This is a genomic window from Corynebacterium sp. HMSC062A03 (assembly GCF_001811145.1).
In the GTDB taxonomy this organism is placed as follows: domain Bacteria; phylum Actinomycetota; class Actinomycetes; order Mycobacteriales; family Mycobacteriaceae; genus Corynebacterium; species Corynebacterium aurimucosum.
This window is the reverse complement of sequence record NZ_KV803659.1, coordinates 1-42,055: the sequence shown is the minus strand read 5'-3', so window position 1 is coordinate 42,055 and position 42,055 is coordinate 1. Positions and strand designations below refer to the sequence as shown.

At 57.7% G+C, this 42,055-nt stretch carries 39 protein-coding genes, 1 tRNA gene and 2 pseudogenes; 14 read left to right on the top strand and 28 right to left on the bottom strand.

The annotated features are described in order from the left end of the window. Positions 1-318: 318 nt before the first annotated feature. Positions 319-1,128, bottom strand: a complete 810-nt coding sequence (locus HMPREF2781_RS05165; protein WP_246821777.1) for a hypothetical protein — start codon at positions 1,126-1,128, stop codon at positions 319-321. Between the two features lie 115 nt (positions 1,129-1,243). On the opposite strand from HMPREF2781_RS05165, the gene HMPREF2781_RS05160 reads away from it, so the two are divergent. Genes HMPREF2781_RS05160 through HMPREF2781_RS05150 form a run of 3 tightly spaced genes read left to right on the top strand, consistent with a single transcriptional unit; the run spans position 1,244 to position 4,274 of the window. Further along, positions 1,244-2,548, top strand: a complete 1,305-nt coding sequence (locus HMPREF2781_RS05160) for a DEAD/DEAH box helicase (RefSeq protein ID WP_070644635.1) — start codon at positions 1,244-1,246, stop codon at positions 2,546-2,548. Further along, a complete protein-coding gene (locus tag HMPREF2781_RS05155) occupies positions 2,545-3,399 on the top strand; it encodes a 3-methyladenine DNA glycosylase (protein WP_070644634.1) in 855 nt (284 codons plus the stop codon). The genes HMPREF2781_RS05160 and HMPREF2781_RS05155 overlap by 4 nt, the downstream gene beginning before the upstream one ends. 56 nt (positions 3,400-3,455) lie before the next feature. Continuing rightward, entirely contained in the window at positions 3,456-4,274 is an 819-nt protein-coding gene (locus HMPREF2781_RS05150; protein WP_070644633.1) for a vWA domain-containing protein, read from the top strand. Between the two features lie 180 nt (positions 4,275-4,454). Here HMPREF2781_RS05150 and HMPREF2781_RS05145 read toward each other — a convergent pair whose 3' ends face one another. The 5 genes from HMPREF2781_RS05145 to secA2 form a co-directional block, all read right to left on the bottom strand. Further along, positions 4,455-5,015, bottom strand: coding sequence for a MerR family transcriptional regulator (locus tag HMPREF2781_RS05145; protein WP_168160900.1), 561 nt, complete (start codon positions 5,013-5,015; stop codon positions 4,455-4,457). 313 nt (positions 5,016-5,328) lie between these two features. Further along, positions 5,329-5,919, bottom strand: coding sequence for a bifunctional nuclease family protein (locus HMPREF2781_RS05140; protein ID WP_070644632.1), 591 nt, complete (start codon positions 5,917-5,919; stop codon positions 5,329-5,331). A gap of 136 nt (positions 5,920-6,055) precedes the next feature. Then, entirely contained in the window at positions 6,056-6,811 is a 756-nt protein-coding gene (locus HMPREF2781_RS05135; RefSeq protein ID WP_010186535.1) for a transcriptional regulator FtsR, read from the bottom strand. A gap of 116 nt (positions 6,812-6,927) precedes the next feature. Next, the gene (gene odhI, locus HMPREF2781_RS05130; protein ID WP_070445142.1) at positions 6,928-7,359 is read right to left on the bottom strand and encodes an oxoglutarate dehydrogenase inhibitor Odhl; all 432 of its coding nucleotides are present in this window, start codon (positions 7,357-7,359) and stop codon (positions 6,928-6,930) included. 87 nt (positions 7,360-7,446) lie between these two features. Next, complete coding sequence (secA2, locus tag HMPREF2781_RS05125; protein ID WP_070644639.1) at positions 7,447-9,738, bottom strand: accessory Sec system translocase SecA2; 2,292 nt, start codon at positions 9,736-9,738, stop codon at positions 7,447-7,449. 96 nt (positions 9,739-9,834) lie between these two features. Here secA2 and HMPREF2781_RS05120 point away from each other — a divergent pair, with 96 nt between their 5' ends. The 4 genes from HMPREF2781_RS05120 (at position 9,835) to HMPREF2781_RS05105 (ending at position 13,406) form a co-directional block, all read left to right on the top strand. Continuing rightward, positions 9,835-11,013: a bifunctional alpha/beta hydrolase/OsmC family protein gene (locus HMPREF2781_RS05120; protein WP_210386007.1), complete on the top strand. Its 1,179-nt coding sequence runs from the start codon at positions 9,835-9,837 to the stop codon at positions 11,011-11,013. A gap of 7 nt (positions 11,014-11,020) precedes the next feature. Then, positions 11,021-11,419 (top strand): YchJ family protein, encoded by a 399-nt coding sequence (locus HMPREF2781_RS05115; RefSeq protein WP_070644630.1) that lies wholly within the window; start codon positions 11,021-11,023, stop codon positions 11,417-11,419. Between the two features lie 87 nt (positions 11,420-11,506). After that, positions 11,507-11,580: transfer RNA gene (locus HMPREF2781_RS05110), tRNA-Pro, on the top strand. 218 nt (positions 11,581-11,798) lie between these two features. After that, positions 11,799-13,406 carry a cation:proton antiporter family protein gene (locus tag HMPREF2781_RS05105; protein WP_070445130.1) on the top strand — a complete coding sequence of 536 codons (1,608 nt, stop codon included), beginning with the start codon at positions 11,799-11,801 and terminating at the stop codon, positions 13,404-13,406. Positions 13,407-13,627: 221 nt separating this feature from the next. Here HMPREF2781_RS05105 and HMPREF2781_RS05100 read toward each other — a convergent pair whose 3' ends face one another. Further along, positions 13,628-15,043 (bottom strand): TetR/AcrR family transcriptional regulator, encoded by a 1,416-nt coding sequence (locus HMPREF2781_RS05100; protein WP_246821776.1) that lies wholly within the window; start codon positions 15,041-15,043, stop codon positions 13,628-13,630. 233 nt (positions 15,044-15,276) lie between these two features. Further along, on the bottom strand, positions 15,277-15,483 hold the full coding sequence (locus HMPREF2781_RS05095; RefSeq protein WP_070445127.1) for an antitoxin: 207 nt from the start codon (positions 15,481-15,483) through the stop codon (positions 15,277-15,279). A 479-nt stretch (positions 15,484-15,962) separates the two neighbouring features. Here HMPREF2781_RS05095 and HMPREF2781_RS05090 point away from each other — a divergent pair, with 479 nt between their 5' ends. After that, complete coding sequence (locus tag HMPREF2781_RS05090; RefSeq protein WP_371441030.1) at positions 15,963-17,258, top strand: site-specific DNA-methyltransferase; 1,296 nt, start codon at positions 15,963-15,965, stop codon at positions 17,256-17,258. Between the two features lie 22 nt (positions 17,259-17,280). On the opposite strand, the gene HMPREF2781_RS05085 is transcribed toward HMPREF2781_RS05090, so the two are convergent. After that, on the bottom strand, positions 17,281-18,291 hold the full coding sequence (locus tag HMPREF2781_RS05085) for a CE1 family esterase (protein ID WP_236659268.1): 1,011 nt from the start codon (positions 18,289-18,291) through the stop codon (positions 17,281-17,283). Between the two features lie 82 nt (positions 18,292-18,373). Here HMPREF2781_RS05085 and HMPREF2781_RS12155 point away from each other — a divergent pair, with 82 nt between their 5' ends. The 5 genes from HMPREF2781_RS12155 to HMPREF2781_RS05060 all read left to right on the top strand — a co-directional run bounded on the left by HMPREF2781_RS12155 (position 18,374) and on the right by HMPREF2781_RS05060 (position 22,786). Continuing rightward, complete coding sequence (locus tag HMPREF2781_RS12155; protein WP_070445121.1) at positions 18,374-19,216, top strand: class I SAM-dependent methyltransferase; 843 nt, start codon at positions 18,374-18,376, stop codon at positions 19,214-19,216. A 106-nt stretch (positions 19,217-19,322) separates the two neighbouring features. Beyond that, positions 19,323-20,261, top strand: a complete 939-nt coding sequence (locus HMPREF2781_RS05075) for an ABC transporter ATP-binding protein (RefSeq protein ID WP_070644628.1) — start codon at positions 19,323-19,325, stop codon at positions 20,259-20,261. A 13-nt stretch (positions 20,262-20,274) separates the two neighbouring features. Beyond that, positions 20,275-21,069 (top strand): ABC transporter permease, encoded by a 795-nt coding sequence (locus HMPREF2781_RS05070; protein ID WP_070445115.1) that lies wholly within the window; start codon positions 20,275-20,277, stop codon positions 21,067-21,069. Further along, positions 21,066-22,181, top strand: coding sequence for a sensor histidine kinase (locus HMPREF2781_RS05065; protein WP_070445112.1), 1,116 nt, complete (start codon positions 21,066-21,068; stop codon positions 22,179-22,181). The genes HMPREF2781_RS05070 and HMPREF2781_RS05065 overlap by 4 nt, the downstream gene beginning before the upstream one ends. Next, positions 22,178-22,786, top strand: a complete 609-nt coding sequence (locus HMPREF2781_RS05060) for a response regulator transcription factor (protein ID WP_070445109.1) — start codon at positions 22,178-22,180, stop codon at positions 22,784-22,786. The genes HMPREF2781_RS05065 and HMPREF2781_RS05060 overlap by 4 nt, the downstream gene beginning before the upstream one ends. A 7-nt stretch (positions 22,787-22,793) precedes the next feature. Here the strand turns inward: HMPREF2781_RS05060 and HMPREF2781_RS05055 are convergent. The 19 genes and pseudogenes from HMPREF2781_RS05055 to HMPREF2781_RS04970 all read right to left on the bottom strand — a co-directional run. Then, positions 22,794-23,324: pseudogene (locus HMPREF2781_RS05055) on the bottom strand (anaerobic C4-dicarboxylate transporter family protein); the annotation flags it as partial. Between the two features lie 94 nt (positions 23,325-23,418). Next, positions 23,419-25,038, bottom strand: a complete 1,620-nt coding sequence (der, locus tag HMPREF2781_RS05050) for a ribosome biogenesis GTPase Der (RefSeq protein ID WP_070644627.1) — start codon at positions 25,036-25,038, stop codon at positions 23,419-23,421. Then, positions 25,031-25,741 carry a (d)CMP kinase gene (gene cmk / locus HMPREF2781_RS05045; protein WP_070445103.1) on the bottom strand — a complete coding sequence of 237 codons (711 nt, stop codon included), beginning with the start codon at positions 25,739-25,741 and terminating at the stop codon, positions 25,031-25,033. The genes der and cmk overlap by 8 nt, the downstream gene beginning before the upstream one ends. Beyond that, positions 25,741-26,658, bottom strand: coding sequence for a pseudouridine synthase (locus HMPREF2781_RS05040; RefSeq protein WP_070644626.1), 918 nt, complete (start codon positions 26,656-26,658; stop codon positions 25,741-25,743). Before HMPREF2781_RS05040 ends, cmk begins: the two co-directional genes overlap by 1 nt. Positions 26,659-26,745: 87 nt before the next feature. After that, a complete protein-coding gene (gene scpB, locus HMPREF2781_RS05035) occupies positions 26,746-27,360 on the bottom strand; it encodes an SMC-Scp complex subunit ScpB (RefSeq protein ID WP_070644625.1) in 615 nt (204 codons plus the stop codon). A 16-nt stretch (positions 27,361-27,376) separates the two neighbouring features. Further along, complete coding sequence (locus HMPREF2781_RS05030; protein WP_010186493.1) at positions 27,377-28,174, bottom strand: segregation and condensation protein A; 798 nt, start codon at positions 28,172-28,174, stop codon at positions 27,377-27,379. A 9-nt stretch (positions 28,175-28,183) separates the two neighbouring features. Further along, the gene (locus HMPREF2781_RS05025; protein ID WP_210386006.1) at positions 28,184-29,062 is read right to left on the bottom strand and encodes a ParA family protein; all 879 of its coding nucleotides are present in this window, start codon (positions 29,060-29,062) and stop codon (positions 28,184-28,186) included. Between the two features lie 164 nt (positions 29,063-29,226). Beyond that, a complete protein-coding gene (locus HMPREF2781_RS05020) occupies positions 29,227-30,342 on the bottom strand; it encodes a hypothetical protein (protein WP_070445090.1) in 1,116 nt (371 codons plus the stop codon). A gap of 45 nt (positions 30,343-30,387) precedes the next feature. After that, on the bottom strand, positions 30,388-31,266 hold the full coding sequence (gene xerD, locus HMPREF2781_RS05015) for a site-specific tyrosine recombinase XerD (protein WP_070445087.1): 879 nt from the start codon (positions 31,264-31,266) through the stop codon (positions 30,388-30,390). Between the two features lie 41 nt (positions 31,267-31,307). Beyond that, the gene (locus HMPREF2781_RS05010) at positions 31,308-31,946 is read right to left on the bottom strand and encodes an NUDIX domain-containing protein (protein WP_070644624.1); all 639 of its coding nucleotides are present in this window, start codon (positions 31,944-31,946) and stop codon (positions 31,308-31,310) included. Next, positions 31,947-32,906 carry a copper transporter gene (locus HMPREF2781_RS05005; RefSeq protein WP_070644623.1) on the bottom strand — a complete coding sequence of 320 codons (960 nt, stop codon included), beginning with the start codon at positions 32,904-32,906 and terminating at the stop codon, positions 31,947-31,949. Then, positions 32,906-34,090, bottom strand: coding sequence for a putative cytokinetic ring protein SteA (steA, locus tag HMPREF2781_RS05000; RefSeq protein WP_070445078.1), 1,185 nt, complete (start codon positions 34,088-34,090; stop codon positions 32,906-32,908). Before steA ends, HMPREF2781_RS05005 begins: the two co-directional genes overlap by 1 nt. Before the next feature lie 26 nt (positions 34,091-34,116). Beyond that, a complete protein-coding gene (recN, locus tag HMPREF2781_RS04995) occupies positions 34,117-35,793 on the bottom strand; it encodes a DNA repair protein RecN (RefSeq protein ID WP_070644622.1) in 1,677 nt (558 codons plus the stop codon). Positions 35,794-35,831: 38 nt separating this feature from the next. Further along, positions 35,832-36,743, bottom strand: a complete 912-nt coding sequence (locus HMPREF2781_RS04990) for an NAD kinase (protein ID WP_070524808.1) — start codon at positions 36,741-36,743, stop codon at positions 35,832-35,834. Then, entirely contained in the window at positions 36,740-37,549 is an 810-nt protein-coding gene (locus HMPREF2781_RS04985; RefSeq protein WP_070644621.1) for a TlyA family RNA methyltransferase, read from the bottom strand. Before HMPREF2781_RS04985 ends, HMPREF2781_RS04990 begins: the two co-directional genes overlap by 4 nt. A 40-nt stretch (positions 37,550-37,589) precedes the next feature. Continuing rightward, entirely contained in the window at positions 37,590-37,751 is a 162-nt protein-coding gene (locus HMPREF2781_RS12510; RefSeq protein ID WP_168163676.1) for a hypothetical protein, read from the bottom strand. Then, positions 37,742-38,725, bottom strand: coding sequence for an HAD-IIA family hydrolase (locus tag HMPREF2781_RS04980; protein WP_070644620.1), 984 nt, complete (start codon positions 38,723-38,725; stop codon positions 37,742-37,744). The genes HMPREF2781_RS12510 and HMPREF2781_RS04980 overlap by 10 nt, the downstream gene beginning before the upstream one ends. Next, complete coding sequence (locus tag HMPREF2781_RS04975) at positions 38,725-39,633, bottom strand: tetratricopeptide repeat protein (RefSeq protein WP_070644619.1); 909 nt, start codon at positions 39,631-39,633, stop codon at positions 38,725-38,727. The genes HMPREF2781_RS04980 and HMPREF2781_RS04975 overlap by 1 nt, the downstream gene beginning before the upstream one ends. A 139-nt stretch (positions 39,634-39,772) precedes the next feature. Beyond that, positions 39,773-40,360 (bottom strand): hypothetical protein, encoded by a 588-nt coding sequence (locus HMPREF2781_RS04970; RefSeq protein ID WP_070644618.1) that lies wholly within the window; start codon positions 40,358-40,360, stop codon positions 39,773-39,775. 973 nt (positions 40,361-41,333) lie between these two features. On the opposite strand from HMPREF2781_RS04970, the pseudogene HMPREF2781_RS12150 reads away from it, so the two are divergent. Beyond that, a pseudogene (locus HMPREF2781_RS12150) lies at positions 41,334-41,618 on the top strand (transposase); the annotation flags it as partial. Positions 41,619-42,055: the final 437 nt, after the last annotated feature.

Here is a 42,055-nt window from a genome sequence, read left to right as displayed (position 1 = left end):
TCTTAAGCCCTTAAAGGAGAAACCCGCCACCCAGATGCAACGGCAGTGACAGTAAGGCCGGGTTTAAGCCCTTAAAGAACGAGACCCGCCAACCGAAAGATTAACGGGATACCCGTGGTGTGTGACAACAAGTCGACCGTGCGATGACCCACCGCAGCGAAACACCTTCAAGCCAGTTCTCGAAAGCAATCGACCTGAAGCAGGAGCGGCCGAGAACTTTACTGCCCGCTATCCCGGCTATCCACACCGCCTGCGGATGACAGATGCGCGCTCGCGGGTGTGCAGCCGGCGGATGGATGGGACGTGCGGCGCTAAAAGCTAGGCATCCACCGGCGGGCCTCCCGGAGTCAGCTCAAGGATGCCCGCACCCACAAGATAGGTTGCTAGATCATTCAAATCAGCTTCCTCCCCGTTGTCGTCATAACCATCCATGACGTACTCAATGACCGCGTCGCCATCCTCGAGAACTTCCGCAATCACGTACTCCTCTGCCTCCCCAAAGGCGGCAATCTGCGAGCCACGGGCCGAAGTAAAGTCCTCAACGGAATCGCTTAGCCCAACGCTTTCTGTATCGCGAATCGCATCCGTGTTCTCTGTGTACTGAGCCACGAACTCCCTGTCCGGGCCATAAATACAAGAGATCGTCGGAACCCACTGCACGTCCAAGCCCAGATAGTCCGACTGCCCAAAGAAAGACGTGTCCTCATAGCACTCGTCCGAAAGCCCAATAAGCGGTTCGGGCACCGGAGCAGATACCTCGGAGGCTCGGATACTGTCGACATCATCAGCGTCGTATGTACTATTCCAATACGTGTCATCAGAAGCCGCGACGTCTCGTGGTGCTTCGTCGAAGTCAGCTGCGACATCCTTGAAGAAGGAAACCGCAGCAAAGATTGCGACGGCTGCGATAAAAGCGAGTACAAGGATTACTGCCAGTACAATCCACAGCACCTTCTTCGAGCTCGACTTCTTTTCCGGCGGCTGCGGCATTGCCGGTCCGCTGGCGTTAGGCCCTTGATTCTGATTGTTAAATCCAGGTGCTGCTTGGTTGTGCGCTGGGTGGCCTTGCTGTGGGTTCTGTCCAAATCCACCGGGCGGTTGTTGCGGGTTAGCGAAAGGGTTCGTCATGCCGATCAATCTAACAGAGAACCACGTCACAATATTGTGAAAAATCCAGGATGCGAGGCCCGTTCCCCGTCTTAGCTTTTCGATCTGACGGTGCAGCGCATTAGACTGCCATCCGATGAGTACTTTCGCCGATCTCGGCCTCCCCCGCGATGTTGTCCGTGTTCTAGATAAGCAGGGCATCACGACCCCCTTCCCTATCCAAGACGCCGCGATCCCCGACACCCTCTCCGGCAAGGACGTCCTCGGCCGCGGCCCCACCGGTTCGGGGAAAACCTTTACGTTCGGTCTTCCTATGTTGTCCCGGCTGGCAAAATCTGGTGTTTCCCGCCCCGCGCACCCACGTGGGCTCGTTCTGGCACCAACACGCGAGTTGGCAACCCAGATCCAGCAGCGCCTGGAAGAACCAGCAGCTGCCCTCGGCCTGCGTGTGCTTGCGGTAGTCGGAGGCGTCAACATCAACAACCACATTCGCTCACTCGCGCGCCCGGTCGACCTGCTCGTTGCTACACCGGGGCGAGCACAGGATCTGATCGACCAGGGCAAGCTTTTCTTCGACCACGTCGCTATCACTGCGCTCGACGAGGCCGACCAGATGGCGGACATGGGATTTCTTCCCCAAGTGCGCAAACTACTTAAGCTCACCCCACCAGACGGCCAACGCCTACTCTTCTCCGCCACCCTCGACGGTGAAGTCAACAAGCTGGTCGAGCAGTTCATGCACGAGCCCGTAACTCACTCCACCGCGCCTGTCGAGGCCGCCGTGGACACGATGGAGCACCACCTGATATACATCGGCACGCGTGAGGCGCGCAACGACGTCGTCCTGCGCCTAGGTGCACGCAAAGGAAAGACCATCATGTTCATGCGCACTAAGCACGGCGTCGACAGGCAGGCCAAAAAACTCCGCAGAGTCGGTATCAATGCGCTGCCCCTCCACGGCGATAAGGGCCAGGGCTCACGGACAAAGGCTATAGAGGGCTTCGCCGACGGCAGCGTTCCTGTGCTCGTCGCCACCGACATCGCCGCGCGGGGAATCGACATCGCGGACGTTTCCCTCGTCGTCCACGTTGACCCGCCCGCGGAACACAAGGCCTACCTGCACCGTTCCGGCCGCACGGCGCGCGGTGGAGATTCAGGCACCGTTGTCACGCTCGTCACTGATGAACAGCGCGACGAGGTGGCTAAACTCATCGCGAAAGCGGGGGTCAAACACACCGACCTCGACATCAGCGACCGCGCCAACCCTGCCAGCAGTCCTGAGCTTGCCCAGATGACCGGTGCACGCAAGCCAAAGGGCGAACCGCTCGGCCCACCACACCAGCAACCATCTAAGAAGCAGACATCGCGTCAGCGGGCGGGCATCCAAGGCCAGCGCCACCGTAACTCGCGCCGCCGACGGGGAAACGCAGGTCAACGATGATTCTGCAGACCACAGACTGGCAAGCTCGAATGCGCAAGCATGAGGAATCAGCAGATGAGTTCCTCAAGCGCTTTCGGCACCCTGGTTCCTACCACCCTGTCTACGACTTTCTCTTCGAGTACTACCCTGTTCGCCCTTCGCATCTGCGGCGTTGGCACCCGGGGGTAGGCATCACCCTGGCAGGGGATGCTCCACACAGCGACTGGCGCTACTACCACCGCACTGCTGAGGGAATTGCGGTAGACACCGAGGCCTTCCTCGAGCGCCGCGGCGGTACCGTGCGCTATATCCTGGATTTGCTGGAAAAGACCACACGCAACCCCACCCAATTTGATTGTTTTGGGCTGCATGAATGGGCCATGGTCTACCGCACCGATTCTCCACGCCATGACCTGCCGTTGCGGTTAGGGGCGGAGGGGACGAATGAGGTCGTCGACAAGCACCGCATCAAGTGCACCCATTACGATGCCTTCCGTTTCTTTACGGAGCCCGCGCGTCCGCTCAATCTCACGGTGCTGGGCCGCGAAGACCAGCCGGAAAACGACCAAGCAGGGTGCGTCCATGTGAGCATGGATCTCTATAAGTGGGCGTGGAAATTGGGGCCTCTGGTGCCGGGTGAGTTGTTTCTTGACACCTTCCGTCTGGCCGTCGCCGCACGCACACTCGATATGGAGGCCTCTCCCTACGATTGTCGCGAATGGGGTTTTGGTGTCGTTCCTATCGAAACGCCCGAGGGAAAGTCGGAGTACGTGCGACGCCAACGCGCGCTTGCCGACGCCTCCGAGCCACTCCGCGCGCGGCTTGTCTCCCTAATTAGAGCAGCGCTGAGCGCTACAATGAGAGACCATTGATGTGACCCGTCGGGACGCAGTGCGCGGCCCCGAGACCTCAGCGCGGAAGGAAAGAGATGGCCCGGCACTCGGATGGAAAAAATAACTACGCATTTGCACCGTGGGTCATCATCGTGGCCGTCCTGGCGGTGTTGGCGCTGGCCATCGGCGGTTTCTTTCTTTTCCGAGAGGGAGATTCCTCAAAATCTGAAACAGTGGCTGCGGACACAACCGCTGAGACTTCCACTGAGGAAGCCCCCACCAGCGCTGCTGCCAAGACTCCGGAATCCGCAACGTCTTCGGAATCAGAGGAGCCTTCTTCGGCCGCGCCCAGCTCGGAAGACAAGGCCCCTGAAGATGTCGCGCCAAATACGCTGTTCCTGCTCGATACATCCGACAGCCTTGCTCCGTACTTCGATGCTGTCACTCAGGGCGTGGCGGAGGCGGCAACGGCGGTCGGCGCGAAGGGAAGCCAAGTGGCTCTCTGGAACTATTCCTCCCCCATTTCCGCAACAGCCATCGTGGGCTTCCGTCAAAATGTTGCTTACGGCGACGCCGAGAACGTCGCCTTTGCCGTGGGGCAGTTCGGCACCGGCGGTGTACCACAAACACGCAGCGCCGTCGTTGCGGCACTCGATAACGCCACGGATCAAACAGCTGGTAGTGGCGAAAACACTCGCGTCGTGCTGATTACCACTGGGACCCAACAGGATATGGATGACGCAAGCTTTGCGGAGGCAGCCAAGAACGCTCGCGGTGAAGGCGTTAGTTTGAGTGTGGTCCATATCGGTGATGGCGAAAAGGACACAGAGTTGGAAAAACTCGCAGACGATTATTCCACTGTCTCGAATCCTTCCAATGCACAAGAAAGCATCGCGAGCGCCGCTGGGGCGTAATAATTTGGGTACGCACCTGGAGGATGCGCGGCCTTGCTTGAAGCGACGGTGTGCGGGCACGTAAAACCGTCATGTGGGTGCAGGGCTGCAGAGAAGAAAAGCCGCCGCATCCTCAACAGCACTGACGTGAGCTGCAGTGCGCAGGAGGAGGAGCGGCGACGGCTTCCTGTGGTAGGCGTTTTAGGAGGTCTTGCGCTTGCGGCGAGCGGCTAGCTCGTCGAGGCCAATGACAACGTCGATGTCTTCTTCCTCTACAACACGCTCGGCTGGGAAGGAAGTAATGGTACCAGAGAGTTCCTTGAGAATACCCGGCACAGCGATGCCGAACACGCCTTGGCCGCCGGCCAGCAGGTCGATAACTTCGTCGTTAGACCGGCACTCGTAGACCGTGGTGCCGTCCGACACCAAGGTGAGCTCAGCAAGATCGTTGACACCACGGTCGCGCAAAGACTCCACGGCGAGGCGGATGTTCTGGAGGGAGATTCCGGTATCCAGAAGGCGCTTGACAATCTTCAGGACCAGCACGTCTTTAAAGGAGTACAAGCGCTGGGAACCGGAACCGCGGGCAGTACGGATCGAGGGCTTAACCAAGTCGGTGCGCGCCCAATAGTCCAGCTGGCGATAGGTGATTCCAGCTACCTGACACGCGATGGGAACGCGGTAGCCCAGCTCCTCATCAGGCCCTACATCGAAGAGAGATTCCTGAACGTAGGTGTTGGCGGCAATCTCGTCGAGCGGCAGGGCGCTGGACTCAGTACGATTATTCTTACTGCTCACGTAATTACTCCAGTGATACTTGAGGGGAGTTCTATTTTTCTATTAAAGGACACGTCAGCGACGGCGTCAAGGGTCGTCATCGGTGAACCTCTAGTAGAACTTTAGACTTTTTGATTCACTTTGTCATCATTAGTCACACGCGTGTCATTAAAAAATTTCAGTGACAGCACGAGAAAAGCGGCGCCCGTAAGGGCGCCGCTCTGTCCATCAAAGGTCGGTTTAGAACATAAGTCCGCTATTGAACCACGCGGAACCTAGGCTCCTCACAGTGAAGGAGTTAGTCCTCCCCTTCCTCTCCTCCGAGCAAGTCCTCCTCCGATATGCCAGAATCACGCATCATCTGTTCGAAGCCATCATCTTCCTGCGTTTTCTGCTGAGCAGCTCGCTCTTGAAAGTCGCGCATGCGCTTCTCTGGAAAGGTTTCCGGGGATTCCGCCGCGCGCTCTAGGTCGTAATACTCTTTAAGGTCCTCGTCGCTAATGTAGATGGCCACCTCGTCGAGCACATCCTTTTCAAAATGGATGGGTAGCCCATAGTGGTCTGCCAGGACGAGTGCATCGGACAGACGGGCATCATGCTCTTCGCCGGTTCCGTCCACAAGATCAACCATGAAAACGCCTTTGCGGTACTCGGAGACGCAGATGTGCTCGATGCCATCGAGCTGGTCCGCGAAGGCGATGAGCAGCTCGTAGGTACTTGGCCGCGCGTTGAAATGGCGCTCGAGGACTTGCAGCACGCGCGCCCCATCAATCGGTGAGACCCACACTGGCACGTGCCGGTCCGCCTCTTCCCAGTAGAAAAGAGCGCACAGATTGTTTTCGGGTCCGACGGGATGGATTCCTAAAAATTTCAGTACTTCAGTAGTCATGGGACCCACTTTTACACACTTTTCTTGCACATGGTTCTCGGGCCAGCTAGGCAGCGTAAAGATACTCGGAGTGGCACGAGAAGGCGACACGAAGCCTGGGTTAGGCCACATTCCATCGCGAGCCAGGCATCAGGTTTTAAGGCCGGAATTCGTCGCGAAGCTCGGTCTTGACCAACGTCCCGTGGAGCGATAAAACCAGGGCCGCCATCTGCTGTGACAGCTCCTCCGCCTGTTGCGGGGCGGTATCAGACTTCGAATGCGCGACCGGCGTTGCCACCTGCGAAATCATGTCCGCCTGGCGTCGGGCAGCATTGCGCAGCGATTTCAACTGCCGAGCCTCGAGCCCAAAGGACTCCAGCGCCACGGCCGCGGAGACAATGGACACGTCATCCGTGTCGAAGAAGCCCGCCGGATCCGGCTTGATCAGGCCCACCGAGACCAGTTTCGCGATGTTTTCCTGCGTTGTTCCGGCTTGGTCGGCCACGTCGGCGTCGGTAAGCCGGGTAACTACCGGCGCACGTAGCTGCTCAGCGCTGATAAGGGCCTCAGCCTGGGAGGAGACAATAGCGGTCACCTGCCCCGAGTCCATCGCATCCAGTTGTTCCCGAATGACCTTGAGCGGCGTGTAGTGATCACGCTGCGCAGTCAGAATGTAGCGCAGGCGGTCCAAGTCTTTTTGGTAATAGCGACGGTAGCCCTTTGCGGTGCGCTCCGGAGTAATCAGCCCCTCAGACTCCAAGAAGCGAATCTTCGACACCGTCACGTCCGGAAATTGCTTCTGAACGTGCTTCAGCGTTACGCCAATAGACATGGGCTTCTGCTTAGCAGGCTTGGTCTTCTTGGCCACGGAAGACGCTGCTGCGGCAGCGGCGGTGGACTTCTGCGCACTCACGATAGGACTACTACTGCTTTCTACACGGTTTCACTTGGACACAGCGGGAACGTGGGCAGGGTGCGAAATAAACCTACTCCCCTCGCACCCGTTAGTTCCTGCTAACTAGAACTGCTTTATTGAGGGGCAATAAAAACCAGGCGGAACTTACCGATCTGGATTTCATCGCCTACTTCCAGCACCTGCGCATTGCGCGGCTCACGGTTGACGTAAGTGCCGTTGAGCGATCCGACATCGACAACCTCAAATTGGCCGTCTTTGGAGCGGAACTCGGCATGGCGGCGGGACACCGTGACATCATCAAGGAAGATGTCTGCTTCTGGGTGGCGTCCGGCGGTAGTGGTCGGCTGATCCAGCAGGAAGCGTGCGCCAGCGTTGGGACCGCGCTTTACGACGAGCAGCGCCTGGCCCTCTGCCAGGTTCTCAGCGCCGGCAACGGAGGCGTCAGAACCCGCCGCGGTGCCGTTTTCCATCTCCTTGAGAAGATCAGCGCGGAAGACAGAAGTAGTCTCTGCCTGCGGTTCCGGCGTTCCGGTATTCTCGCTCATTTTTACCTCCGAAGGGTCGGATCGATGTTGACTCATTCCATATTAGCGACTCCGCTGTCCGCGCGAGTCACCTCTGGCGCATTTACATTAGCGGAAAATGTTTCCTATGCCCTTGAGCACGGAATTTCCGCCCCCAGATAGTGGGTTATCAGAGACCATATAAGTCCACGTGGCGCTCGGTCGAGACAGCCCATGATCCTCGAGGTGGGCACCCTCAGAATCAATAAGCACAGTCTTAAAAGTATCTAGAGCATCATCAACTGCCCGCTGCGCCAAGTCCTTAAATTCACGCACCGCGATGCGGTGGTATTCGTCGATGGGCGTCTCGCGGGCGATGGCGCGCAAGTGGATGGATTCACGAACGTCATCCATCAGCTCTAGGTGGTCGGCCCACGCCAAATCTAGGTGGTACAGCATAATCTCGCGGGCAGCCCGCTCACGAGCTTCCGCGGGGACGTCGCCAAGCTCGGCTGCGCGTTCGGGCGCCCGTTCAGCCAACTCCTGCCAGGCTTGATCAGTGTCGAGTAACTTGGCACGGCGCTCATCGATAATGATGCGTTGGTCCGCGAGTAGCTGGTTGTACTTCCAGGTTTGCGCGTGAATCTCCAGCAATTGCCCTTCCGTCACGCGTTGGCAGTGTGCAATGAAGTCCCGGACGCGCTTGGAATCGATGAGCCCATCGGCATCGGGGCGCGCGGACAAGGATTCATCTTCCCCGCCCTGTTTGACCACGTCATCCTCCAAGGAAACGAAAAAGAGCGACATGCCCGGATCTCCTTGGCGGCCTGCACGCCCGCGCAACTGGTTATCCAAACGGGAGGAGCGGTGCCGCGAGGTGCCGAGCACTGCCAAACCGCCCTTTTCAACAACGACTTCACGGTCAGACTCATCCGCGCCGCCCAGCTTGATATCGGTGCCGCGGCCCGCCATCTGGGTAGACACAGTCACTCGCCCCACGTCGCCTGCTTCCGCAACGATGCGCGCCTCGTCCTCATCATTTTTTGCGTTGAGGACGTTGACCGTAATCCCCTGTTCACGTAGGGCTTCGGCGAGGTCTTCTGATTCAGCAACATCGTGGGTACCCACGAGTACCGGCTGGCCAGTGCTATTGATTGCCACGATTTCATTGACGATGGCACGGGATTTTTCATCCACGGAGGCATAAATGCGGTCAGGTTCGTCGAAGCGCTGCAGTTCCTTGTTACGGTCGATGACCGAGACGTGCAGGTCATAGAACTGACGTAGTTGGTCTGTTGCCTCCACTGCGGTTCCGGTCATGCCGCACACTAGCGGATAGCGCCGCATGAGCTCCTGGAGCGTAATGGTGTCGAGGATGCGCCCTCCTTCTGACACCTCTAGGCCTTCCTTGGCCTCCACCGCGGCCTGGAGGCCATCCGGCCAGCGCTGCAGTTCCGCTACGCGGCCGCGGGAGGCGTCGATAAGCTGCAATTTTCCGTCCGTGATGATGTAGTGAATATCGCGAATAAGCAGTGCCTTAGCGTGCAGCGCTAAGTTAACTTTGACCAGCACGGAGCCGATGTTCTCCTCCGAGTAGAGCGAGTCGAGTCCCAATTCGTGCTCCACACGTGCCGCGCCCTCCTCGGTGAGCGCTACCGTGCGCCCATCCTCCGCAATAACGTAGTCCTGCTCCTCTCGCAGCCGGGAAACCACGTTGGTGATGTGGCCCGTAGATTCCTCACCGGGGCGATTTCCGGCGAGGACGAGGGGGACGAGGGCTTCGTCGACAAGCACAGAATCCGCTTCATCCACCAACGCCACATCCGCGCGCGCTTGCACCGTTTGCTCGCGGGACGTGATCTGGTTATCCCGTAGCACATCGAAACCGAGCTCATTGACTGGTGCATAGATGATGTCGGATAAGTAAGCCGCGCGGCGTTCTTCCGGGCCGAGCTTCTCCGTTACCGGGGCCACCGTGAGTCCAAAGAACTCCACGAGCGGGCGCATCCATTCAGCGTCGCGCGCTGCTAGATAATTGTTCACTGTCACCAGGTGCACGCGCTTGCCGGTCAGCGCAAAACCCGTCGCGGCCATGGCTCCCACCAGCGTCTTTCCCTCACCAGTGGCCATCTGGATAACGTCGCCTTCAAGAAGACGCAGCACAGCTTGGGACTGGACAGTAAAGGGACGCATGCCAAGCTTGCGTTCGCTGGCCACGGCCAGGGCTGCGAGGAAGCGGGATTTATCCGCGATCTTGCCGTCCTTCACGCACTCCCGTGCGGTGGCGGCAACCTCTGCATCCGACAGGTTCGCGATATCCTCTACCGCGGAATCTGCGGCCGTCACAACGGCTTTCGACTTCTTGTTGTTGCGTTCGGACTGCGCGCCCATTGCCTTCCAGAACCAATCGAATGCGCCCATGAGCACTCCTCCATCCTTGTGCGTCATACAGGTCTTCTATCGACTCTAGTCAACCCCGGTTCGCAGGCGTGCGTTCGCCCTTATATCCTTATGGTCATGCAATCCGTGAACGTGTCGCTCCCCTCCAGCACCGGTACCACGATGGCCGGAACCATCGACTTTCCTGACTCCCCTCCGCAAGCCTTCGCCATCTTCGCGCACTGCTTTGCCGGCTCGCGCCATACCCCGGGCGCTGCCCGCGTGAGCAAACAGCTGACTAACTTTGGCATCGCTACCCTGCGCTTTGATTTTCCTGGCCTAGGCCAATCCGAAGGAAATTTTGCGGACACATGTTTCAGCCAGAATGTTGCCGATATCCAGGCCGCCGCTGACTGGCTAGCACAGAACTATTCCGCACCGCAGCTACTCATGGGCCATTCACTGGGCGGGGCTGCCGCTCTGGCCGCGGCCAACAACATTCGCTCCCTCAAGGCCGTGGCCACCATCGGCGCCCCCTTCGATCCTGCACACTCCGTGCTGCACTACGCCGACAAGATCGGCGAGGTCGACGCCAACGGTGAAGTCGAGGTCACCCTTGGAGGCCGGGCGCTGACCATTTCGCGTCTCTTCCTCGAAGACCTTGCTGAGACCAACCCGGAGGACTATCTTCCGCGTCTGCGCAAGCCCCTCATGGTGCTGCATTCCCCCATTGATCAAACGGTGGGCATTGATAACGCGCAAAATATTTTCCGGACCACGCGTTATCCCAAGTCCCTCGTCGCCTTGGATAAGGCCGATCACCTGGTGACTAAGCAGGGCGCGGCAGCCCGTGCCGCCGACCTCATCGGAGCTTGGGCGGAGCAGTTTATTGTTCCGGAGAACCTTCCCACCCCAGTTGCTGAGGACTCAGCGCTTGCAATCCCGGCAGTTGGAACCAGGATGGGCGTCGTCGTGCGCCACAATGACCGATCGGTGAGCGCTGACCGCACGAAAAAGAACGGCGGCAAAGGCCAAGGTTTCACCGCGGAAGGCCTTCTTATGTCCGCTGTGGCTGCGGCAAGCACCCAGGCCATCAAAGAAGCGGGCAAGGCGCAGAAAATCGACGCGAAGGTACTCGAAGCGGTATCTGTAAGGGTTAGCCAAGAATCCGAATCTCGTCTCACACGTACGGTGACGCTTCCTGCTTCTCTGAGTGCCGATCAACAACGCGCGCTTGCCGACGCCGCCGCTTCCACCACCATCGACTCCCTCCTCGCTGTGGACATCGCCACCGCCGTGGCAACCACTGCAGAATAAGCCGCCCATGGTTGTTCTTAACCCACTTGATCCTGCCGCCCGCTGCCCCTGCGGTACCGGCCTAAGCTTCGGCGAGTGCTGCTCGCGCTACCATGCCGGCACACCCGCCCCCTCAGCGGAGGCCCTGATGCGCTCGCGTTTCAGCGCTTTCGTCACCGGCGACGAGGATTATTTGCTGCGCACCTGGGACCCCGAAACCCGCCCGGAGCGCCTCGACCTCGCCGAAACCGGCATTCGCTTTTATCGCCTCGACATTATCGACACCGTCGCGGGCGGCCCCTTGGACCAGACCGGCATCGTTGAATTCGAGGCTTTCTATAAGGGAGCTGCCAAGGGCTCTCAACGGGAGCGCTCCTCTTTTCGCCGCCAAGGCGGGCAGTGGGTCTATTCCACCGGAGAGTTTTAGAGCCTTTAAAACAGAGGTTGAGCTGGGATTTGTCGAAGCGAATACCGTTGGTGTAATCTGTAGCAGTTGCACGAAATAGTGCGACGGCGGACTATGGCGCAGTTTGGTAGCGCACTACACTGGGGGTGTAGGGGTCGCAGGTTCAAATCCTGTTAGTCCGACAGTATTACGGCTGGTCAGAGCGATTCTGGTCAGCCTTTTCTCACGTTTTCCTTTCCCATCCTGAGGTGGACTAGCCGGCTAGTCCACCGTAACTCAGAACTTCAAAGTGCCTAATGTGTCGTCGCCAAGCAGCGCTGCCCCTATGTTTCTCCCCCTCATGGGCTAAAGAGCGTTTCTAACTAGGGCTATAACCTGGGTTGAGGCACTATTACAATTCATGGAATTGTTGTTGACCTACCTCGCTGTGGTGTTTGGCTGCGGCCTCATCGCGTGGGCAGTGCGCCTGCCTCCACTTATTGGATTTCTCGCCGCTGGCTTTGCGCTCAACGCCGGCGGAGTCGAGCATGTCGAAGCATTAAATCTATTCGCGGACATTGGCGTTACTCTCATGCTTTTCGCAATCGGGTTACGCCTCGATCTCAGGGCCTTAACTGATAAAGCTGTGTGGCTGACAGCCAGCGCACATGTACTCGTGATGACTCTGCTCGGAGCGGGCTTCATTACAGCACTCGGGGCTCTTGGTGTATTTGGGCCTACGAGCTTTTCGGTAGCTGTCAACATCGCCCTGGTACTGAGCTTCTCAAGCACCATCGTGGTCTTAAAAATCCTGCAGGACCGCGGCGATGAACAAGCCCTGTACGGAAATATCTGTATTGGCGTACTCATTATGCAGGACATCATCGCTGTTGCCTTCATGAGCATTCTCCGCGGGGAGCCGCCCAGCTTGACTGCCCTCTTGCTTGTACTCATCGTGCCGCTACTGGCATTGACAACGCGCCGCTGGTACAAGCTCGGCCACGGTGAGCTGGGCGCACTATTCGGCATCGTGATGGCCCTTCTGCCTGGTTATGCTCTTTTCGAATGGGTCGGACTCTCGGGCAGTCTGGGTGCTCTCATCATGGGCGTGGTTCTCTCTCGCTCCCCTGGGGCGGAACAACTCAGCCATTCACTGTTCACACTCAAAGAATTGCTGCTGGTTGGCTTCTTCGTCAACATCGGCTTCCTGGGCCTCCCGACGTGGCAGCACCTCCTTGACGCCAGCCTGCTCCTAATGCTTTTGCCTGTCCAGGGAATCGCCTACTGGGCCATCCTGTGGACACTAGGGCTGCGCAACCGTACTTCCGTCCTCGCGTCTTTGCTCCTGGCCAATTATTCCGAATTCGCGTTAATCATTGCTGCCCTCGGGGTGGAAGACGGCTGGCTGAATCAGCGCTGGCTACTTTCATTGGTTCTCGCAGTGTCCTTGAGCTTCGTCATCTCCGCCATTTTCAACCCACAGAGCGTCTCGCGGGCCACGCACGTGGCCAAACGCTTACCTACGCGCCCACCGCACAAGATTCACCCGGAAGATCGTCCGATCGAGCTGGGGGATGCCCATGCTTTGGTCCTTGGGGTCGGCCGCCTAGGACTTTCCTGTTACAAGGAGCTCACAGAGGTCTATGGCGCGAAAGTCTTAGGCGTGGAGCATGATCCAGCCCGGGTGCGCCACCTCCAAGAGCGCGGCTTCAATGTCGTGGAAGGCGATGCCACCGATGTCGACTTCTGGGAGCGTGTCAAGGACAGTCACCACATTGACATGATCATGCTTGCTATGCCCGCCCAGCACGCGAACGTCGACGCAGTCAAGGAGATCTTCGCCTCCGATATCAACCCCGAGGAATGCACCATTAGCTCGGTGGCAATGTACCGCGAGGACGTAGAAGACCTCGAGGAACTCGGGCTTAACGTCGTGGTGCATCTGCAGGACGGTGCAGGCGAATCACTGGCCGAACGGACCTTCACCGAAAACCAGATGCGGCGCCTGCGCCTGGCTGGTGAGCTCTAGGTCTACGACGGCATCGGAGCGGCGCCTTCCCACCCCGGCGGGCTTTCTCCTCCTCCGGCCACACAAATGCACCTAGAAACTACGCATATCTCACCCGCCACAAAGTAACTTCACACGGAAGAACTAAGAAGAAAAATCTCCGCTTCCCCTTAAGGAAGTGGAGATTAGCCGTGATAAGCGTTGCGGCCAACTAGGAACGCTGCACCGTCACGAGAGTGAAACTAGTTTGCCATACCGCTAAGGCTTCGCATGATACCGCCAAATTCGATATCCATATACTGCGTGAGGACTTCAAAAATGAAGTCCGAGTCATAACCACGCAATGGACCCTTTGTGCTCAACATGGAAAGACCATGAGCACCCGCCCATACCGAAATAACTAGGGTGAAAAGCACCCACGGGGTGCGTGGTCCATCAACCTCATCGATAACCTCGCGCACAAGAGACATAATGAAGCCAAAAGCTCGTCCAAACTCGCTAAAGTCGCGCTCGAGCTCGACCGCTTTGTTTGCATTCGGGAGGAAATTATCTTCGAATGACATGGGGACGATTGGCCCAGATGCAATCTTGATCAGCGTATCGAAACCTTGTGGGTCATACAGGGCATGTGAGACATACCCATAACCTGTGGCCTTAATCTTGGATACGGCACTAGCATCTTCAGGCAATGCAGCCACCTGACGATAAATGAACTCATAGTTGATCTTGTCCAGATAGCGCTCAAGATAGTTAGCTAGTTCCTTATCACTTTCAAACAGGTGTTCAGCCTCTTGAACGCTGAGGCCTGCTCGATTCGCAGCTCCGCCGATGTACAGTCCGGTTACACCACGATCAAGAATCTCCTCGACAGCACCCCGAAGCAGCGCTGAACGCTGCTCTTCTTCTGTCGTGCGTGGAAGATCCTTAGCCTTTGTCAAAAGCGCTTCCGGCTGCTCCCCCACCAATCCATAAGGAATGGTGCGTTCAATTCGCTCACCCCTAAAAAATGGGTAAAGACCAACGCTGAGAGTATCCATAACAGCACTAAACGTCTGCTTCTTGGCTGCTGGCGAAAGGTAACGCAAGATTCCTTCAGCAGCGAGCTGCGTTACGCCGTGCAAATGCGAGAAGATAGACAACGCTGAAAGCAGAGTCCCCTTTGCATCGACCTCTGGGCCGCCAGATTCCCTTATAGCGTCTTCAGTCAGCTCAAAAAGCATCCGCATTATAGGGCACGTCTCGGCGCGCCCGCCTCGGTCAACAAAATCTTCCGCCTTCAGCCCCACCTGCGGCGTTGCGTGGACCGCAGTAAATGCTGCGAAGGCGGAAGGATCCTCAACCGCAAAAGAGAAATACGACAGAGCTGTGGCCCGGAGCTTGTCCACTGCAGTTGCGTTTTCAGGTAAGCGTTCTAGATGTAAATCAACTACTGAGGTCAATGCTTCATTGAGCGAATGCTTAGTAGCTTCAACAAGCTCAGCCTCAGATGCAAACAGTGCCCGTGCTTCCCCAAAAGGCACATCGACTTGATCTGCAACCTCCCGCAGGCGGACTTCATCAATACCCGCCTTGGCAATGACCCGGCCGGCTTGCTCAATAAGTAGCTGCCGAGAGGGGCGGTTACCGTGTTCCACATCTACTGAAGTAATCACGGTCATTAGCCTACCCAGGAATAGGTCAATTCTAATTCCATAAACGCAAGATAGGAAACTTTATAGAATATTCTCAGTTTCCTTCCTGGCCGCATCAGTCCGCAACTGAACCAAAACAGGTTGAACTATACATTAGTGTAAAACTTATACAGTCCTGCCCACTTTGTGGACAGGACTTTTTAGACTACTGGGCATGCCCTAGTCGCCCAAGGCTACCATGCCGGAGAGGCGGCTAGTCTTTACTTCTGCTCATCGCCCTCGGGAGCCTCAGCACCCTGGTTGCCGATACGTTCATCAAGCTGGTCACGCACAGAGTCAATCTTATCTGCCTTGTCCTCGCCCAGCTTTCCCTTAGCCAAGTCTGCACCCTTGTCCAGTGCGCTATCCGAAATCTGCTCACCCTTATCGGTGTTCAGCGCATCCTTTGCCTTGTCAAAAATACCCATTTCTACAGTCCTTCCTTTGCTTTACTGTTTCTAACAGTGCTGGCTTCCAACACCCGAAGGCACCTACACCAGAGCCGTGTTCACTATTGCGTGAAGCCTCCTTAGACTCCCCACGCAACGAACAGATGCTCTACGGTCGCTGCCTTCGGCGTGCGCGCCGACACACCCCCACCGTACCGACGCCCTGAGTTCTTCGCCACAGCGTTTATAAATTAACGCTGTCAACAGCGCATGGCAGTTTTGGAAAACTAGATTCTAAGAGTTTTAAGTATCTCTATAATGCCCCACCCCCACCATCTACCCCTTTTCGTTCAACAACTTGGTACGTGCCATCACCCTCTCATTTGTGAACGCCTGTACTCTAAGACACAATCCTTTTGTGCTCTTTTCCCTCTTTGCCGCGGGAAACGAGTAAAGGGCCCGATGTTCAACGCCCCCCTTGGTCCTTAATCTCTATAACCAACACACTAATCGCCACGATGTCTTCGTCTCATTCCTCCCCTGATTGCCTTCCTGCCACGCGCCCTCGCGTCACCGCACCATCCCCCGTAGAGCGCGCTTCCACCGATGTGGGGTCGGTTTTTGGGCTTGTATGGCCGGGCAAGGAACAAGCTGCTGCGCTGGCCAAAGAAGACTCTGTGAGCAAGCGAAAGCTCATCAGCGGCCGGGGTTCTTCCCCTAACAGTGTTAGCGTGGCAGATAATCTAGCTGCACTGAATGACTTTATTGAGCGGGGTATGCGCGCGGACATCATCTACATCGATCCGCCGTACAACACTGGTAAAGACTTTGTCTATCGTGACAACTTCCGACAGCGCCGCGATATGCGCTCAGAGCATTTTGGGCAGTGGCATGCAGAATGGCTTTCCATGATGCTGCCGCGCTTAATCCTGGCGCGTGAGGTGCTTGCTGACGCAGGCTTCATCCTCGTGTCAATCGGCGAATCAGAATCGGCCCATCTACGCCTCCTTCTGAATGAAGTTTTTGGTGAAGATTGCTTTGCTGGCCAACTCATTTGGAAGAAGGGCGGGACTGGCAAGAATGACTCGAAGTATGCCGTACTAGAACATGAATACATCTTGTGTTACGCCAAGTCCCCAGCAAATCCTGGGTTCAATGTGGATGTAGAGGCGCAGACCTCGACCCGCTACAACCACAGTGACGAGAAGGGCAACTACTCCTTAGTCCGATTGGACTCTAAAACTTTGGGCTACCTACCCAGTCTGGACTTCCCCATCGTCGCCCCCGACGGCCGCGAGTACTGGCCCCATCAACCAGAAGGAAAATCAAAGGTAGCTCGCTGGCGATGGGGCAAGGACAAGGTTGCTGAACACTACGAAGAATTGGTGTTCAGGCGTGGTTTTGTCTACACCAAAAACTATGAAAAGAAGGGTGCACGACCTCGTTCCATCCTGGATGGGCAGCGATTCGGAGTCACACGCACAGGCCGTCGCGATGCCGAAGAAGCTCTCGGCATCACAGGTGTCTTCGACTTCCCTAAACCCGTACGGCTTCTCAAGCACCTCATTGCCATCGCCGGTGGGCCAGACGCGGTAGTCCTTGATTTTTTCGCTGGCTCGGGGACAACCGCTCAAGCCGTCGTCGAGCTCAACCGCGAGGACGGTGGCCATCGCTCTTTCCATTTGGTGCAGATTCCCGCCCCCACAGAGGCCTCCAGTGCGGCGCGCCAAGCAGGCTTCGACACGGTTGCAGATATCTGTCTCGCACGAGTTCGCTCACTCGATGTGCCCTTTGACCACTTCACCCTGGACTAGCAAAACCGCGCAGTAACGCCCCCTAGGCCACGCCGTGCTCTTCGGTGCCTTCTGGGCGCCCGGGGATGCCAAAGAAATCCAGTACTGCATCGGTGGCGAATCCTTGTCCGACTTCGATTTTCGTGTCATTGTTTCCGCCCGGCCATACGTGAGATCCGCCTTCGATGCGGATGTGCTGTAGCGGTGCTTCACAGGCAGTCCAGGTCTCTCTAGTGGCACCGTTTGTCAGGCGCACGGAATCGACGTCCCCTCGACAGTCATTGCGCCGCTGATCCTGCCCGAGCACCTCTGCTACTGAAGAATAGGCAGTATCGTGGCGCACTCCGCCTTCGTAATTAACTACGGGATCTTTTGTACCGTGGATATCCAAACGGCCGACAGGTTTATCCAAACAATTGGTATGGATTCCTTCGTAATATGCCGCCGAAACTGTCGCTACAGATCGAAAGGTGCCCGGCATCCGGCAGGCCAGGAAGGCTGCGAACCCCCCGCCGTTGGACAGACCTGCGGCATAGATGGCGTTATCGTCCACCTCGTAAGTAGAACGCAGACTATCCACGAGAGAGCGAACGAATTCTAGGTCTTCTTCAGCGCTAGTAGCAGCGTAGGGGGCTGGCGCCCACGCGGCCTTCTCCCCCGCTGGGTAGGCAACGATGGCGTGAGCGGCATTGAATTGGGTGTACTGCTCCATATTCTCCGGAGAATCTGTATACCCGTGGAAAGATAGCAGCACCGGCCAGGAACGCTCAGGCGTGTAGTTTTCAGGCACATGGAGAAGGAAGCTCCGACCAGAGGCCAACCGAACTTTCTTCGTGTGTCCAGGCTCCGGGCCGACCAGCATAGGAGCTAGTGGGATACCGAGATCATTTGTCCACTCTGCTGGGGAGGTTGACGTAGGTGCTTCCTCTTCAGGCGAGCTGCACGACGCCAACGCCATGACAGTTGCCGCGACGGCGACAGACCCAGCGAGCGCACGCAACCGGCGCAGCCGCGTTGCGGAATCTTCGCCCATCATTCCCCTCGCCACATTCATTATCGGAAAATATCCTCGTCCACCTTAAAACATCCCACCAACATCCACGAACCTGCAGCACCACGGTAAGTTTGAGGGCATCATGAGCTCTTTGCCTTCCGACCCATCCGATTCCTTGGGCGTACCCTCTCCGCACCCACTACCCGAGCATTACCCCAGCTACCGGCACGCATCCGGAAAAGAATCTCCTAACTTCGGCACTGCTCAACAGCGGGTGCATTCTGCCCGAGCTTTCCAACAAGGAGCCGACGTCTACCACGATGCTCGTCCTGGATATCCGCCGGAAGTATCGCAACTTATTTCCTCTGCACACACCGTCCTCGACGTTGGGGCAGGAACCGGCAAACTGACCGAGTCACTGCACAATCCTGTCGTCTACGCCAGCGATCCTTCCCCTGATATGGCACGAGTATTGGTACGCCTGGGGATTCCCTGCTGGCGCGCCACCGCTGAGAACACAGCTGCGGATACCGCCTCCCTCGACGCCATCACCTGTGCTCAAACCTGGCACTGGGTCGATGTCGATCGAGCTTGTGCGGAATTTGACCGAGTGCTCCGCCCAGGGGGAAAAGTGCTTTTGGTGTGGAATACTCTAGACGTTCACGCTGACCCATGGATCCTCCGGCTCTCCCGCATCATGCATTCAGGTGATATCCACCGTCCCGGTTTCTATCCCGCTTTGAGCGATCCGTGGACGCTCCGTGAGGAGCTTCGCTTAACGTGGGAACACGAGCTGTGCCCCGAAGATCTGCATGCACTCATGCATACTCGCTCATACTGGCTTCGCAATGGAGCGAAAATCCATGAACGCATGACGCACAACCTCAACTGGTACCTCTACGAGCACATGGGGTTTAGCCCCGGACAAGCGCTGAGCATCCCGTACCGTACGGATGCATTCTTGTTGGGCCGCCATGGCGAGTAGTTCCGCCATGGCCAGGAGCGGGCCTTCGGCAGCCATGACAACTGTCATCACCGATTGGTGACACCTCTTCTACGCTGCAAATACTTCACAGCCATAGCGTGAAGATATGAGCACAACACCTACACTCCCGCCGGCCGTAGATGTCAGGGGCGTCGGCAAAGTCTTCAACGCATCCTCCCGAGAACCTGTTCCAGCGCTTCACGATGTCTCCCTCACCATTCAACGGGGTGAAATCGTCGGTTTGCTGGGTACGAATGGCGCTGGCAAGACCACGCTCATTGACCTCATCCTTGGGCTCACGAGTCCAACTTCAGGAACAATTAACGTGCTCGGCACCTCGCCAAAGGAAGCAGCGAAGACTGGACGCATCGGCGCGGTCATGCAATCCGGCGGCTTACTCCCAGATATCACGGTGAAGGAAACCCTCGAGCTCCTTGGCGCGGCTTTCCCATCCCACCGCCCATTAAAGGACATTATTGAGCGCGCGAACTTAGGCGATATTCTCTCGCGCCGGGTGGGGAAATGCTCCGGCGGCGAGCAACAGCGTGTGCGGTTCGGCTTAGCGCTGTTGGGGGATCCGGAGCTGTTGCTTCTCGACGAACCCACGGCCGGCATGGATGCCGCGGCTCGGCGTCACTTCTGGGAGGCCATGCACCACGAGGCTGAATCCGGCCGGACCATCGTCCTTACTACTCATTACCTTGAGGAAGCAGATTCTTTTGCCCAGCGCATCGTCATGCTCAACAAGGGCGAGGTTCAAGCCGACGGCTCCACGGAGGAGATCCGCAAATCTAACTCCACCCGGATTATTCGCGCCACCTTTCCCGATGGGCTGCCTGATTCCCTCTTGAGTGCTGATCTTCCGGGAGTTGTCCGCCTAGAACGCACCAAAACTGGCCTCACCATCACTACACGGGACTCTGACGCTGTGGCCCGCTTCCTGCTCACTAAAACTGCAGCTCGCGATATCACCATCGCTGGCCATAGCTTGGAGGATTCCTTCTTGGAGCTTTCCAACGCATCCCCGACTACCGCCAATCTTTAAGGAGACAACCACCATGAGCACACGCATGGCATCACCCAACCTTGCCGCCACGCTACGGTACGCCGGTCACGACCTCAAGCGATTGCGCCGCGACCTACCAACGCTCTTCTTTAGTATTGGGCTACCGATCATCTTCTACATTCTCTTCGGCGCGATGCAAGAATATGGCGACGTTGAGTTCAACGGCGGAAACGTTGCTGCCATGGTCATGATCGGCATGGCGCTCTATGCCGGTGCCACAGGTGCTGTAGGCGCTGCTGGCTCAATGATCGCAGAGAACCGCGCGGGGTGGGGCCGGCAATTGGCTCTTACTCCCCTGCAGCCTGTCCAGCTGGGAATCGCTCACTTCCTCAACATTGCGGTTCGAGCTATCTTGCCTATCGCCGCCGTTTTCATCACTGGGGCGCTGACCAAAGCCAACATGCAGCTGGAACAGTGGGTGCTGGCTTTTCTTGCTACCGTAGCCTGCGCCATCCCCTTCGGCTTCTACGGCATGGCTTGGGCCATGCTCATTCCATCGGAAAACAGTGTGTCCATTGCTTCCTCTAGCATAGTCATCCTCGCCTTTGCCGGAAACGTCTTCATGCCGCTCAAGGAAAACCTTCTTGACGTAGGACGCTTCTCCCCCATGTACGGCGCACAAGCTCTTGCTCGTTGGCCGCTGTCTGAAGGAGCTCAAATGATCAATGGCCATCAGCTTTTTATCAAAGATCCTCTCTGGTACGCATGGGTTAGTATCGCGGTATGGACAGTGGTTTTCGTCGGGACGTGCTTACTTCTTCGCAGCCGCGACAAAGACCGAGCATGATGCACAGCTTCAAGGCCCGCGATGCCGCCTTCGCCGCAGTCTGGCTGATATTTCTCCTTCCTGTACTGCTGCAAATCCTCTTCCAACCCACTACTTCTGCAGGACGGCGTTTCTGGGCAGTGGCAATCACCGTCGTCTTCTGCGTGGCCTATTCTCTTGCTTTCGGAACGTTGCACTCCTACCCACAGGAGTGGTCCTACCAGCGTCGCGTAGCTACGTGGTGGCTCATCCTCGCACTGCTAGCGCTTTTAGCTATTCCATCTCACGGTGTCTGGGCTGTGGTCTTCGCGCCCTACCTTGGGGCCTTAGTGTCCTTCACACAACCGCTCAAAACAGCGTCCACCATCATTGCCCTGACCGGTGCCGTAGTTGGTATCCCTCTTTGGTTTTACGCGGAGCAGCGCTTTATCGATTTCGCACTCATCCTCTTCGGGTGGCCGCTGCTCATCTTGACGCTGGGCACTTTGTCCCAGCGCGATGACACTGAAACCGCCTTGCGCCACGACTTGGATTTAGCTCAACAACGTGAAGACATCGCCGCAGATATTCACGATCTCCTCGGTCATACCCTCACGGCTATTAATCTCAAGTCAGAAGTAGCCCTCCGCCTGATCGACCATGATCCGTCGACAGCAGCCGCCGAGCTCGAGGAAATTAGCGCTCTTTCAAGGCTGTCCCTTGCAGAGATCCGCTCGACAGTTACACGGATGAAGAACCCCACTTTTGCCGGTGAGATCCAGGCGGCCCGCCGCATCTTGGACACTGCCGGAATCACAACCCACCTTCCCGATACATTTACGCAGCCCCAGTCACATGAGGATCTTTTCTCCTGGGCACTGCGGGAACTCACCACCAATGTGGTGCGGCATTCTGGTGCCACGGAGTGCTGGGTAACCCTAGACGAAAACTCCTTGCAAGTGACGGATAACGGCGGCGGCTTCACGGAGGACGCTAAGCAGGCGCTTGCCGCCGGCCTCACAGGCCTTGCTGGCCTTCGCCGCCGTGCTGACGACGCGGGCGGCGACCTCATAATCCGGCGTAGCGACGGCTTAACCTCTGTCCTCTTGACTCTTGAAAACACCACCGAGGTAAAGGAGTTTCAGCAGCCATGACAGTTTCGATCCGAGTTCTTATCGCCGAAGACCAGTCACTGGTCCGCGGAGCGCTCACTGCACTGCTCAACACCGAACCGGACATAGAAGTCGTAGCGGACTGCGCTTCCGGGACAGAGGTCGCTGCACTCGTCGCTAAGCACAGCGTTGACGTGGCTCTACTGGATATTGAAATGCCCGGCATGAACGGCATCGATGCGGCACAAACTATCGCAGATACTGGCTGCCGCAGCCTTATCGTCACCACATTCGGGCGCTCTGGTTACGTCAAGCGTGCGCTCCAGGCAGGTGTCGATGGCTTTCTGGTCAAAGACACCCCGCCCGACGAACTCGCTGATGCCATCCGCCGAGTCCATTCCGGTATGCGAGTCATCGATCCGCAGCTTGCTCAAGATATTCTCTTCTCCCCCGACAATCCTTTGAGCGAAAGAGAAGTAGAGGTCTGTCGCCTACTGCTGCGTGGGCTCGGCTCCGCCGACATCGCTTCACAGCTTCACCTCAGCGGCGGGACCGTGCGCAACCACGTCTCCGCAATTATGGCGAAGACGCGGGCAGCAAATCGCTTCGAAGCTGCACGGCGAGCCGAAGCTAATGGCTGGATTTAGGAGGGACTTAGAGCAGGATCTGCGCGAGCACAGAACCGACTACGCAGGAGGTAACGACAGAGATGGCGCCGGGGATGATGAACGAGTGGTTGATGACGAATTTGCCGATGTGTGTCGTACCGGTTCGGTCGAAGCCAATGCAGGCCAAATCGGAGGGGTACGTCGGCAGAATGAAGTAGCCGTAAGCAGCACCGTAGAAGCCCACGATGACCGCTGGGTCAATGCCTAGCTGGAGCCCGATGGGAGCAATAGCTACGAGTGCCGCAGCCTGGGAATTGACCAGCTTAGACACGATAACCAAGACGACAGCGTAGGCCCATGGAGCGGCTTCGACGACGCTGCCAAGGTTGGATTCCAGGGCATCGATGTGGGCTTGGAAGAAGGTGTCTGCCATCCAGGCCACGCCGAATACTGAGAACACTGCGGTCATACCAGCTTTAAAGACAGGAGTTGAGGCGATCTTCGCCGGTTCCACCTTGCAGCTCAGCAAAATGATGGCGCCGGCCACCAGCATATTCATCTGGATGACCAGGTTCATTGGGTATAATGCCAGCGTAACGGCCATACTGTTAAGAGAGCCGCACCGCCCCAACAGCAATCAGAAAGTCAACTAACCAGACATCTCATCGGCGTTAACGGCGCTCGCGCACGCGCACCGCGATGCGCACAGGCGAGCCATGGAATCCGAAGCGCTCGCGGAACTTGCGCTCCAAGTAACGGCGGTAGCCCGCATCCAGGAAGCCGGTGGTAAACAACACGATGGTCGGCGGCTGCGTGGATGCCTGGGTAGCGAACAGCACGCGCGGGAGGCGGTTATTGTTCATCGGCGGCGGGTTGGCGGCGATTGCCTCGCGCATCCAGTTGTTGAGCTGACCAGTCGACACGCGCTGATCCCAGCTCTCGAGAGCCTCGATCATGGCGGGTTCCAGCTTCTGCAGGGCGCGGCCGGTCTCCGCCGAGATATTCACGCGGGTCACCCACGGCAGGTGCCGCAGGTTCTCATCGATCTCGCGCTCCAAGTAGTAGCGGCGATCCTCATCCACAAGGTCCCACTTATTGAAGGCAATAACCAGAGCCTTACCGGCTTCCAAAATCATATTGAGAACGCGTTGGTCTTGCTCGGAGACTTCCTGGGAGGCATCGATAAGCATGATGCACACCTCGGCCGCGTCGATCACGCCGCGCGTGCGCAGCGAAGCGTAATACTCGTGCCCCTGCGCATTCTTGACCTTCTTGCGCAGGCCCGCAGTGTCGATGAACTTCCATAGCCGCTGATCCAGCTGCACCAAGGAGTCGACCGGGTCGACAGTCGTGCCGGCAGCATTGTCCACGACGGAGCGCTCCTCCGCCGTCAGCTTATTCAGAAGCGAGGACTTACCCACATTTGGCTTGCCCACCAGCGCTACGCGGCGGGGCCCAGAAGTAATCGAAGAATGGCGCGGTTCCTCAGGGAACAAACGCAGAATCTCATCCAAGACGTCGGCGCCACCCCGGCCGTGCTGGGCGGATACCGGCCACGGATCTCCCAAGCCCAGCGCGTAGAACTCGGCCATATCTGCGTACATCGTCTCCGAATCAAACTTGTTCGAGACGAGAATGACCGGAACTTCGGAGCGCTGCAGCTTTCGAGCCATCACAGCATCGGTTTCCGTGATGCCCACCTTGGTGTCCACCACGAACACGATGACATCGGCGGTCTCCATAGCCTGCTCTGCTTGGCGGGCGATGGCAGCGTGGATGCCCTTGACATTCGGATCCCAACCACCGGTGTCCTGAACGAAGAAGCGCTGGCCATTCCAGTCCGCCACGTAGGACACACGGTCACGGGTCACACCAGGATGGTCCTCCACCACTGCTTCACGGCGGCCAAGGAATCGGTTCACCAGGGAAGACTTGCCCACGTTCGGGCGGCCGACCACGGCCACAGTGCAGAGGTTTTCCTCAGTGTGCTCCTCGCCTACTCCGAAGGCATGCGATAGTGCTGCCCATTCCTCTTCGCTCAGTGGGGCATCACCTTCGGTCGGTTCGTCTTGCTCACCGAAATCAGCCTCGCCGAATTCCGAATCATCGAATTCTGACTCGTCAAACTCATAATCGAAGTCCTCGGAATCGAAATCTTTTTGCGCCCAGCCGCCGTGCGGATCGCGCACGACCTCTTCCTCGAGCTTGCCTACCGGATAATGAAACTCCGTCTCGAATTCTTCCGGCTGCTGCTCGGGATTCAGGTCCGGATTCTGCGGTTCATTAGTCATTCGAGGCCTCCTTTGCAGCAGATTCTTTCACGACGGCGATGAGTGCGTCGAGGACTTCCTCACGGGTCATCTCGGACGTATCGACGAGCACCGCGTCCTCAGCCGGGCGCAACGGCGAGGTGGCGCGGGAGGAATCTGCGGCGTCGCGCCGTTCGACGTCGGCAAGCACGGTGTCAAAATCCGATTCAATGCCGGCGGCGAGGTTCTGGTCGTGGCGGCGCTGCGCGCGGACCTCGGCACTGGCCGTCATATACGCCTTCGCGGGGGCATCCGCGAGAACGACAGTGCCGATGTCACGTCCTTCCACAATCGCGCGGTGGGCCTGTGCCGACAGCTTCCGCTGCAGTTCAACAAGGTTCTGACGTACTTCCGGGATTGCCGATACCGCCGAGACATTGCGGGTGACCTCATCCTCACGGATAACGCGGGAAACGTCTTCACCATCGAAGATAACCTGGGTGGAATCAGGGTCATCGGAGACCTCAAGGGGAAGGTCTGCAGTCGCGGCAATCACCGCTTCAGTATCTGCCGGGTCCACCCCTGCGCGCAGTACAGCCAGAGTAGCTACGCGGTACATGGCCCCAGTGTCGACATACTTCGCCTCAAGCCGCTTGGCCAGCGCACGGCACGTCGTGGACTTACCGGTCCCAGAGGGGCCGTCAACAGCCAAGATGAGGCCTTGATCGGGCATATTTGAAATCATTACATCCCCACCGCCTTGTACAGGCTGGTCAATTCATTGGAGTTAAGAGCACGCAGGGAGCCAGGCTTCATATCGCCCAGCTGTACTGTGTGAAGCTTGGTGCGCACGAGGCGCTGAACTGGGTAGCCGGCTTCCTTCAGCATGCGGCGAACGATGTGCTTGCGCCCCTCGTGCAATTCGACACGCACCAGCGAATAGCCCTGGTTCTTGTCCACGATTTGCACATAGTCTGCCTGTGCCAGGCCATCTTCCAATTCGATGCCCTCACGCAGTTGGCGAACCAACTTCTTATCGGCCTCCCCCAGCACGGTAGCCAGGTAAGTCTTAGAAACCTCGTACTTAGGGTGCATGAGGCGGTTAGCAAGCTCGCCATCATTAGTCAGTAAAAGTAGGCCCTCGGTGTCAGCATCGAGACGACCGACATGGAATAGGCGCTGACCAGCCACGACGCGGTCAGCCACGACATCGCCCACACAGGGCCGGCCCATGTCATCCGACATGGTGGACTGCATCCCGCGGGGCTTGTTAAGCACGAAGTACTGCGTCTCTTCGTTGACGTTGATGCGAGTGCCATCGACTCGAATGACGTCCTTGTTGGGGTTCACGCGGGTGCCCTGCTTGATGATGACTTGACCGTTGACCTCGACTCGGCCTTCATCGATCAGGATCTCAGCGTGGCGGCGCGAAGCAACGCCGGCCTTGGCCAACACCTTTTGGAGGCGTTCGCCCTGGTTCTGGGAGTTCTTCTTGTTGTTGCCTTCTACCAACCAATCCGCGCCCAGGTCGCGGGCGATGGACTCTGCGGTGGCCTTCTTCTTTACATGCTGGTGGCGAGCCGGCTTAGCGTTTGAGACGATCATGTCGCTGTCACGCTTTTTCTTTTCCGGTGTGCCGTCGCGGCGAGCGGGTGGAGTCACGGGAGTGTGTCCTCTCAATAGTTCTTCAATTTGCTGGGCGTGAAAACACGCCTCTGTCCGGCCGCAATCCTACCGCAGAGTAGGCCTTTATGAGTAGTCCTCGTCGATCTGCTCGATGTCTGGCAGCAGTGGAGCAAGATCCGGAAGGCGCTCAAGAGAATCAATGCCGAGTAGCTCGAGGAAAAGCTCAGTGGTCGCATACTGGTGCGCATGTCCCACAGAGGGCTCAGGGCTTTCTATCTCCCGAATGAGTCCACGCAACAATAGTGTCCGGACGACTCCATCAACGTTTACGCCGCGAACACCTGCGACTTGAGCTCGGGTTACCGGCTGGCGGTATGCGATGACCGCCAAAGTTTCTAGGGCAGCGCGGGAGAGTTTGGTTTGGGTGCCATCGAGAACAAACTGCTCGACGGCATCTGCGTTCTCTTTACGCGTATAGAAGCGCCACCCCTCGGGTGTCTCGCGCAGATCGATACCGGAGCCGCGCTCGGTCAGTTCTCGTTCGACAGCCCGCAAGGTATCGCTGACATCAGTAGGCTCCGCGTCCAACACACGGGCCAGCTCTTCCACGCTTGCAGGCGAGTCGACGACGAGCAGTATCGATTCGAGGCGCGAACGCAGCTGCGGGATGAGGGGCAAAGCTCCCTGTCCGCTAGAGAGGGCCGCTTCACTAGGTGCCGGGAATGACGTGTCGTCCATGTCTGGGTAGCGTACCTTAATCCCAGTTCGCCGCGGCGACCACGGCCGGATCCACGTCGAGCCCAGTCCACGATAATTCGAGCGGACCCAAAGATTCCGGCTGGGAAGCATCCACAGCCTTGGCTTTATATAGCTCCAGCAGCGCTAGGAAGCGGCCGACGACTTCCATAGAGACAGTACAGTCCCGCGTTAAGGCATCGAAGCTCATCCACTGCCCCGTGCCCAGCAATTTGAGTGTGGTGAGGATCTTTCCGGCCTGCTCCGGCACGGAAACGGCAACTTGGTGGATGTGCCCCGTCGCGACCTCCTCCGGCGGCTTGGGACGGAAGACGCCCGCGGCCAGCTCTGCGAAGCTCGCTGGGGTGTGTCCCAGCTTCACCGGCGGGAGGAGATCACTAAAGCGCTCCTCCATGGCCACCGCCCGCGGATAGCGCCGCTGGGCGGCACGTTGCCACTGCGCGAACTGGTCGGCAACTTGTTTATAGGCCTTATACTGCAGCAGACGCGCGAAAAGAAGATCGCGGGTCTCCAAAAGCTCTAGGTCCTCCAAATCATCAACCTCGCCGCGCGGTAGCAAACGCGCCGCCTTCAGGTCCAGGAGTGTGGCGGCAATAAGGAGGAACTCCGTGGTCTCATCCAAGTCCGCAGTTTCTCCCAGTGCACGTGTATAAGCCACAAACTCGTCAGTGACTTCAGACAGCGCCACTTCCGTAACGTCCAGCTTCTTTGCCTGAATCAGCTGGAGCAGTAGATCGAACGGGCCCTCGAAGTTGCCCAGCGCGATGCGAAAGCCGGTGATCTCCGGTTGAGTCATAGTAGGTGGCTAGCCGTTAGCCCGCTCAATGACCTCTTTAGCTAGGTCGCGGTACTGCTTGGCCGCCTGGGAACTCGGGGCCCACGTAGTAATGGGCTCGCCGGCGACAGATGTTTCAGGGAAACGCACAGTGCGGGTAATCACCGTGTCGAAGACCTTGTCCCCGAAATACTCCACTACTCGGTCCATGACCTCCCGGGCGTGACGGGTGCGGCGATCAAACATGGTGACCAGAATACCCATGATCTCGAGGTCAAAATTGATTCGGTCAGCCACCTTCTCCACAGTATCGGTCAACAAGGCGAGACCACGCAGGGAGAAGAACTCACATTCCATAGGAATGATGACGCCCTGCGAACAGGCCAAGGCGTTGACGGTCAGCAGGCCCAGGGAGGGCTGACAGTCAATGATGATGAAGTCATAGTCCTTGCGCACAGGGCGCAGCGCGCGGGCCAGAGTGTGCTCGCGGCCTACCTCGTTGACCATCTGGATCTCCGCGGCGGACAAGTCGATGTTGGCTGGAACAAGGTCGAGCCCAGCCACACCGGTATGCACAATCGCCGAGTGCACCGAGACCTCGCTGTCAAGCATGACGTCATAGATGGTGTCCTGGATCTGGTCGTGAGTCAGGCCTAGACCAGCCGAAAGAGCACCCTGAGGATCCAAGTCAACGAGGAGGACTTTACGCCCGAGCTCCGCCAAACATGCGCCCATGTTAATGGTGGACGTGGTCTTTCCCACGCCACCCTTCTGGTTGCACATGGAGATAATCGTCGCGGGACCATGCTTTTCCAACGGCTTTGGTTCCGGAAGCTCCCGCAGTGGGCGGCCGGTCAACCCGACCTGTGCTTCTGAGGCCTCAAACAGTCCCTCGTCGCTCACAGTCACACCTGCTTCCTTGACCTTACGGCCTCTCTGCGGCCTTTCCGCTTCGACACTGCAGCCCCGACCGGCGCTACATTCTTACATCCTTGTGATTATAGGGTACCCCTTGGGTGCCCGCGCCGCGATTATAGCTAGCACAAACCACAGAATAAACCCTGCAGCCTAGATTAAGAAAGCTCTTCCTTCGATGTCGAACGGCGCCTCTTCACGATAAACCCGACGATGAGAGCGATGATCCCGATGCCCACAATGCCCGCTGCGAGAGCGCCAGCTCCCACTTTCGAGCTATTCTGATCCTCGCTGTCAGACTCGTTAGCGCCATCAGAATCGAGCTGCTGCTCCGGCGGTACCTCACCAGCGTTCTCACGAGTCGGATCCGTAAGCGTCACTACCAGCTCCGCGGACTGAGTGTCCTTATTAAAGAACTGCATGATGAAAGGATTGTCAGGCTCCGTACCTTCTGGATAGGTCAACGTCATTGTGCGCGAGCCTTTATCAATCTCGCGCTTCACGCCTTCCACAAACTCGCCCTCCGCATTGAGGTAGCGCAGCGTGACCCCGTCATCCTCGAGATGCTTGAAGCGGTTGTACAGATCTAGAGCCTGCTTGAAGCCAAGCTTGGCGGTAATTGTCTGTCCGTCGATCGTGGATTCCAGGTTGACATAAGCCGCGTGGGAATCATCGACACCCTCCCAGCCGCGGCCAGTGCGCGGAGGACGCGCTTGGCCTTTTCCACCGCCATCCGTGGCAGGTGCCGAGCCGCCGGTGGCAGGATCATTTCCGCCTTCTTTTTCATCTCCGCCTGTGACACCCTGTGGTTCTCCGTTATCCCCAAGACTATCCTCACCACCTGGGTTCTGCTGTCCCCCTCCGAGGCTGTCCGGATCACCACTTTCAGCCGCGTCATTGAGTTCCTCGGCAGTTACCTCAGCATCTGCCACGAGCACGATAGTCATGGTCACGCCCTGGTAGGTAACCGGAACACTGATTTGTCCTCCAGCTGCCGGCGCGGTCACCGTTGCCGTACCACCAGAAGCGCTCACATTCCATCCATCGGAGGCCACGTTGACATCGACAGGCACAGGCAAGGAGACGGTTGTCGTCTGACCAGCCGGCACCGGGATGGTGGCATCTTGCGCGTGCGCAACCGCCGACCCAATCCCAGTTATTCCACCCTTCCCGCTCACGGGGCCGGCGACGATACCGGACAGCGGGGCTACGGTGATCGCGAAGGCCAGAGCCATCCCGCGATAAGCTCGGGAGAAAGATGCGGTTGAAGCCATAAGAATCCTTTTCATTGGTAGACGTCGTGATGATTCTAGGTGCCTTTAGGCACGTGGGTGCGCAGTGCGCCATACTTCGCGGAGCGAATCCGCGGTCACGTGCGTGTAAATCTGTGTTGTCGTCACGGAAGAATGTCCCAAGAGCTCCTGCACGGTACGTACATCCGCCCCGCCTTCTAGCAGGTGGGTAGCAAAGGAATGCCGCAAAGTGTGCGGAGAAATTTTAGTGCTCAAGTGTGCGCGCTGCGCTGCGGTCTTGATCGCGGCCCAGGCGCTTTGCCGTGACAAAGCCCTTCCCCGAGTGTTGAGGAATAAGGCGTGGGAGGCCCCCGTTGCCAAAACCGGTCGGGCACGCACCAGGTAGTTCTCTACCGCTTTCACCGCATGCGAGCCCAGCGGAACCAGGCGCTGCTTATCGCCCTTACCGCTCAGCAGGAGAATATCGCGCACCGACGTCGGTCCCTCACCCGTCACATCATCCACACTCAGCGAAATCACTTCGGAAATACGGGCGCCCGTTCCATACAGCATTTCCAAAAGGGCGCGATCCCGAATATCAATGGGTGTTGCGGATTCATTGGTGGGGATCGCGTTGAGGAGAGCCTCGACGTCGTGCACGCTGAGTGTCTCTGGCAACGCTTGCGCCCGCTTGGGCGGGGTCACTTCCGCAGCCACATTCGCCTCAATCATCCCCTCCGCTAGCGCAAACTTGTGCAAGCCGCGCGCCACAATCAGTGCGCGGCTAGCAGAGGACTGCGCCAAAGATTCTCGGAGAAAAACGAGGTAGTTTTCCACGTGCGCGCGGGTCACCCGGCGCAGATCCGTGATGCCGGATTCCGCGAGCCAATCAACGTAGCGATTGATATCTCGGCGGTAGTTGCTCACCGTATTCTTTGAGGCACCTTTTTCCACCATGAGGTGCATCAACCACGCTTGTCCAGCAGCTGCGGCGGGGCTTGACTGCGTCACAGCTTCTTCAGATCCGGTCCGGGGCGCCGTTGCGCTAGGAATTGCGGGCGCAGCTCGAAGGGCGCTTCGACCGAGCGCGCTGTGCGTCCCTCTTGCACGCAGGCATAAGCTGCGAGAATTCCCGCCACCGCAATCGAGTTCACGATCTCCCCCGCGAGGATTCGCTCGACGGCCTCTGCGAGGGGCACCCAGGCGAAATCCATGTCGGCTTCTTCATCGCCTTCGGCTGCGAGCTTCTCCACGGGGGACAGGCCACGCGCTAAGAAGACGCGCACGGCTTCCTCACAGAAGCCCGGGGAGGTCACCAGATCGGTCAACACTGCCCATTCCTCGGCGGCTAACCCGGCCTCCTCCTGGAGTTCGCGTTGCGCGCCGCTGAGCTCATCTTCATCCTTGACGTCGAGCAATCCGGCTGGTAGCTCCCACAGGCGCTTGGCGACGCTATGGCGGTACTGCTGCACCATGGCGACCCGGTTGTTCTCATCCAAGGCCACAACGGCGACAGCGCCGAGGTGCTCTACAATCTCGCGTTGCGCTACGACCTCCCCTGGCATGATGACGTCATCGCGACGTACGGCGATGATGGGAGCGTCGACAAGCATCTCGCTACCTACCGTGCGAAAATCGTGGGACATCTAGAGGTCCTTCGGCAGTGCCGGAGCTGCGCCTTCAGCATTCGCCGCAGAACCGTAGACGCCCTTACCGCCATCCAGCTGTTCCTTCACCGCCAGGACTGTCGCCATCTGGGACACTGGGTGATCAATAGAATCCACAGTGCTGATTCCTGTCTTGGCGGCACGCAGCTTATCCAATACTCCATCATCGCCGGCAGACTGCACTCGACCGGCATAGACCATAGCGGTGTCTACGGAATCAAAACCTTCGAGGAATTTGACGGTGGTATCGATAGCGTACTTCTTGGCAGGGCTGTCCTCATCATCCCCTGGGACCAAGCCGCCGCCCACGACAACGACTGCTTGGGCTGGAAGAATAGTCCCGTCTTTGTAGTCGATATAGCCGGCATCGCGCAAGGCACGAAGCAAGGTGGCCCGGTCCTCAACGCTGGCAAGAGGCTGGGTTGTTTTAGCATCCATCAGCAGGCCCGCGGCGAGAGCTTGGCCGGAATGAGTACCGGCGTCGACTTTCTTTTTGTCGAGCTTCGCGCCGGCCGGCAAGGTAGAGGTGACGAGGGACAGGAGCTTGTCTGCCGAATCTTGGGCAAGGAATTTATCGGTCAGCTTGATGCTTCCGGCATCGGTGGAATCCGCCGAGCCCAGCAGATCCTTCACGGCCTTAACATCGGCATCATCAGCATCGGGCATGCTCAGCACCATGACTGGGCGCTGGACTAGGGTTCCATCGACTACGAAACGGCCGAGTTCGCCCATGACGGAATCCGCAGAGTCCAACTGGGCCTCTGCAATATTATTGTCCATCACCAGCTCGCTGTACTTTTCCCGCACCTCATCAGTGGATTCACCTCCGGGGCCCGGGGCGGAATCCATGTTGGGGGCGATCACCAGTGTGCCGAGCGCGATGCCTAGTGCTGCGCCGAAACCGAGCCCGGCAACGACCAAGGATTTAGGCGACATCATCACTTGAACCACCCCTGCACGCTCAATGCGAAGTTATTCCAGGTATCGATCAAGTTCTGGAGGAAGGATTCGTCGCCCCCCAAGCCGACGATCAGAATAACCACGGCGAGCGCCACGAGAATGCCGAGCAGCGCCCACAGCCACCCCATAGCGCCGGAATTCGGCGCAGTATAGAGGTTAATAACAGCGTCCGCATCCACCAGGCGCGTTCCTGCCTTCATGTGGCACAGCAAGGCCGCCGGCGTAGCATTCGGCTCATTGGCGAAGATGTCATCGAGATCGAGGGCTCCCCCGACCTGCACGATCATCTGGGCTTCGTGGTAGTCCGCTAACAGAAGGGCAAGGTCGGTGGCTGAGTCCGTAGCTGCCGGGAAAGTCATCGCGCCGATCCCCAGATCCTGAATGCGCTCAAGCCCTTCAGCAGTCCCGTCTGGCTCAGCGGGAAGAATGACCTGGGCGCCGCTGCGCAAGGTTTCCGAGCTCACCTCGGAGGGGTTTCCCACGATGAAGTGGGGCTGGTAGCCCAGCTCTACCAACGTATCGGCTGCAGAATCCACGCCAATGATGATGGGTTCATACTCGCGGATGAAATTGCGCAGAAGTGTCAGCTTCTTACGGTGTTCCTCGGAGGGCGAAACCACGAGTACTTTACGGCCAGCCATGTCGGAACCCGCATCGGGTACGCCCAGGCCGTCAATGAGCAGGGGCCCCTCGGAGTGAATGAACTCGATGGAGTTGCCGAAATATGCCTCCATGTGGTCGATGAGTTCCTGTTGGGCAGAAGCGAAATTCTTCTCCGCACGGTCACGAGTAACTACCGTTCCGGAGGACAGCTGGGTATCACCAGAATAAATCGCGCCGTCCTCAGTGAGTCGTGCCTTCTTTCCATCCTTGAAGTTGCTCACGAAGTCTTGACCGACGCCCTCAACGAGGGTGACGTCGGCGTCGAGAAGCATATGCGGGCCATAGTTCGGGATAGAACCAGTGGAAAACTCGGCGACATTGATAACGGCGGCCGGCTTCATGTCCACGAGGGTCTGGGCCTCTTGGCGGGAAATATTGGCAGCGTTGATGACGGCGAAGTCACCAGCGCTAAACTTCTTCATGCCTTTGCCACCCGGGGTGCAATCACGCAGCGCGCCGTGTTCTCCAGGCAGATCGGTGTTACGGGAAAACAGACTCATGCCTGACAGTTTCCCCTGTTAAGGGCTCAATGTGTGGAAGGCGCGCGGAAAGTCTCAACTTCTGCTTGAGCTCTATCAAAAAGCTCCTGAGCGTGCGCGCGACCGGTCTCGGTGTCATCGAGACCAGCCAGCATACGAGCGAGCTCCTCGACGCGCTCCTCGGCGGTCAAATCCGCCACGCCTGACGTGAACTTCTCCTTAGACACATGCAGGTGCGAATCTGCATAGGCAGCTACCTGGGGCAGGTGGGTAACGCAGATGACCTGGTTGGTAGTCGAAAGCCGTGCTAGGCGACGTCCGATCTCCACCGCCGCGCGCCCTCCGACACCGGCATCCACCTCATCGAAGACCAGCGTGGTGCCGTCGTCACTGGCCAGAACAACCTCCATAGCCAGCATGACGCGGGAGAGCTCACCTCCCGAGGCCGCGGAAGCTAGCGGTTTGCCGTTGAGCTGGAACTCAACCTCATCCGCGCCACTTTTGGAATATTTGGTCTTCTTCACGGCGGCCGTCAAGGTGGAGTTTGGCATGGCCAAGCCGTGAATCTCTTCGGAGACCTGAGCACCGAGTTTCTTCGCTGCCTTGGTACGGGCAGCAGTGAGTGCTTCTGCCTTGGCCACCATCGTCTTTTCGGCCTCCATTACTTCCTTCTTCAAGGCCTCGAGGGCCTCGGTGGAGGTATCCAAGGTCGCAAGTTTGGCTTCAGCGGCGTCCCGCCAGGCCAGAACTCCATCGATGTCAGCGGCATACTTGCGCGTGAGGAGCTTGAGCTCTTGCTGGCGTTGCAGAGATTCCTCGAGGAGGTTGGGATCCGCGGGCAGATCGCTCAAATACGTGGTGAGCTCAGCAGCGATATCGGTCAGCTGTGTGGTGACTTCACTCAACCGCTCTCCTAGCCTGGTCAGCTCGGCATCGCTCGCCCCAGTTAGTGCCGATTCAGCTGCACCGACAAGGTTGACAGCAGTGTCCTCATCACCAAAACCTTCACCGCCGTCCAAGGCGCTCAGAGCAGTGGCGGCGCCTTCGCGCAAAGCATCGACGTCTTGCAAACGCTTAATCAGAGCTACGAGCTCAGCATCCTCACCGGGCTCCGGTTCGAGATCAGAAATCTCCTTAATGGCGAACTGCAAGCGGTCCACCTCTTGGGCCATCTCACGGCGGGACTCCATCCGGTGCTGGTAGTCCTTGGCCAATGCGCGCCACTGCCTAAAAGCCTCGGTATACGCAGTACGGATCTTCTCGATGGAAGGCTCGAAGCGATCGATGGCGGCCAGCTGTTGATCAGCCGACAGCAAGCGCAACTGGTCATTTTGCCCATGCACAGTGATGAGGTGGGAAGCGAATTCCCCCAACGTCGCCGCCGGCACCGAACGCCCGCCCAAATAGGCACGTGAGCGCCCTGCCGCAGACACCGTGCGGGAGGCGATATACTCACCGTTTTCATCCGGCTCTCCTCCTGCGTCCTCGACCAAAGCCGCCACAGCCGGTGAATCCGAGGAAAAATGACCTTCCACGGCCGCCTTTGAGGCCCCATCGCGCACGCGTGATGCATCAGCGCGACCGCCAGCTAGCAGGCGCAAGCCGGTCACGACCATGGTCTTACCGGCGCCAGTTTCACCGGTAAGCACGGTTAGCCCCTGCGAGAGCTCCGCAGCGGAGCTTTCGATAACGCCGAGGTCAGAGATGCTGATATCTACGAGCACAGTGCGGTATCTTCCTTCCTGAATACGCGTTAGGGCAGTTAATGCCGGGGCCCGCGCCAACCTTCCACGGGCAGGCGGAGCTTGGACACGAGGCGGTCGGTGAAGGGCTGCTGGTCCAGCCGAACCCAGCGCACGGGCCTTTCACCACGCACGATTTCCACTCGCGAACCCGGCGGCATAGAAATCTCGCGGAAACCATCGAGGATTACCACGGCCGGAGTCGTAGCCGAGGCTGATTCCACCGCCACCTGCGAATCCGGAGAGACCACGAGTGGTTTGGTGAACAGCGCATGCGCATTGTTAGGAACCACAAGGATGGCATCGAGGGAGGGCCACAATACCGGCCCGCCAGCTGAGAAGGCATAGGCTGTGGAGCCCGTCGGAGTGGAGATAAGAACACCATCGCACCCAAAAGCTGAAACTGGGCGCCCATCCACTTCGAGGATGGCATCGAGGACCCCTGAGCGGTTGAGGTTCTCAATCGAGGCCTCATTGAGCGCCCAGCTACGCTCCCGCAGCTTTCCCTCGGCATCAAACACTGCAACGTCAATGGTCAGGCGGTCTTCGACGTCATAGGATTGCTCGATGACGCGCACCAACGCTCGATCCAAAGACTCCGCTTCCCACTCTGCGAGGAAGCCCACGTGCCCCAGATTGATGCCTAGGACGGGGACGTCCACTGCACGTGCCATGTCAGCAGCGCGCAAGAACGTGCCATCACCACCGAGCACGAGGACTAGCTCACAGCCTTCGGCTGCCGCCGGCGTATGCCTCACGTGCTGCAGCCCAGGGAGAACGGTGTCCGCTCCGCAGACGCGTACCTTGATGCCAGCCTCCTGCAGCAGCTCTGCTGCACGGTGCGTGGCAGCGAGGTTATCCTCGCGGCTAGCGTGCGGGACAAGAAGAATTTCGCGGCGAGTGGTGCCCTCCGCGGCGCTAGTCCTGCTCACTGGGGTCCTTCCTTGATTGCCGTGTCGATCAGTACATCCAGCTTATCTTCTGGGGTGGACAAGCCATCCTTGACCAACCACAGGAAGTATTCGACATTGCCGCTTGGTCCGGGTAGCGGGGATGCCGCCGCGCCTTTGACGCTCAATCCGAGCTCTTGAGCAAAGACGGCCACATCCTTGGTAACTTCTGCGCGAAGCTCAGGCGAGCGCACAACTCCGCCGGCCCCAATCCGGTCCTTGCCCACTTCAAACTGCGGCTTGACCATAGGCAAAAGCCACGCGCCGTCCGCCATACATTTAACGATTGCCGGAAGTACCAGCTTCAGGGAGATAAAGGAAAGATCCCCCACCATCGCGTCGCAAGGCCCATCCGTCTGTTCCAGAGTCAGGTTGCGAATATTGGTGCGGTCAAGCACAATAACGCGCTCATCATTTTGCAAACGCCACAATAGCTGTCCATAGCCCACGTCAACAGAAAGCACTTCTGCGGCACCGCGACGCAAACAGACATCAGTAAAACCGCCGGTGGACGCGCCCGCGTCCAAGACACGCTTGCCTTTGAGGTCAACGTCGAAAGCCGCGAGCGCACCGAGGAGTTTGTGCGCGCCTCGCGACGCCCAATCATCACCCTCGCTGGCCTCGACCTTGATAGACACCTCTGGCTCGACCACTGTCGCGGGTTTCGTAGCCTTGAAGCCCCCAACCGTCACCCGACCAGCCTTGATCATCTCAACGGCTTGTTCTCGTGAGCGCGCAATCTTGCGGCGTACCAACTCTGCGTCGAGACGGCGACGTTGCGGTGGCATGATTAGATCCTCTTTCCCCTAGATTCCTCGGCGATTCGCGCTAATTATCTTGGAGCGCATCGCGCAACACGGTATGTGCGCGGTCCAGCTGGGCTAACTCTTCCTCAAGAGTCTCTACGGGCTCGGTGAGGATCTCGGTGATGGAGGCATCGAGGGTCTCTGGAGCCAACACTGCGCGCGGGTCATGGGGTTTTACCGCCATGTGGACACTACCCTCTCCGCGGCTTCGCTCCGCGGCTGAATGTAGCGCGGCGGTTCGGAACCGGCCCAGGCCACTTCAAGTACGGTACGAAGTGCCTCGACGGACGTCGATTTCTCAGTACCGCCCTGGAGAACAATGTCATAACCGTCGAAGCGTGCCTTGAACCCGCCCTGGGCTCCCGGACGTGCTTGGGCCTCAGACAACGAGAGCTCATGGAATCCGGCACCGATGAAATTCGGGCGCTCTTCTGGCTTCGCTTCAATGAGTGCCAGCTCACGCGATACACCTGTAAGCACGTGGAAGGTATCCATAGCCGCGTTGTTGCCGCCAACGATATCGGTGTCAAGACGGTCCCCTACAGCAAGGGGCTTCGACGAGTTCACCAGCTTGGCTGCCTGCGTAAACATAGCGGGCTCAGGTTTACCAGCCGAAATTGGTTCCACCCCTGTCGTGGAAACTACGGCTGCGACGAGTGAGCCATTACCCACCGCCATTCCGCGCTCCGTCGGAAGTGACGTATCAAGGTTTGAGGCATAGTACTTCGCACCTTGGTTAATAGCGAGCGCGCCTTCAGAGAGTTGTTCCCACCCCACTGATTTATGCATGCCCTGCAGTACAGCAGCAGGCTTGTCATCAGCACTATCAACAACGACGAAACCGGCATCGCGCGCTAGCGAGCGGAAGGAGTCCGCACCGATGACGAGGACCTTGGCGCCAGCCGGCAGATCCTCACGAGCAATCTTGACTACCGCTTGCGCTGAGGTAACAACGCGATTGGCATCGGTCTCAAGACCGATCTCTTCGAGCATATCGGCTACGGTTTGGGGGCTGCGCGAAGCATTATTCGTGACATAAACAGCAGGGACGCCGCAAGAATTGATCACGTCAACCACGCACTGAAGGGCTTGTCCGCCCTCCCACACAGTTCCGTCAAGATCCAGCAACAGTGAATCGTGGGTTTTGAGAATACTCATTATTTACACTCGGCCAGACGCTCTGCGGCGTCGGTCCAGTCTCCTTCATCAATGTCGATCGCGTGCTGGAACCATTCCTGTGCCTCGTCTTTACGGCCAGCTTCCAGCAAGGCGTTGGCATAGGCATAGGAAAGGCGGCACGCGGACACACCCGTGGCATCCTTCGTGGGTTGCGCACGCTGAATCGTGACCACTGCGGAATCTGCCTGGCCCATGTCCAACCGCGCGCCTGCAGCGACGATGGCCAATTCGACGGCATCCTCTGGACTAAGCTCCTTAGCCTCCTCGCTACGCCACAGCTCGACAGCTTTCTCAGGGCGCCCAAGTCCGCGCTCGCAATCAGCCATGACAGCCATCAAACCAGGGCCACCGGAAATGCGGCGTGCTGCGCGCAGCTCCGCGAGTGCTTCCTTCCACTCGCCGGCGCGGTACGCAGCGATTCCGTTCATCTCACGAGCAACCGAAACACGGCCTGCACGGTCTTTGGCAGCACGGGCATGGCGAAGTGACAGCTGTGGATCGTCATCAAGCCACGTCGCCGCCATGATGAGGTGCTTAGCCACTGCTTCGGAGTTTTCCTTCGAAAGCGAAGAGAGGTCCTGCAAAACCGAGGGATCGAGATCAGTGATATCGATATCAGAAGGCAGGTCCGGGTCCGTCATGCGGCGGTTGATACGCTCCTCACGGTAGCCCGAACGCTGCGGATGCGAGGCTTTGTTCTTATCGCGACCATGGCGCTTTCGATCATTGCGGCGCTCATCACGGCGATCACTGCGGCGCTCTTCACGACGCCCCGATGCGCCACCACGTTTTTCAAACTTGCGGCCCCCAGAGCGGTTGTGCCCACGGTTGCCTTCCGAGGAACCTTCGCGGCCACGGCGGTGGTCGCGGGAGTTGGATTCAGACATTAAAGCTATGCACTTTCTGCGGTTGACGCGTCCGTATGTACCGAACCAGTCTACAGGTCAGCGAAACAAAACCGGCAATACACTGGCTAGTAAGTGAAACGGCCCACAACCACCGATTGACGTCCAAGACTCACGAGAATTAAAGAGGAAAATCCAACCTGTTCAGTGGCCACCAACAATGCCTCACGCGGTCTAAGCCAGCAGTCACCTGGGAAGCGGATAGTCCATGTTCCACGCTTCCATGCTCCAGTTGCTTCCCGCGGACAACGGCCCAGAATGTCCAGCCATTATTATGAATGGCGTCAAGACGAATCCTATGGCGATCCTTCGCCATGACCGCGCCTTCCTCAATCAGTCGGTCCGGGCGCAGTCCCTCTACGGTCACGTCAAGCATGCGCGATTCGCCGTTTGGCGCCACAACGAGAGCTTTCGTGGCATAAAAATGCCCCTTCTTTCCAGCCTTTGCACCTTTCTCTTCGTGGAAAAGGCTCCCGAGGAGGACTGGGTAGAAATCTATCCAACCATTCTTCCAAGCCTTGCTGATCCTCAAAGCGAAGAAGATATGCCGAGCTACAAGAAAAAGGAAGTAAAGCAACAACCCGCCAAGGAGAAACGCCAATAATCCTGGAATCTGCATGCTGTTCAGCAGTAAACCGAAGAAGAAGATAAAAGCTGCTATCAAGACCATCGCACCGAAAAAGACTAGCCCGTCGCGGATAGCACGCATCTGAGGCACTGGTTCCTCTGCCTCAAAGACGCGACACAGGCCATAGGGAGAAGGACTATCGTTCTTTCGCCTAAAGGGCACAGCCTTCAAGTCCCTCAGGAAGGTCGCATTATAAGCATGCGTAAACAGACTCGATGATTGTGAAAACCTCATCTACTTCTCCTCAGCGGCCCCTCAGAACGAAGTGCATATACGGAAATCATTCTAGTTCGCGGGCGGATGAAGGTCCGCTATCTATAAGTGCAGACCTGGATGTGCATTCATCCAAGTTGCTGGTCCTGGGCTGTTTGCGGTGTGGTGTGAAGCTTTGGACTACGCCACCCCACAGGAAGTAGAAACCGAGTACTATCTCACCCAGCCCATCAACACAGGGTCGTAAAAGAAGCGGAACTAAACCCAGGACGCTTCATTCTCCCTCACGATGCTCACAGTGGTGATTTTCGCCTTACTACCCATGAAGATAGTTGGAAGGAAGTTGAGTGATATTCATGACTGGTTCAAGTTATCGATCAAGAGTATTTGGATATAATTTTAGTCGGATCGTACTTATCTTCGCAGTACTCTTATTGTGTGTCTACTTCTTGACCAGAAGAGATCAAACCGCCTTTATCACATGCGGTCTTTTAGTGTCTCTGGCAATTTTCTTTAATGTCGGGGTGTTGCTGAATGATGAAATCCTTCGGATTTCAGTTCTTGGCATTCCAGTTAGCAACGTTCGTTTGGAATCTCTGAAGGGGGCGGAGATCCTTCCCTCGGGCCCCATACTCGAATCCCAAACGTTTGGGGTTCACTTCCTGGATGGCACTATTTCATTCCATGCCGGTTCTGCAAATATCCTCCTACACCGCAATATCGGAAGACCCATTCGCTTGACGGTTAAAGACCCAGAGGAATTTTTACACCTCCTAGCGGAGAACTCCGCTATTCGACCCGCTTCTCACAGTTAAGCCCCCGGTGCCGACACAACTGGCAACCAAAAGCATACCTCGAAGAGCTCCTCACTCAAGCATCACCCGATCTGACGCGTCAGATGCTCGGTGATTTCATCAAGCAAATTCTATCTTCCCAAGACGATACTGTCGGCAACGCTGACTACGGCACCACCAGCGACAACCGCGTCAACCACCGCAACGGCTACCGCCACCGACTACTGGATACACGGGTCAGCACCGTCGATGTGGCTATCCCGAAACTACGCCACGGTTCCTTCTTGTCTGACTGGCTGTTAGAACGACGAACCCGTAGCGAACGTGCCATGTAGATAAGCCTCTGGGCACTAAAGTACCCAGAGGTACTATGCAGTTGGTATGGACTGCGGAAGCTGCATTGACTGTCAGTAGCGCGAATACGAGGAGTGAAACATGGTAAATAATTGGAGCATAACGTCTTTTGCCCATTACATGAATTCGCTTTTTAAAGCGGTATTTTGCTCAAGAAAACCTCATTTCTTCCGGAGCTGTCGAGCTACGGGCAGCTTGGAGAACGGCTCAGTACGTCTACTGCGTATTCAGTGGCCTGTTACTTGGGGGTCTGTACTTTCAGGTCTGTACTTTTAGCATTTTCGGGTCTGTACTTTTAGGCTGTGTGCGAAAACAACGACGAAGCCCGTCACCGTTGAGTGGTTGCTCAAAGGGTGACGGGCTTGGTGTATTGAGTTGTTGTTGTTGTTTGGTGTCGGCGGTTTCTTACTCTCCC

Excerpts from the sequence above, each read along its gene's own strand:
- HMPREF2781_RS05165 (WP_246821777.1), bottom strand. The coding sequence starts at position 1,128 with ATGACGAACCCTTTCGCTAACCCGCAACAACCGCCCGGTGGATTTGGA.
- HMPREF2781_RS05160 (WP_070644635.1), top strand. The coding sequence starts at position 1,244 with ATGAGTACTTTCGCCGATCTCGGCCTCCCCCGCGATGTTGTCCGTGTT.
- HMPREF2781_RS05155 (WP_070644634.1), top strand. The coding sequence starts at position 2,545 with ATGATTCTGCAGACCACAGACTGGCAAGCTCGAATGCGCAAGCATGAG.
- HMPREF2781_RS05150 (WP_070644633.1), top strand. The coding sequence starts at position 3,456 with ATGGCCCGGCACTCGGATGGAAAAAATAACTACGCATTTGCACCGTGG.
- HMPREF2781_RS05140 (WP_070644632.1), bottom strand. The coding sequence starts at position 5,919 with ATGACTACTGAAGTACTGAAATTTTTAGGAATCCATCCCGTCGGACCC.
- odhI (WP_070445142.1), bottom strand. The coding sequence starts at position 7,359 with ATGAGCGAGAATACCGGAACGCCGGAACCGCAGGCAGAGACTACTTCT.
- secA2 (WP_070644639.1), bottom strand. The coding sequence starts at position 9,738 with ATGGGCGCATTCGATTGGTTCTGGAAGGCAATGGGCGCGCAGTCCGAA.
- HMPREF2781_RS05120 (WP_210386007.1), top strand. The coding sequence starts at position 9,835 with ATGCAATCCGTGAACGTGTCGCTCCCCTCCAGCACCGGTACCACGATG.
- HMPREF2781_RS05115 (WP_070644630.1), top strand. The coding sequence starts at position 11,021 with ATGGTTGTTCTTAACCCACTTGATCCTGCCGCCCGCTGCCCCTGCGGT.
- HMPREF2781_RS05105 (WP_070445130.1), top strand. The coding sequence starts at position 11,799 with ATGGAATTGTTGTTGACCTACCTCGCTGTGGTGTTTGGCTGCGGCCTC.
- HMPREF2781_RS05100 (WP_246821776.1), bottom strand. The coding sequence starts at position 15,043 with ATGACCGTGATTACTTCAGTAGATGTGGAACACGGTAACCGCCCCTCT.
- HMPREF2781_RS05095 (WP_070445127.1), bottom strand. The coding sequence starts at position 15,483 with ATGGGTATTTTTGACAAGGCAAAGGATGCGCTGAACACCGATAAGGGT.
- HMPREF2781_RS05090 (WP_371441030.1), top strand. The coding sequence starts at position 15,963 with ATGTCTTCGTCTCATTCCTCCCCTGATTGCCTTCCTGCCACGCGCCCT.
- HMPREF2781_RS05085 (WP_236659268.1), bottom strand. The coding sequence starts at position 18,291 with ATGAATGTGGCGAGGGGAATGATGGGCGAAGATTCCGCAACGCGGCTG.
- HMPREF2781_RS12155 (WP_070445121.1), top strand. The coding sequence starts at position 18,374 with ATGAGCTCTTTGCCTTCCGACCCATCCGATTCCTTGGGCGTACCCTCT.
- HMPREF2781_RS05075 (WP_070644628.1), top strand. The coding sequence starts at position 19,323 with ATGAGCACAACACCTACACTCCCGCCGGCCGTAGATGTCAGGGGCGTC.
- HMPREF2781_RS05070 (WP_070445115.1), top strand. The coding sequence starts at position 20,275 with ATGAGCACACGCATGGCATCACCCAACCTTGCCGCCACGCTACGGTAC.
- HMPREF2781_RS05065 (WP_070445112.1), top strand. The coding sequence starts at position 21,066 with ATGATGCACAGCTTCAAGGCCCGCGATGCCGCCTTCGCCGCAGTCTGG.
- HMPREF2781_RS05060 (WP_070445109.1), top strand. The coding sequence starts at position 22,178 with ATGACAGTTTCGATCCGAGTTCTTATCGCCGAAGACCAGTCACTGGTC.
- der (WP_070644627.1), bottom strand. The coding sequence starts at position 25,038 with ATGACTAATGAACCGCAGAATCCGGACCTGAATCCCGAGCAGCAGCCG.
- cmk (WP_070445103.1), bottom strand. The coding sequence starts at position 25,741 with ATGATTTCAAATATGCCCGATCAAGGCCTCATCTTGGCTGTTGACGGC.
- scpB (WP_070644625.1), bottom strand. The coding sequence starts at position 27,360 with ATGGACGACACGTCATTCCCGGCACCTAGTGAAGCGGCCCTCTCTAGC.
- HMPREF2781_RS05030 (WP_010186493.1), bottom strand. The coding sequence starts at position 28,174 with ATGACTCAACCGGAGATCACCGGCTTTCGCATCGCGCTGGGCAACTTC.
- HMPREF2781_RS05020 (WP_070445090.1), bottom strand. The coding sequence starts at position 30,342 with ATGGCTTCAACCGCATCTTTCTCCCGAGCTTATCGCGGGATGGCTCTG.
- xerD (WP_070445087.1), bottom strand. The coding sequence starts at position 31,266 with ATGCACCTCATGGTGGAAAAAGGTGCCTCAAAGAATACGGTGAGCAAC.
- HMPREF2781_RS05010 (WP_070644624.1), bottom strand. The coding sequence starts at position 31,946 with ATGTCCCACGATTTTCGCACGGTAGGTAGCGAGATGCTTGTCGACGCT.
- HMPREF2781_RS05005 (WP_070644623.1), bottom strand. The coding sequence starts at position 32,906 with ATGATGTCGCCTAAATCCTTGGTCGTTGCCGGGCTCGGTTTCGGCGCA.
- steA (WP_070445078.1), bottom strand. The coding sequence starts at position 34,090 with ATGAGTCTGTTTTCCCGTAACACCGATCTGCCTGGAGAACACGGCGCG.
- HMPREF2781_RS04985 (WP_070644621.1), bottom strand. The coding sequence starts at position 37,549 with ATGCCACCGCAACGTCGCCGTCTCGACGCAGAGTTGGTACGCCGCAAG.
- HMPREF2781_RS12510 (WP_168163676.1), bottom strand. The coding sequence starts at position 37,751 with ATGGCGGTAAAACCCCATGACCCGCGCGCAGTGTTGGCTCCAGAGACC.
- HMPREF2781_RS04980 (WP_070644620.1), bottom strand. The coding sequence starts at position 38,725 with ATGAGTATTCTCAAAACCCACGATTCACTGTTGCTGGATCTTGACGGA.
- HMPREF2781_RS04975 (WP_070644619.1), bottom strand. The coding sequence starts at position 39,633 with ATGTCTGAATCCAACTCCCGCGACCACCGCCGTGGCCGCGAAGGTTCC.
- HMPREF2781_RS04970 (WP_070644618.1), bottom strand. The coding sequence starts at position 40,360 with ATGCGTGCTATCCGCGACGGGCTAGTCTTTTTCGGTGCGATGGTCTTG.